At 71.1% G+C, this 55497-nt stretch carries 55 protein-coding genes (2 of these 55 only partly in view); 25 read left to right on the forward strand and 30 right to left on the reverse strand.

From position 1 onward, the window contains the following. Positions 1-1525, forward strand: the 3' portion of a protein-coding gene (locus tag OG381_RS08130; RefSeq protein ID WP_327715437.1) for a sigma-54-dependent Fis family transcriptional regulator. Its footprint begins 173 nt before the window's first position; 1525 of the gene's 1698 nt are visible here — the last part of the coding sequence; its start codon lies beyond the left edge, outside the window; its stop codon occupies positions 1523-1525. Here OG381_RS08130 and OG381_RS08135 read toward each other — a convergent pair. Both OG381_RS08135 and OG381_RS08140 read right to left on the reverse strand, forming a co-directional pair. Beyond that, positions 1437-2201: a class E sortase gene (locus OG381_RS08135; protein ID WP_327715438.1), complete on the reverse strand. Its 765-nt coding sequence runs from the start codon at positions 2199-2201 to the stop codon at positions 1437-1439. The two genes, OG381_RS08130 and OG381_RS08135, sit on opposite strands and share 89 nt — an antisense overlap. A 39-nt stretch (positions 2202-2240) precedes the next feature. Continuing rightward, complete coding sequence (locus tag OG381_RS08140) at positions 2241-4421, reverse strand: RICIN domain-containing protein (RefSeq protein WP_327715439.1); 2181 nt, start codon at positions 4419-4421, stop codon at positions 2241-2243. Between the two features lie 208 nt (positions 4422-4629). Between OG381_RS08140 and OG381_RS08145 the strand changes: the two genes are divergently transcribed. Continuing rightward, positions 4630-5340, forward strand: a complete 711-nt coding sequence (locus tag OG381_RS08145; protein ID WP_327715440.1) for a ThuA domain-containing protein — start codon at positions 4630-4632, stop codon at positions 5338-5340. Then, complete coding sequence (locus OG381_RS08150) at positions 5310-6410, forward strand: Gfo/Idh/MocA family protein (RefSeq protein ID WP_327715441.1); 1101 nt, start codon at positions 5310-5312, stop codon at positions 6408-6410. Before OG381_RS08145 ends, OG381_RS08150 begins: the two co-directional genes overlap by 31 nt. Before the next feature lie 6 nt (positions 6411-6416). Here OG381_RS08150 and OG381_RS08155 read toward each other — a convergent pair whose 3' ends face one another. Continuing rightward, entirely contained in the window at positions 6417-7895 is a 1479-nt protein-coding gene (locus OG381_RS08155) for a glutamate--cysteine ligase (RefSeq protein WP_327715442.1), read from the reverse strand. A 182-nt stretch (positions 7896-8077) separates the two neighbouring features. Between OG381_RS08155 and OG381_RS08160 the strand changes: the two genes are divergently transcribed. After that, positions 8078-8491, forward strand: coding sequence for a VOC family protein (locus OG381_RS08160; RefSeq protein ID WP_327715443.1), 414 nt, complete (start codon positions 8078-8080; stop codon positions 8489-8491). Between the two features lie 20 nt (positions 8492-8511). Here the strand turns inward: OG381_RS08160 and OG381_RS08165 are convergent, their stop codons facing one another. Beyond that, positions 8512-9507: a LacI family DNA-binding transcriptional regulator gene (locus tag OG381_RS08165; protein ID WP_327715444.1), complete on the reverse strand. Its 996-nt coding sequence runs from the start codon at positions 9505-9507 to the stop codon at positions 8512-8514. Between the two features lie 197 nt (positions 9508-9704). On the opposite strand from OG381_RS08165, the gene OG381_RS08170 reads away from it, so the two are divergent. From OG381_RS08170 to OG381_RS08180, 3 genes are read left to right on the forward strand one after another with little or no spacing between them, the layout of a single operon-like run. Further along, entirely contained in the window at positions 9705-10721 is a 1017-nt protein-coding gene (locus tag OG381_RS08170; protein ID WP_327715445.1) for a Gfo/Idh/MocA family oxidoreductase, read from the forward strand. Continuing rightward, complete coding sequence (locus tag OG381_RS08175; RefSeq protein WP_327715446.1) at positions 10718-11620, forward strand: sugar phosphate isomerase/epimerase family protein; 903 nt, start codon at positions 10718-10720, stop codon at positions 11618-11620. The genes OG381_RS08170 and OG381_RS08175 overlap by 4 nt, the downstream gene beginning before the upstream one ends. Then, a complete protein-coding gene (locus OG381_RS08180; protein WP_327715447.1) occupies positions 11596-12579 on the forward strand; it encodes a nitronate monooxygenase in 984 nt (327 codons plus the stop codon). The genes OG381_RS08175 and OG381_RS08180 overlap by 25 nt, the downstream gene beginning before the upstream one ends. A 175-nt stretch (positions 12580-12754) precedes the next feature. Here OG381_RS08180 and OG381_RS08185 read toward each other — a convergent pair whose 3' ends face one another. Next, positions 12755-13375 (reverse strand): DUF6629 family protein, encoded by a 621-nt coding sequence (locus tag OG381_RS08185; protein WP_327715448.1) that lies wholly within the window; start codon positions 13373-13375, stop codon positions 12755-12757. A 135-nt stretch (positions 13376-13510) separates the two neighbouring features. Between OG381_RS08185 and OG381_RS08190 the strand changes: the two genes are divergently transcribed. Then, complete coding sequence (locus OG381_RS08190) at positions 13511-14680, forward strand: MFS transporter (protein WP_327715449.1); 1170 nt, start codon at positions 13511-13513, stop codon at positions 14678-14680. Positions 14681-14798: 118 nt separating this feature from the next. After that, on the forward strand, positions 14799-15530 hold the full coding sequence (locus OG381_RS08195; protein ID WP_327715450.1) for a maleylpyruvate isomerase family mycothiol-dependent enzyme: 732 nt from the start codon (positions 14799-14801) through the stop codon (positions 15528-15530). A gap of 15 nt (positions 15531-15545) precedes the next feature. Here the strand turns inward: OG381_RS08195 and OG381_RS08200 are convergent, their stop codons facing one another. Further along, the gene (locus OG381_RS08200) at positions 15546-15944 is read right to left on the reverse strand and encodes a MarR family winged helix-turn-helix transcriptional regulator (protein WP_327715451.1); all 399 of its coding nucleotides are present in this window, start codon (positions 15942-15944) and stop codon (positions 15546-15548) included. An 85-nt stretch (positions 15945-16029) separates the two neighbouring features. On the opposite strand from OG381_RS08200, the gene OG381_RS08205 reads away from it, so the two are divergent. Continuing rightward, the gene (locus OG381_RS08205) at positions 16030-17511 is read left to right on the forward strand and encodes an MFS transporter (protein ID WP_327715452.1); all 1482 of its coding nucleotides are present in this window, start codon (positions 16030-16032) and stop codon (positions 17509-17511) included. Positions 17512-17586: 75 nt separating this feature from the next. After that, the gene (locus tag OG381_RS08210) at positions 17587-17880 is read left to right on the forward strand and encodes a DUF6332 family protein (protein WP_327715453.1); all 294 of its coding nucleotides are present in this window, start codon (positions 17587-17589) and stop codon (positions 17878-17880) included. Here the strand turns inward: OG381_RS08210 and OG381_RS08215 are convergent. From OG381_RS08215 to OG381_RS08225, 3 genes are read right to left on the reverse strand one after another with little or no spacing between them, the layout of a single operon-like run. Then, positions 17841-18506 carry a response regulator transcription factor gene (locus OG381_RS08215; RefSeq protein WP_327715454.1) on the reverse strand — a complete coding sequence of 222 codons (666 nt, stop codon included), beginning with the start codon at positions 18504-18506 and terminating at the stop codon, positions 17841-17843. The two genes, OG381_RS08210 and OG381_RS08215, sit on opposite strands and share 40 nt — an antisense overlap. After that, positions 18503-19720, reverse strand: coding sequence for a sensor histidine kinase (locus OG381_RS08220; protein ID WP_327715455.1), 1218 nt, complete (start codon positions 19718-19720; stop codon positions 18503-18505). The genes OG381_RS08215 and OG381_RS08220 overlap by 4 nt, the downstream gene beginning before the upstream one ends. A gap of 53 nt (positions 19721-19773) precedes the next feature. Then, positions 19774-21915, reverse strand: coding sequence for an MMPL family transporter (locus OG381_RS08225; protein ID WP_327715456.1), 2142 nt, complete (start codon positions 21913-21915; stop codon positions 19774-19776). Positions 21916-22091: 176 nt separating this feature from the next. Here OG381_RS08225 and OG381_RS08230 point away from each other — a divergent pair, with 176 nt between their 5' ends. Next, a complete protein-coding gene (locus tag OG381_RS08230; RefSeq protein ID WP_327715457.1) occupies positions 22092-22883 on the forward strand; it encodes an AfsR/SARP family transcriptional regulator in 792 nt (263 codons plus the stop codon). Here OG381_RS08230 and OG381_RS08235 read toward each other — a convergent pair. Next, positions 22832-23569 carry a TetR/AcrR family transcriptional regulator gene (locus OG381_RS08235; protein ID WP_327715458.1) on the reverse strand — a complete coding sequence of 246 codons (738 nt, stop codon included), beginning with the start codon at positions 23567-23569 and terminating at the stop codon, positions 22832-22834. The two genes, OG381_RS08230 and OG381_RS08235, sit on opposite strands and share 52 nt — an antisense overlap. Positions 23570-23716: 147 nt before the next feature. Here OG381_RS08235 and OG381_RS08240 point away from each other — a divergent pair, with 147 nt between their 5' ends. After that, positions 23717-24166: a nitroreductase/quinone reductase family protein gene (locus tag OG381_RS08240; RefSeq protein WP_327715459.1), complete on the forward strand. Its 450-nt coding sequence runs from the start codon at positions 23717-23719 to the stop codon at positions 24164-24166. On the opposite strand, the gene OG381_RS08245 is transcribed toward OG381_RS08240, so the two are convergent. Beyond that, positions 24156-25394 carry a geranylgeranyl reductase family protein gene (locus tag OG381_RS08245; RefSeq protein ID WP_327715460.1) on the reverse strand — a complete coding sequence of 413 codons (1239 nt, stop codon included), beginning with the start codon at positions 25392-25394 and terminating at the stop codon, positions 24156-24158. The two genes, OG381_RS08240 and OG381_RS08245, sit on opposite strands and share 11 nt — an antisense overlap. Positions 25395-25526: 132 nt before the next feature. Here OG381_RS08245 and OG381_RS08250 point away from each other — a divergent pair, with 132 nt between their 5' ends. Further along, positions 25527-26882: a dipeptidase gene (locus OG381_RS08250; protein ID WP_327715461.1), complete on the forward strand. Its 1356-nt coding sequence runs from the start codon at positions 25527-25529 to the stop codon at positions 26880-26882. A gap of 99 nt (positions 26883-26981) precedes the next feature. Next, positions 26982-28052: a protein kinase family protein gene (locus tag OG381_RS08255; RefSeq protein ID WP_327715462.1), complete on the forward strand. Its 1071-nt coding sequence runs from the start codon at positions 26982-26984 to the stop codon at positions 28050-28052. Here OG381_RS08255 and OG381_RS08260 read toward each other — a convergent pair. The 5 genes from OG381_RS08260 to OG381_RS08280 form a co-directional block, all read right to left on the reverse strand. After that, a complete protein-coding gene (locus OG381_RS08260; protein ID WP_327715463.1) occupies positions 28022-29062 on the reverse strand; it encodes an NUDIX hydrolase in 1041 nt (346 codons plus the stop codon). The two genes, OG381_RS08255 and OG381_RS08260, sit on opposite strands and share 31 nt — an antisense overlap. Before the next feature lie 137 nt (positions 29063-29199). After that, positions 29200-29385, reverse strand: coding sequence for a hypothetical protein (locus OG381_RS08265; RefSeq protein ID WP_327715464.1), 186 nt, complete (start codon positions 29383-29385; stop codon positions 29200-29202). Between the two features lie 132 nt (positions 29386-29517). Further along, positions 29518-30114 carry a HEAT repeat domain-containing protein gene (locus OG381_RS08270; protein ID WP_327715465.1) on the reverse strand — a complete coding sequence of 199 codons (597 nt, stop codon included), beginning with the start codon at positions 30112-30114 and terminating at the stop codon, positions 29518-29520. A gap of 9 nt (positions 30115-30123) precedes the next feature. Continuing rightward, positions 30124-31428: a hypothetical protein gene (locus tag OG381_RS08275; protein WP_327715466.1), complete on the reverse strand. Its 1305-nt coding sequence runs from the start codon at positions 31426-31428 to the stop codon at positions 30124-30126. Positions 31429-31749: 321 nt separating this feature from the next. Beyond that, positions 31750-32697, reverse strand: a complete 948-nt coding sequence (locus OG381_RS08280; protein WP_327715467.1) for an ROK family protein — start codon at positions 32695-32697, stop codon at positions 31750-31752. A gap of 194 nt (positions 32698-32891) precedes the next feature. Here OG381_RS08280 and OG381_RS08285 point away from each other — a divergent pair, with 194 nt between their 5' ends. Both OG381_RS08285 and OG381_RS08290 read left to right on the forward strand, forming a co-directional pair. Next, complete coding sequence (locus OG381_RS08285) at positions 32892-33941, forward strand: LacI family DNA-binding transcriptional regulator (protein WP_327715468.1); 1050 nt, start codon at positions 32892-32894, stop codon at positions 33939-33941. Between the two features lie 955 nt (positions 33942-34896). Then, positions 34897-35634: a hypothetical protein gene (locus OG381_RS08290; RefSeq protein ID WP_327715469.1), complete on the forward strand. Its 738-nt coding sequence runs from the start codon at positions 34897-34899 to the stop codon at positions 35632-35634. Here OG381_RS08290 and OG381_RS08295 read toward each other — a convergent pair. The 3 genes from OG381_RS08295 to OG381_RS08305 form a co-directional block, all read right to left on the reverse strand. Then, on the reverse strand, positions 35580-37367 hold the full coding sequence (locus OG381_RS08295; RefSeq protein ID WP_327715470.1) for a serine/threonine-protein kinase: 1788 nt from the start codon (positions 37365-37367) through the stop codon (positions 35580-35582). The genes OG381_RS08290 and OG381_RS08295 overlap by 55 nt on opposite strands. Positions 37368-37445: 78 nt before the next feature. Next, positions 37446-37697, reverse strand: coding sequence for a DUF7660 family protein (locus OG381_RS08300; protein ID WP_327715471.1), 252 nt, complete (start codon positions 37695-37697; stop codon positions 37446-37448). Positions 37698-37715: 18 nt separating this feature from the next. Continuing rightward, positions 37716-39011 (reverse strand): DUF6986 family protein, encoded by a 1296-nt coding sequence (locus tag OG381_RS08305; protein ID WP_327715472.1) that lies wholly within the window; start codon positions 39009-39011, stop codon positions 37716-37718. Between the two features lie 203 nt (positions 39012-39214). Here OG381_RS08305 and OG381_RS08310 point away from each other — a divergent pair, with 203 nt between their 5' ends. Further along, positions 39215-40078: an endonuclease/exonuclease/phosphatase family protein gene (locus OG381_RS08310; protein WP_443061883.1), complete on the forward strand. Its 864-nt coding sequence runs from the start codon at positions 39215-39217 to the stop codon at positions 40076-40078. Positions 40079-40140: 62 nt separating this feature from the next. Here OG381_RS08310 and OG381_RS08315 read toward each other — a convergent pair whose 3' ends face one another. From OG381_RS08315 to OG381_RS08330, 4 genes are all read right to left on the reverse strand, one after another. Then, a complete protein-coding gene (locus OG381_RS08315; RefSeq protein ID WP_327715474.1) occupies positions 40141-41103 on the reverse strand; it encodes an electron transfer flavoprotein subunit alpha/FixB family protein in 963 nt (320 codons plus the stop codon). Between the two features lie 55 nt (positions 41104-41158). Next, the gene (locus tag OG381_RS08320; RefSeq protein WP_327715475.1) at positions 41159-41947 is read right to left on the reverse strand and encodes an electron transfer flavoprotein subunit beta/FixA family protein; all 789 of its coding nucleotides are present in this window, start codon (positions 41945-41947) and stop codon (positions 41159-41161) included. A 214-nt stretch (positions 41948-42161) separates the two neighbouring features. Next, positions 42162-42671 carry a flavin reductase family protein gene (locus OG381_RS08325; RefSeq protein WP_327715476.1) on the reverse strand — a complete coding sequence of 170 codons (510 nt, stop codon included), beginning with the start codon at positions 42669-42671 and terminating at the stop codon, positions 42162-42164. A 208-nt stretch (positions 42672-42879) separates the two neighbouring features. After that, complete coding sequence (locus OG381_RS08330) at positions 42880-43293, reverse strand: TlpA family protein disulfide reductase (RefSeq protein ID WP_327715477.1); 414 nt, start codon at positions 43291-43293, stop codon at positions 42880-42882. Between the two features lie 76 nt (positions 43294-43369). On the opposite strand from OG381_RS08330, the gene OG381_RS08335 reads away from it, so the two are divergent. The 3 genes from OG381_RS08335 to OG381_RS08345 all read left to right on the forward strand — a co-directional run bounded on the left by OG381_RS08335 (position 43370) and on the right by OG381_RS08345 (position 45845). Further along, entirely contained in the window at positions 43370-43783 is a 414-nt protein-coding gene (locus tag OG381_RS08335; protein ID WP_327715478.1) for a DUF4395 domain-containing protein, read from the forward strand. Between the two features lie 191 nt (positions 43784-43974). Further along, positions 43975-44703 (forward strand): lysophospholipid acyltransferase family protein, encoded by a 729-nt coding sequence (locus tag OG381_RS08340; RefSeq protein WP_327715479.1) that lies wholly within the window; start codon positions 43975-43977, stop codon positions 44701-44703. Positions 44704-44822: 119 nt separating this feature from the next. Then, positions 44823-45845, forward strand: a complete 1023-nt coding sequence (locus OG381_RS08345; protein WP_327715480.1) for a hypothetical protein — start codon at positions 44823-44825, stop codon at positions 45843-45845. A gap of 6 nt (positions 45846-45851) precedes the next feature. Here the strand turns inward: OG381_RS08345 and OG381_RS08350 are convergent, their stop codons facing one another. The 6 genes from OG381_RS08350 to OG381_RS08375 form a co-directional block, all read right to left on the reverse strand. Continuing rightward, positions 45852-47027: a hypothetical protein gene (locus OG381_RS08350; protein ID WP_327715481.1), complete on the reverse strand. Its 1176-nt coding sequence runs from the start codon at positions 47025-47027 to the stop codon at positions 45852-45854. Between the two features lie 44 nt (positions 47028-47071). Continuing rightward, positions 47072-47776 (reverse strand): B3/B4 domain-containing protein, encoded by a 705-nt coding sequence (locus OG381_RS08355; RefSeq protein ID WP_327715482.1) that lies wholly within the window; start codon positions 47774-47776, stop codon positions 47072-47074. Between the two features lie 8 nt (positions 47777-47784). Then, positions 47785-48378, reverse strand: a complete 594-nt coding sequence (locus OG381_RS08360) for a transglutaminase-like domain-containing protein (RefSeq protein ID WP_327715483.1) — start codon at positions 48376-48378, stop codon at positions 47785-47787. An 83-nt stretch (positions 48379-48461) separates the two neighbouring features. Next, a complete protein-coding gene (locus tag OG381_RS08365; protein ID WP_327715484.1) occupies positions 48462-49532 on the reverse strand; it encodes a threonine aldolase family protein in 1071 nt (356 codons plus the stop codon). After that, positions 49529-50278 (reverse strand): SDR family NAD(P)-dependent oxidoreductase, encoded by a 750-nt coding sequence (locus OG381_RS08370; protein WP_327715485.1) that lies wholly within the window; start codon positions 50276-50278, stop codon positions 49529-49531. The genes OG381_RS08365 and OG381_RS08370 overlap by 4 nt, the downstream gene beginning before the upstream one ends. 50 nt (positions 50279-50328) lie before the next feature. Further along, positions 50329-51726, reverse strand: coding sequence for a DUF6421 family protein (locus tag OG381_RS08375; protein ID WP_327715486.1), 1398 nt, complete (start codon positions 51724-51726; stop codon positions 50329-50331). A 381-nt stretch (positions 51727-52107) separates the two neighbouring features. On the opposite strand from OG381_RS08375, the gene OG381_RS08380 reads away from it, so the two are divergent. Then, positions 52108-52791 carry a glycerophosphodiester phosphodiesterase gene (locus OG381_RS08380; protein ID WP_327715487.1) on the forward strand — a complete coding sequence of 228 codons (684 nt, stop codon included), beginning with the start codon at positions 52108-52110 and terminating at the stop codon, positions 52789-52791. A 15-nt stretch (positions 52792-52806) separates the two neighbouring features. Here OG381_RS08380 and OG381_RS08385 read toward each other — a convergent pair whose 3' ends face one another. Next, positions 52807-53337 carry a GNAT family N-acetyltransferase gene (locus OG381_RS08385; protein ID WP_327715488.1) on the reverse strand — a complete coding sequence of 177 codons (531 nt, stop codon included), beginning with the start codon at positions 53335-53337 and terminating at the stop codon, positions 52807-52809. Between the two features lie 71 nt (positions 53338-53408). Between OG381_RS08385 and OG381_RS08390 the strand changes: the two genes are divergently transcribed. The 3 genes from OG381_RS08390 to OG381_RS08400 form a co-directional block, all read left to right on the forward strand. Further along, on the forward strand, positions 53409-53801 hold the full coding sequence (locus tag OG381_RS08390; protein ID WP_327715489.1) for a VOC family protein: 393 nt from the start codon (positions 53409-53411) through the stop codon (positions 53799-53801). Between the two features lie 135 nt (positions 53802-53936). Beyond that, a complete protein-coding gene (locus tag OG381_RS08395; protein ID WP_327715490.1) occupies positions 53937-54701 on the forward strand; it encodes a VOC family protein in 765 nt (254 codons plus the stop codon). 89 nt (positions 54702-54790) lie between these two features. Then, positions 54791-55497: the 5' portion of an aldo/keto reductase gene (locus tag OG381_RS08400; protein WP_327715491.1), read on the forward strand. Its footprint extends 346 nt past the window's final position; the window shows 707 of its 1053 coding nt (coding positions 1-707); it begins with the start codon at positions 54791-54793; its stop codon lies beyond the right edge, outside the window.

Here is a 55497-nt window from a genome sequence, read left to right on the forward strand (position 1 = left end):
CACCGTTTCACCGGCCGAGTCGCCTTTGCTGACGGCTGCCCGGCCCGTGCTGGAGCGCATCGCCCCCACGCTCGACAGCGGGCAGACCACGCTCGTCCTCACCGACGACCGGCTGCGGGTCCTCTGGGCCACCGGCCTCACCCCCGACCACCCTCACCACGATCTCTCCGAGCAGGCGGTCGGCCACAACAGCGCGGCCCTCGCCCTGCACACCCGCCGCCGGGCCGAGGTGCATGGGCCCGAACACTTCCTCGATCTGTGGCAGGACGTCTCCGGGGTCAGCGTGCCGGTGCGGGAGCCGGAGACCGGCCGGCTGCTGGGCACGGTGACCGTGTCCTGCGGGCTGTGCGCCGAGTGCGGCCCGCATCCGGGCGCGCCGGTCGCCGAGGCCGCGGTGATCGCCGTGGAGGCGGAACTCCTGTCGCGGTCCCGGGCGGCGGAGCGGGTGCTGCTGGACGCGTATCTGCGGGCCGCCGGACAGCAGGGGCGTGCGGTGGTCGCCCTCGACGGCCGCAACCGGTTCGTCAGCGAGGCGGCGGGACAGCTGCTGACGCCGGAGGGACTGGACGCGCTGGAGCGCAGAGTGGTCGCACTGGTACGGGAGGGGACACAGACGCGGATACGTCTGTCCGACGGTCCTGGACATGCCGCCACCGTCACCCTCGTCCCCCACCAGGGCTCGGTCGCCGGAGCGGTCGCCGTGCTGGAGCCGGTCGGGCACACGATCATGTCGGCGACCTCCCGGACCGCCGTCGGCCTGGCCGGACGTTCGCTGCCCTGGCGGCATGCCGTCGGTCGTGCGGTGGAGTTGGCCGCGTCGCCGGAACCGCTGCTGATCACCGGCGAGCGCGGCACCGGAAAGACCTCGCTCGCCCGGGAGCTGGTCACCGACCCGGTGACCGTGGACGCGGCCGAAGGTGAACTCGGCGCCGAGTTCGGCGAGTTGGTGAAGGGCCGCCCGCTCCTCATCCGCCACGTGGAGCGTCTCGCCCCTCCCGACACCGCGACCCTCAACTCGCTCCTCGATACGCATCCCGGCATGCCTCTGCTCGTGACCTACACCCCCGAAGCGGCGCCGGGCCCGTGCCTCCAACGGCTGCTGGACACGCTGGCGGCCCGCTCGGTCACCCTCCCCGCGCTACGTGAACGTCCGGACGACATCAGGGAGTTGCTGACGTCCTTGACCCCCGGGCCGACACCGGGGCAGCCCCCGCTCACCTGGACCCTGGACGCGCTACGCGCACTGGAACGGCACCCGTGGCCCGGGAACATCACCGAACTCGCCCACCTGGTACGGGCCTTGACCGAGGGCCGCCGCTCGACGGGGCCGGTCCGGCGTACCGAACTCCCCGACCCCGTACGCGAAGGACCCGCACCCCGCCCCCTCACGCCGATGGAACGCGCCGAGCGCGCCGCCATCCTGGAGGCCCTCCACCTCAACGGCGGCAACAAGGCCCGGACGGCGGCGGCCCTGGGGATCGGCAGGGCGACCCTGTACCGGAAGCTGCGGGGTTATCGGGGCTGACGCGCGCCGACAGTACGCCGATCTTGTCGACGCGGTGTTCCGGGTTCCCGTGGTCGTCGCGCCAGTAGTTGCCGGCCGCGTTGTCCTCCAGGGTCAGGCAGGTGGAGATCGTGATCATGGCTTGGGTCGGGCGTCTGCCGGGGAACCCCGGGACCGCCGCCCGCTGTTCGGCGAGGGAGCGTGCGGAGCGGAAGGAGGTGGTCCTGGTGCCGGTGATCTCGTACTCGTAGACCGTTCCGCCCGAGCTCACCAGGACCGAGTCGCCTTCGTCGAGGTCGGGGAGCCTGCGCAGGGGGCCGCCGCTGGAGAGGCGGTGGGCCGTGACGAGGTAGTTGCCGATCTCGCCGGGGCCGACGCCGCCTTGTTCGCCGTAGGGGCCGGCGGCGAGGCCGCGGTTCTGGATCCTCGTACCCGCCGTGTCGTCCGTCGTGCCCTCGTACGGAATGACCCGCAGGTTCTCGACACCGATCGCCGCGATGGTGAGTGATGCGGGTCGGGGCGTCGGAGGGGTCGCGGGTGCCGAGGCCGGGGTGGACGGCGCCGGGCCGGTCGCAGGTGGTGCCGCTCCCCGGTCCGCCGCGGGCTCACCGCCCGCTCCCCCGCCGCCGGAGCAGCCGAGGAGCAGGGCGATGACGGTACCGGGGAGGAGGGCGCTACGAGCTCGGGACGCAGGCATCTCGCAGGGTGAACGAACGGCCCGGAACCGGCGTTCCCCTCACGGGTAGCTCACCAGGTTCGCCACGTTGGTCGAGGAGTTGGAGGGGCCTCCCCGGTCGTTGATGACGTGCCGGATGGTGCCGGTGCCGCCGAGGGAGACGGTCACCATGTTCTGGAAGCGCACGTTGGGGTTGTTGGGCACCTCGAAGGCGTGCTCCGCGGTGACGCTCGGGTTGACGTTGAAGTAGCAGTAGCTGCCGAGTCCGTAGGCCTGGTGGCTGGTGACCGAGTTCGCGACCTTGTAGGCGGCGTAGCCCTGGGTGGAGCCGTTCATCCAGGCGGCCTGGTTGGGCGGGTCGTAGGGCATCTCGTTCTGGTAGAAGTACGTGCGGCCGCCGTTGCCGTTCCAGACGGTCTGGTGCTTCTGGTAGTGCTCGACGAACAGGCCGTACATCGTCACGTCGTCGCCGTTGACCACCAGCCCGGTGTCCGCCGTGTTGGTGTTCCAGCCGATGCCGCTGCCGTGGTCGCCGCGCCAGATCCACATGTGGTCGCCGATGACGTCGTCGCTGTTGACGACGAGGCTGGTGGTCGCCTTGCCCACGGCCGCGCCGCCGACGCGGAAGTACACGTCGTGCAGTGAGGTGGGGTTCGCCGAGTGGTCGGCGGCGGCGCCGGACGGGCCGACTTCGACGAGGGTCTGCGACGTGGTGGTACCGGCGTCGAAGAGGACGCCCGCGAGCTTCACTCCGTCGACGTCGGCGACCGTCATGGCCGTGATGCCGTTGTCGGGGATGAACGTGGCGAGGCCGAGCCCGAGGACGACGGTGTCGGGGCGGGTCACCCGCAGGGTCTGGTTCAGGTGGTAGACGCCGGGGGTGACCAGGAGGTTCTTGCCCTCGGCCAGCGCGGCGTTGATCTGTGCGGCACTCGCGCCCGGCTTCACGACGTAGAACTGGTCGATGCCGAGCGAGGTGCCCGCGGCGTTGCCGTTCGCCCAGGTGGTGGCCGAGGAGTTGGTGCGTACGGAGGGGACGAACACCTTGTAGGCGCCCGCCGCGTCGACGTACAGGAAGGGCTTCTCCCTGACCGTGGGGGTCTGGTTCACCGTGGTGTAGGGCGGGTTGGGGAAGCTGTTGCCGGGGACTCCCTGGCTGCCGACGAAGACCATGTTCCAGTTGGCGCCGGTCCAGCTGCCGAGCTGGGAGTTACGGGTCAGCCACTGCTGCTGGGTGCCGGAGCGGACCTGGCCGTCGATCTTGCTGTCGGCCATGAAGCCACCGCTGGACCAGCCGCCGTCGCTCAGCTCCAGGTTGCCGCGGACATGCATACGCCGGTAGCCGGAGGCCTGCGAGACCGCCCAACGGTCCGTGCCGCCGGTGGGGTTGACCGAGAGGTTCTCGGCGCCGCGCCAGAAGTTCTGGGTGGCGTTCTGCGGTGGGAACCAGTCGGCCTCCACATGCACGGCGCCGTTGATCGTGACCGAGTCGGGCGACTGACCCAGACCCAGGACCTGGGTGTAGAAGCCGACGTTGACGTCGTTGCTGTAGGTGCCGGGCTTGAACATGACCGCGTAGCGCTGGGAGCCGAACTGGTTCGTCTCCTGCTGCTGGAAGATCTGGTTCAGCCGGTTCTGGATGGTGGCCGACGGCATCGACGGGTCGAAGACGACGACGTTCGGGCCGAGGTCGACGTCCCCGGGCGCGGTGCTCACGGGTGCGACCTGGAAGCGCTGTGCGGCCGTGCCATTGCAGGTGTACTGCACCAGTTGGACGCTGTCGGCCGTCGAAGCGGCGGGGACGTCCAGGCACTTGCCGCTGTTGCGGTTGACGAAGTGGTACACGCCGCCGCCCTCGTCGACGGGCTGCCACTGCTGGTTGTTGCCGCCGCCGTACGTCCACAGGTGCACGGCCGCGTTGTCGGCCGTGGACACGTCGCTGACGTCCACGACCTGCGCGGCGTCGTTGCGGTTGTTGATCCGTACGTAGCCGTCGCTGGTCGGCGTGAAACTCCACTGCTGGGCGGTGCTGTTGTTGCAGGTGTACTGCTGCACGGCGGTGCCGTTCACGGTCGCGGCCGACCGGGCGTCCAGGCACTTGCCGCTGCCGCCGTTCACCACCGTGGACCAGCCGGTCGGCGGGGCGGCGGCCGCCTCGGTGGGCTGCAGGACGGTGAGCGTCGAGGCGATGACGGCCGTGGCCGTCAGGGCGACGGATGGTCGGGGAAGTCGTCGAAGCATGGCTACATCCGCTTCTGGTGGGGGCGGCGACTTAGTTCACTGCGTGATTTAAGAAGTGAGGTATGGACATGTCAAGGGTTTGGTACAGACCAGCACCTCTCCCGGCGCCCACCCGCCGAAAGTTTCGCGAAACCCGGCAACTCTTTCGTGGGGGCGGGCGCTTGGCGCATAGTGAAGGCGCTGTTCACCGGCTGGGCAAAGGATCGAGATGACGCAGAAGAAGGCCCTGGTGGTCCGAGGCGGATGGGAGGGGCACCGGCCGGTCGAGGCCACGGAGCTGTTCGTGCCCTTCCTGCGAAGCAACGGGTACGCCGTTCGAGTCGAGGAGTCGACCGACGTCTACGCAGACACCGACGAGTTGGCCGACACCGACCTCGTCGTGCAGTGCGTCACGATGTCGGAGATCACCGCCGAGCAACTGGCGGGCCTGAGCGCGGCGGTCGTGGCCGGCACCGGCTTCACCGGCTGGCACGGCGGCATCGCCGACTCCTTCCGCGCCTCCTCCGACTATCTGCACCTGGTGGGCGGCCAGTTCGCGACCCACCCCGGCAAGGAGCCGTGCGAGCGCCGGGGGGACGAGTCGGACAACTTCCTGCCGCACACCGTCACCCTCACCGAACTCGGCCGCGAACACCCCGTCACCGCGGGCATCGAGGACTTCGAGCTGACCACCGAGCAGTACTGGGTGCTCCACGACGACCTCATCGACGTACTGGCCACCACCACCCATCCGGCCCGGCCCTGGCAGCCCTGGCACCGTCCGGTCACCGCACCGGCGGTCTGGACCCGGCAGTGGGGCGCCGGGCGGATCGTCGTGACGACGCCGGGGCACAGCCTCGACGTGCTGGAGAACCCCAACGTCCGTACCGTCATCGAGAGGGGAATGCTGTGGGCGACGCGCACCGCATCGGCGTCGTAGGTCTCGGCGTCATCTCCCGCGCCTACCTGGACACGCTCGTCGGTCTTCCCGCCGTCCGTGTCACCGCGGTCGCCGACCTGGACGCCGCCCGCTCGGCCGCGGTCGCCGCCGAGTTCCCCGGCGTCCGGGCGCTGACCGTCAGTGAGTTGCTGAGCAGCCCGGACGTGGACACGGTCCTGAACCTCACCGTCCCCGCGGCCCACGCCGAGATCGCCCTCGGCGCAATCGCGAACGGCAAGCATGTCTACGGGGAGAAGCCGCTGGCCGCCGAACTCCCCGACGCCCACGCCGTGTTGGAGGCAGCCGCGAAAGCGGGCGTCGGAGTGGCGTGCGCACCCGACACCGTCCTGGGCACCGGAATCCAGACGGCCCGGGCGGCCGTCGCGGCGGGGAGCATCGGACGCCCCCTGTTCGCCTCGGCCGTGATGATCACCCCGGGGCACGAACGCTGGCATCCCCACCCGGACTTCTACTACACCACCGGAGGCGGCCCCCTCCTGGACATGGGCCCGTACTATCTCGCCTCCCTGGTCCATCTCCTGGGCCCGGTGCGGGCCGTGACCGGGGCGTCCAGCCGGCTGCGCACCGAGCGCGTCATCTCCTCCGGCCCCCGCGCGGGCGAGCGGATACCGGTCGAGGTCGACAGCCATGTCTCCGGAGTGCTCGAACACACCGACGGGACGCTGACGACGATCACGACCAGCTTCGACGGCGTGACCACGACCGCCGCGCCGATCGAGGTCCACGGCGAGACCGGGACCCTCACGGTGCCGGACCCGAACCACTTCGACGGCGAGGTCCGTCTCTTCGAACTCGGCGGCACCCAGTGGCGCACCCTCCCGCGGTCGGCGGGCTACGTCGACGGCTCCCGGGGCATCGGACTGCTGGACTTCATCGCCGCCGACGAACACCGGGCGCCCCGCGCCGGCGGTGAACTCGCCCTGCACGTACTGGAGACGATGACCGCACTGCTCCGCTCGTCGGCCGAGGGCCGGCGCATCGAGCTGACGACGTCGACGCGGCCGCCCGCCCCCGTCCCACTGACGCCCGCCCGGGAATGGCGGGGCTGACCGCTCTCAGTCCACGGGCCAGGTGTGCGCCGCCGCGTTGAGATGCATGTAGTCCATGTAGGACGAGGTCATCCGCCGCAGCGCCTCCTGGCGGTCGTGGATGCCCTCCTTCTCCATCTGGTGGACCGTCTCCACCTGCCACACGGCGCCGTTGCGGGCGCTGACGCAGCGCTGCTCGATGATGCCGAGCAGCGGTTCGCGCCACTCCGCGTCCATACCGGCCAGCTCCAGGCCCCGGTGGGCCAGGGGCAGCAGCCTGCGCAACACCAGTTCCGTGACCGGGACTTCGCCGACACCGGGCCAGTACAGGCGGGCGTCGATGCCGTCGCGGGCCCCCGCGTGGAGGTTCTCCTCGGCGACCGAGAAGGACATCCGCGTCCACACCGGCCGGTCCTCGTCGACCAGCGCGCGGGTCAGGCCGTAGTAGAAGGCTCCGTTGGCGATGATGTCGGCCACGGTGGGTCCGGCGGGCAGCACCCGGTTCTCGATGCGCAGATGCGGTCCGCTGTCGGTGACGGCGTAGATGGGGCGGTTCCAGCGGTAGATCGTGCCGTTGTGCAGCGTCAGTTCCCCCAGCTCCGGCACTCCGCCGCCGTTCAGCGCCGCCTGCGGGTCCTCCTCGTCGCACACCGGCAGGAGCGCCGGGAAGTAGCGCACGTTCTCCTCGAAGAGGTCGAAGACGCTGGTGATCCAGCGCTCACCGAACCACACCCGGGGCCGCACGCCCTGCGCCTTGATCTCCTGCGGGCGGGTGTCGGTGGCCTGCTCGAACAGCGGGATACGGGTCTCGCGCCACAGCTCCCGGCCGAAGAGGTACGGCGAGTTCGCCGCCAGGGCGATCTGTACGCCCGCGACGGCCTGGGCCGCGTTCCAGTAGTCCGCGAACTCCTTCGGCGCGACCTGCAGATGGAACTGGGTGCTGGTGCAGGCGGCCTCGGGCGTGATGGCGTCGGCGTACATCGCCAGGCGTTCCACTCCGTCCACCGTGATCCGCAGGTCCTCGCCCCGTGCCGCGAAGATCTGCTCGTTGAGCAGCCGGTAGCGCGGATCACCGGACAGGGCGTGCTCGCCGACGTCCGCCTCGCCCAGGGTGGGCAGGATGCCGATCATGATCAGATGCGCGCCCACGGCCGAGGCACGTTCCTCGGCGTGGTTGAGCGCGTCGCGGATCGCCTGCTCCCAGGCGCCGGGGCCGCCGGCCGTCAGCTCACGGGGCGGGATGTTGATCTCCAGGTTGAAGCGCCCCAGCTCGCTCGACCAGGCCGGGTCGGCGATGGCCTGGAGCACCTCGGTGTTCCGCATCGCCGGCAGCCCGTCGTCGTCCACCAGGTTGAGCTCGATCTCCAGCCCGACCTGCGGACGCTCGCTCTCGAACCCCGACTCGCGCAGCATCTGCGCCAGCACATCGAGGCAGGTGTGCATCTTGTCCCGGTAGCGACGGCGGTCCTCCCGCGTGAACACCAGGGCCGGCACATCTCGTCCCATCGTGCCCTCCGAGTCCCCTCGGCGCATGTGTCTCGTCCCAGCGTCGCACTTCGGACGCGCCCGGGACAGTCCAGGAGCGAGAGCACACCACAGGGGCCCGGCCCGCCCGCCCGGAATGCCGTTGTCAGTGCCCAGGGCTAGCCTCCGGACTACTGACTCCTCACCCCGTTCCGGAGGGTTTCATGGGCTCGCGACTCAATCCCTACATCAGCTTCGACGGAGACGCCCGTCAGGCGCTGGAGTTCTACAAGGAGGTCTTCGGCGGCACGCTCGCGCTCAACACCTACGGCGCTTTCGGTCAGCCGGACTCCCCCGAGGCAGACAAGATCATGCACGGCATGCTGGAGACCCCGAGCGGCTTCACCCTCATGGGCGCCGACTCCCCGCCCGGCATGGAACACACCCCCGGCAGCAACTTCTCGGTGAGCCTCAGCGGGGACGACGACGCGGAGCTGCGCGGCTACTGGGAGAAGCTCTCGGCCGGCGGTTCGGTGGCCGTGCCGCTCGACAAGCAGATGTGGGGCGATGTGTTCGGCATGTGCACGGACCGCTTCGGCATCCCGTGGATGGTCAACATCACCGTGCCGCAGGGCTGAGCGAGACCGGTCCGCCCGCCCTACGCCCGTGGGGCGGGCCCGCTGGTCCCCCTGATCACCAGCTTGGGATCCAGCACCGCCTCCCGCGGCTCCAGCTCCGGGCGCTCCAGGCGCTCCACGGCGAACCGCACCGCGTGCTCCGCCATCAGCACGGCGTCCTGGCGTACGGTCGTCAGCCCGATCGGCATGAGATGGGAGAGGTGGCTGTCGTCATAGCCGACGACGGACATGTCCCGCGGAACCTCCACGCCGGCCCGTGTCAGCGCCATCAACAGGCCCATGGCACACCGGTCGTTGCCCGCGAGGACCGCCGTCGGCAGCGGCAGGCCCTGGTCGCGCTCCGCCACCAGCAGCCGTCCGGCCTCGATGCCGGCCTGCTCGGTGTGCTCACCCGGGACGACCCGCGCCTGCGCCTCCAGCCCGTGGCGGCGCATCGCCGCCCGATAGGAACGGCGCCGGTCGGCCGACCCGGGACCACGGCCGCCGTCGATGTGCACGATCCGCCGGTGCCCCTGCTCCACCAGGTGATCCATGGCCTGCCGTACGCCCTTGCCCTCCGCGCTGTGCACGAAGTCCACACGGGCCCGCGGCACCCTGCGGCTCACCGAGACGGTGGCCACCCGCTGTCCGAGCTCGTCGAGATAGGCGGGCTCGGCGTCGGGGCCCAGCAGGATCAGCGCCTCGCAGCGGTGGCCGAGCAGCGCCTCGACGGCCTTCTCCTCGCTGCGGCCCTGGGCGGTGGCGGAGAGCAGCACGTCGTAGCCGAGCCGTTCCGCCTCCGGGTAGATCCCCTCGATGAGATCCGTCTGGAAGGTCTGGCGCACGGTGAACATCACGCCGATGGTGCGACTGCGCCCCCGGGCCAGCAACCGGGCCGCACTGTCCGGCCGGTAGCCGATCTCGTCGGCCACCCGTAGCACCCGCTGCCGGGTCTCCTCGCTCGCCCCCGGCTGGTTGCGGAACACGATCGAGACCAGCGCCCGGGAGACGCCCGCCTTCTCGGCGACGTCCGCCATCGTGGGCCGCTGCCTGCCCGATGCATCCACCTGTGAACCCACCCTCCGACGGCGCCCACCCTAGTGGGCTCCCGGGAAATCGCCCGGCCGCCAGCTATTGACATGACATTTGGACAGGAGTCATCGTACTCGCACTAGAGCGCGCTAGTAGAGCGCGAAAGGGACGCTCATGCTTCAAGGCGAGTTAGGAAACGATCATGACTGTACGTGTGGGTGTCGTCGGCGCCGGCTGGATCGGCAAGGAGCACATCCGGCGTCTCACCGAGACCGTCACGGGCGCCCGCGTCACCGCGGTGACCGACATCGACGCCGCCCGCGCCGCGGAGGCGGCGGCACCGGTCGGCGCCCAGGTGCTGTCCGACAGCGCGGCCCTGATCGCTTCCGCCGAGGTCGACGCCGTCCTCGTGACCTCGTGGGGGCCCACCCACGCCGAGCACGTGCTCCACGCGATAGCCGCGGGCAAGCCGGTGTTCTGCGAGAAGCCCCTCGCCACCAGTGCCGAGGACTGCCTGCGGATCATCGAGGCGGAACAGGCACACGGCCGCCGGCTGGTCCAGGTCGGCTTCATGCGCCGCTACGACGTCGGCTACCGGCAGATGAAGCAGGTCATCGACTCGGGCCGCATCGGTGAGCCGCTGATCGTGCACTGCGCCCACCGCAATCCGAGCGTGCCGGAGGCGTACACCTCCTCGATGGCCGCCCTGGACACGGCGGTGCACGAGGTGGACGTACTGCGCTGGCTGCTCGACGACGAGATCGTCTCCACCCAGGTGATCACACCGCGCGCCACTAGCAAGCGGTTCGCGCATCTCAAGGACCCGCAGATCATGCTCTTCGAGACCGCCAAGGGCGTACGCATCGATCTGGAGGTCTTCGTCAACTGCCGGTACGGATACGACATCCAGTGCGAGACCGTGGGCGAGGAAGGGCTGGTCCGGCTGCCGGACCCGGCGGCGGTCGGTCTGCGCAGTGCGGGCCGGCACAGCACGGAGGTACTCACGGACTGGGTCGGCCGGTTCGCGGAAGCCTTCGACACCGAGTTCCGCGAGTGGATCGCGGGCATCGCCGCCGGTCTGGAGCCCGCCGGCCCCTCGGCGTGGGACGGCTACGCGGCCACCGTCATCACCAGCGCGACCGTCGAGGCCCTGGAGTCGGGCCATGTCGTCGCCACCGACCTCAAGCCCCGCCCCGCCTTCTACGGAGGTGCCGCGTGAAGATCGCCCTCGACCCGTACATGTTCCGCGCCCTGCCGATCGACGACATGGTGCGCACAGTCGCCGAACTCGGCTATGACTACATCGAGTTGTCGCCCCGCGACGACTTCATGCCGTTCTTCCTGCACCCGCGGGCCGACGACGAGCGGATCGCCGGGCTCAGGAACTCCCTGCGGACGCACGGCGTTCAGCTGTCCTCGGTCCTGCCGCTGTACAAGTGGTCGTCACCGGACGAGAGCGAGCGCCGGACGGCCGTCCGCTACTGGAAGCGGATGATCGAGATCACCGCCGACCTCGAATGCCCCCTGATGAACTCGGAGTTCAGCGGCCGACCCGAGCGCGCCGCCGAAAGCGAGGCGGCGTTCTGGCGCTCGATGGAGGAGCTGCTGCCGGTGTTCGAGCGGGAAGGCATCGCTCTGAACCTGGAGGCCCACCCGGACGACTTCTGCGAGGAGAACACCCCCGCGGTCGACCTGGTCCGCGCCCTCAACAAGCCCTGGGTGAACTACCTGTACTGCGCGCCGCACTCCTTCCATCTGTCCGGGGCCGATCCGACCGCCGACATCGCGGCGATGATGCGCCACGCCGGCGACAAGCTCCAGCACGTGCACATCGCCGACTCCTTCAACCACAAGGGTTCCAGCGGACTCCGCTACATCCTCAACCCGCCCGGCACCACCGCCCGTATCCACCAGCACCTCGACATCGGTCAGGGCGAGGTCGACTGGGACGCCTTCTTCGGCACCCTGCGCGACCTGGACTTCGACGGCGTCGCGACCGCCTGCGTCTTCGCCTGGGAGGAACGCGCCCACGAGTCCTCGACGTTCATGCTCGACCGCATCACGAAGGAGCTCGCCTCCCAGGGAGGCGGCGCGTGGATGAGACGATGCCGCGCATGACGTTGTCGACGGCTTTCACGACGTTGTTCGGTGTGCGGCATCCCATCGCCCTTGCCCCCATGGGCGGTTCGGCGGGCGGTGCGCTCACCGCGGCCGTCTCGCGCGGTGGCGGGCTGGGGTTGCTGGGGGCGGGAGGCGGGCATCCGGATCTGCTGGCCCGGGAGTTGCCGGTCCTGGCGGATGTCGAGGAACCGTGGGGCGTCGGGTTCCAGACCTGGGCGACCGAACTGCGCGCGGTCGATGAGGTGCTGGAACATCACCCCGCCGCGGTGATGTTCTCCTTCGGCGATCCGGGCCCGTTCGTCGACCGGGTCCATGAGGCCGGCGTGGCGGTGCTCCTCCAGGTCACCGATCTGGAGGAGGCCAGGCAGGCGGTGGACCTGGGCGCCGATGTCATCGTGGCGCAGGGCACCGAGAGCGGTGGCCACGGCGCCCTGCACGGGCGGTCCACGCTGCCGTTCGTACCGGTCGTGGTGGATCTGGTGGCACCGGTGCCGGTGCTGGCGGCCGGTGGCATCGCCGACGGCCGGGGGGTGGCCGCCGCTCTGGCACTGGGGGCCGCCGGGGCGCTGATCGGAACCCGCTTCCAGGCCACGGCCGAGGCGCTCGTCGATCCCCCGGTCGCCGAGGCCCTGGTCCGGGGACGGGGGCAGGACACCGAACGCAACCGCATCCTCGACATCGCCCGAAGCTCCCGTTGGCCCTCGAAGTACACGGCTCGCACCCTCGGACACCCCTATCTCGACCGGTGGCGGGGCCGCGAGGCCGAACTCGCCGCGGATCCCGCGGCTGCCCGCCGGGCCTACGACGCCGACGTGGAACGCGGCGCCGTACCCCCGTCACCTGTCTGGGCGGGCGAGGCGGTCGACCTCGTCACCGATCTGCCTCCCGCGACCGCCCTCGTATCCACCCTGGCCGCCGAGGCGGAAGCGGCTCTGGCGAGGGCGGCGGGCCGCTGACCGGTCCTGCTCGGTACGTACATGTCTCCCTTGAGGCAGCGCAGTGGTGTCACACGGCTGCGGAGCTGTGACGGCTCACCGGTGTTCATGAACCCACCCTGCGCCACGGCCGCCAGGACCGACCAGCCCTCTCCCGCTGGCAGGATCACCGATCCCAGGAGCAACACCACCACGCTCAGGGGGAATACGCCGACCGCCCGCGGACCCACCCGAAGACCACCAACGAGCACACCGCCGCGAACGCACACCAGGTCGAGGCGAACTCCAGCCGCCACATCGCCCAGCACACCAGCACTCCCACCGCGGCCAGGACCCCGAATCCGACCAGCCAACGGTCGCCGGAGAGCAGCAGGGCGCCGACCGTGGCGAGCAGGTAACCCGCGATGAGCACTTCGGCGTGGGACAGGCCGACGACGTAGCCGACGGTATGACCGCGGATCTCCGCACGCACCGGCCGCGTGATGATGGCGTACGCCATCACACCTGCGGTCACGACACCGCACACCACAGGAATCGCCAGCCGGCCCCACGCCTGCCGCGGCGCCGCGCACAGCACGGCCAGCGGCACCCACGCCGCCAGGAGGGGAAGAGCGATCACCGCCCATACGACGGTCGCGGGGCCGGTCCCGCCCTCGACCTGCCAGACGCGGGCCTCGACCAGCTGATGCGCGCCGAGCAGCAACGGCACCGCCGCCATCGGGAGATCACCCCCTCTGCGCACCCGCGCCACACAGGCCGCACCGACACCGACGATCCCGGCACCGGCAACGAGATCGGCCGTGGCACTCCAGCACATGGCACCACCATGGCAACGATCCGACCCCGTCGCACACCGGACGCCCAAGCCGAACCCCCTGCCCTTGCCCCGATGCGCCGCCCCACCTAGCCTGACTTTGTGCCGCTAATAAACAAAACCCGAACGCACAACGACGTGCCGGGTGACAAGGGGAACGCCCTCAGCCGCCTCCGCATCGTCCTGACCGCCTTCTTCGCCCTCGACGGCTTCATCTTCGCGGGCTGGGTGGTCCGCATCCCCGCCATCAAGGAGCAGACCCACGCCACCGCCGGCGCCCTCGGCCTCGCGCTCCTCGGCGTCTCCGCCGGAGCCGTCATCACGATGACACTCACCGGCCGCCTGTGCCGCCGCTACGGCAACCACCAGGTCACCGTCGCGTGCGCCGTACTCCTCTCCCTCAGCGTGGCCCTGCCCCCACTCACCCACTCCCCCCTGGCCCTCGGCGCCGTACTGCTGATCTTCGGCAGTGCGTACGGAGGGATCAACGTCGCCTTCAACAGCGCCGCCGTCGACCTGGTCACCACCCTGAAGCGCCCCATCATGCCCAGCTTCCACGCGGCCTTCAGCCTCGGCGGCATGGTCGGCGCCGGCCTCGGCGGGGTGGTCGCCGCACACCTGTCCCCCACCCGTCATCTGCTCGGCCTCACCGTCATCGGTCTCCTCGTGACGGCCGTGGCCGGACGCGCGCTGCTGCGGATCGAACCGCCCGCGCCGCCCGAGCGGACAGAACCGCGAGCGGGCACCGCCCCGCGCCGGCTGGACCGGCGGACCCGGGGGCTGGTGATCGTCTTCGGGACGATCGCCCTCTGCACGGCGTACGGCGAGGGAGCCATGGCCGAGTGGAGTGCGCTGCATCTCCGGGAGGACCTCCACACCTCCCCCGGTGTCGCCGCCGTCGGCTTCTCCTGCTTCGCCCTCACCATGACCATCGGCCGGCTCACCGGCACGACACTGCTGGAGCGCCTCGGCCGCACCCGTACCGTGATCGCCGGCGGATCCACCGCGGCGGCCGGCATGCTGCTCGGCGCGCTCGCCCCCGAACTGTGGGCGGCGCTCCTCGGTTTCGGCATCGCGGGACTCGGCCTCGCCAACCTCTTCCCCGTCGCCATCGAACGCGCCGGAACGCTCGCCGGCCCCAGCGGCGTCGCCACCGCCTCCACTCTCGGCTACGGCGGCATGCTCCTGGGCCCGCCCGCGATCGGCTTCATGGCGGACTGGTTCTCCCTCCCCATCGCCCTCACCAGCGTGGCCGCCCTCGCCGCCACGGCAGCCGTCATCGGGTTCCTCACACGACGTCACAGTTGAGGAGGCCCGTGACGGACGCCGACCGGTTCTCGCCTCAACTCCCCTGAGACTCGGACAACCTGCTCAGTGATCGTCCGGGCACCTCTTCGACCGCGCTCCATGCGGCACACTCACCCTCATGGAAACTGCCGAGTTCGTCCGCATCCTCGACCAGGAGGGCCGATCGCTCGCCGCGGCCGCCGAACAGGCCGGTACCGACGCCAAGGTGCCGACCTGCCCGGAGTGGCAGGTGCGGGATCTGGTGCGGCACACAGGGGCGGTGCACCGCTGGGCGGGGGCGCACGTTGCCGAGGCGCACACCTCCCCCCGCCCCTTCGGAGGCTCGCCGGACCTCGACGGTGCCGAGCTCCTGGCGTGGTTCCGTGAGGGGCACCGGCGCCTCGTGGACACCCTTACCTCCGCTGATCCGGACACGCAGTGCTGGCAGTTCCTGCCGGCGCCCTCGCCGCTCGCGTTCTGGGCGCGCAGGCAGGCGCACGAGACCGCGGTGCACCGCTTCGACGCGGAGTCCGCGCGGGGCGGCACGCCGAGCGGCATCGCGCCCGAGTTCGCCGCCGACGGCATCGACGAACTGCTGACCGGATTCCACGCCCGCACCAGGAGCAGGGTGCGCAGCGAGCGTCCCCGGGTGCTGCGGGTGCGGGCGACGGACACCGAGGATGCCGTGTGGACCGTACGGCTGTCCCAGGAGCCGCCCGCGGCCGTGCGGAGCGCGGAGGGGGACGCGGAGTGTGAAATCACCGGTTCCGCAGCCCAGTTGTACCTGTCGCTGTGGAATCGCGTGCCGTTCCCCGGCGTGAGCGGTGACGGCTCGCTCGCCGAGCTGTGGCGCACGACGTCCGGGATCTGAGCCCCGGCCGCCCGATCAGTCCGAGTCCAGCATCTTCGTCAGCACCGCACGCTGCACCGGGAGCACCTCTCCGTGCAGCGTGCGCCCCTTCGACGTGAGCACCACCCGGACGCCCCGCCGGTCCTCCGAGCACATGCCGCGCTCGACGAGTCCGTCCTTCTCCAGCCGGGCGATCAGCCGCGACAGCGCGCTCTGGCTCAGATGGACCCGCTCGGAGATCTCCTGGACGCGATAGGAGCAGTCGCGGCCTGTGGCGCGCCGCGCGTCGGCGAGGACGTCGAGCACCTCGAAGTCGCTGGCGCACAGGCCGTGTCGGTGGAGCGCACGGTCCAGTTCGCACTGGGTGCGCGCATGCAGCGCCAGGATGTCCCGCCACTGGTCCACGAGCGTCTGCTCGGCCTTCTTCGCCGCCATGGGCGCACCGTAGCAGAGAGGGGCAATTATTGCACCGTAATTAAATGCTCTTGCATTCAATGTATGCGCATGTAGTGTCTCCGGCATGACCTCTCCGCTCAACACTCCGGCGTCCGAGGGACGTTGGACTCCCCGACTGTGGGGCACGCTGCTGGTGCTCTGCGCCGCGATGTTCCTGGACGCACTCGATGTGTCGATGGTGGGCGTCGCCCTGCCGTCCATCGGCGCCGACCTCGGTCTGTCGACCTCGACCCTGCAATGGATCGTCAGCGGATACATCCTCGGGTACGGCGGCCTGCTGCTGCTCGGCGGTCGCGCCGCCGACCTGCTGGGCCGGCGCCAGGTGTTCCTCGTCGCCCTCGGCGTCTTCGCGGTCGCCTCACTGCTCGGCGGGCTCGTCGACTCCGGGCCGCTGCTGATCGCCAGCCGGTTCATCAAGGGCCTGAGTGCCGCGTTCACCGCGCCCGCCGGCCTGTCCATCATCACCACGACCTTCGCCGAAGGCCCCCTCCGCAACCGCGCGTTGTCGATCTACACCACCTGCGGCGCCACCGGCTACTCGATGGGCCTGGTCTTCTCCGGCCTGCTCACGGAGGCCAGTTGGCGCTACACGATGCTGCTGCCCGCCCCCGTCGCGCTGATCGCCCTGATCGCGGGCCTGAAGCTGCTGCCGCGCAGCGAACGTGAACAGAGCACCGGCGGCTACGACATCCCGGGAGCCGTCCTCGGCACCACCTCGATGCTGCTGCTGGTGTACACCGTCGTCCAGGCGGCGGAGGCCGGCTGGGGTTCCGCCCGCACGATCCTGTCCTTCCTGGTCGTCTCCGTGCTGCTGACCGCCTTCGTGGCCGTCGAGCGGCGCAGCCCCAGCCCGCTGATCCGGCTCGGCGTCCTGCGCTCCGGCCCGCAGGTCCGCGCCCAGCTCGGCGCGTTGACGTTCCTCGGCAGCTACATCGGCTTCCAGTTCCTGGTCACGCTCTACATGCAGCAGGTGCTCGGCTGGTCGGCGCTGCACACCGCGCTGGCCTTCCTGCCGGCGGGCACACTGGTGGCGCTGTCCGCGACCAAGGTGGGCACGGTCATCGACCGGTTCGGCACCCCGCGGCTCATCGTGGCCGGCTTCGCGCTGATGGTCGTCGGCTATCTGCTGTTCCTGCGCATCGACCTCGACCCGGTCTACGCGTCGGTGATCCTGCCGACCATGCTGCTCGTCGGCGCCGCCTTCGCGCTGACCTTCCCCTCGCTCAACGTCCAGGCCACCAACGGCGTCGACGAACACGAGCAGGGCATGGTCTCGGGTCTGCTCAACACCTCGGTCCAGGTGGGCGGCGCGCTCTTCCTGGCCGTCGTCACAGCGGTGCTGACGGCGAACGCCCCCGCGGAGAACGCCTCCCCCCAGGCCGTCCTCGACAGCTACCTCCCCGGCCTGACGGTGGTCACCGGCGTCGCGGTCGCGGGCCTGCTGATCTCGCTGACCGGACTGCGGGTCCGGCCCCGCCGGAAGACCGTCGTGGTCGTCAGGTCCACATCCCAGGAGGAGGCGGAGCGCGTGTCCGTGCGCGACTGAGAGGGGGACGCCTCCCCTGTCGTGCGCCCGGCGGAGTGTTTGCTCCGTCGGGCGCACGACGGTGATACTCGTCGTATGACCGCATACGGGAGACGACGGGATCAGGCGGCGCGGGACGCGATCACCGTCGAGATCGGATACGCGCTGTTCACGGCGGCGTTCGCGGCGGCTGTCGTCTTCGGGGCGCTCGCGGGTCCGGCGCTGCTCTTCGAGCTGCCTCGGACGGTGGAGAAGCTCCTCATGCACGTGGCCCTCGCGCTGGCGCCGGTGCTGTTCGTGGCCCGGGTCCTCAGTGTGCTGCTGCGCTTCGGGCGCGAGGACGACGCCGCTCAGCCCAGCCAGCCCGGCCGCACCAGTCCCGACTCGTAGGCCAGCACCACGAGTTGGGCCCGGTCACGGGCTCCCAGCTTCACCATCGTGCGGCTGACGTGGGTCTTCGCGGTGAGCGGGCTGACCACCAGGCGCCGGGCGATCTCCTCGTTGGACAGGCCGATACCGACCAGAGCCATCACCTCCCGCTCCCGCTCGGTGAGCCGGGCCAGCGCGTCGGCCGTCGCGGGCTCCTTGGAACGGGCCGCGAACTCGGCGATGAGCCGCCGCGTCACCCCCGGCGAGAGCAGCGCGTCTCCCTCCACCACCGCCCTGACCGCGCGCAGGAGTTCCTCCGGCTCGGTGTCCTTGACCAGGAACCCGGAGGCGCCCGAGCGGATCGCCTCGAAGACGTACTCGTCGAGTTCGAAGGTGGTGAGCATGACCACCCTGACGTCCGGCAGCCGCTCGTCGTCGGTGATCCGGCGGGTCGCGGCGAGACCGTCGAGCACCGGCATCCGGATGTCCATCAGGACGACGTCCGGGCGCAGTTCGCGCACCAGACGCACCGCCTCCTCGCCGTCGGCTGCCTCGCCCGCCACCTCGATGTCCGGCTGCGCGTCGAGCAGTGCCCGGAATCCGGCCCGGACAAGCGACTGGTCGTCGGCGAGCAGTACGCGGATCACCGGTTCTCCTTCACTGTGAGGGGCAGTACGGCGAGCACCCGGAAGCCTCCGTCGGGACGTGGCCCGGCCTCGATCGTGCCACCCAGGGCCGCGGCCCGCTCCCGCATTCCGGCCAGCCCGTTGCCGCTGCCGCCCGCGTCGGCGCCGGTCGCGGGCCCGTCGTCGTCGATACGGAGCCGTAGCGTCGTCCCGTCGTCGTGAGCGAGGTGCACGCGCGCGTGCCGCGATCCCGAATGCCGTACGACATTGGTGAGCGCCTCCTGGACGATACGGAACGCGGCGAGATCCGTGCCCGGCGCGAGTTCGGGGGCCTCCCCCTCGATCCGCACGGTCAGTCCCGCGCTCGCCGCCTGCTCCACCAGCTCCGGCAGCCGGTCGAGCCCGGGGGCCGGCGCGCGGGGCGCGTCCCCGGGGGTGCGCAGGGTGTCGAGGACCTGGCGGACCTCGCCGAGCGCCTCCTTGCTGGCGGCCTTGATGGTGGTGAGCGCCGTGCGTGCCTGTTCGGGGTCGCTGTCGAGGAGGGCGAGGCCGACGCCGGCCTGCACATTGATCACCGAGATGCTGTGCGCGAGGACGTCGTGCAGTTCGCGGGCCATCCGCAGCCGCTCCTCGTCGGCGCGCCGGCGTGCCGCCTGCGCCCGCTCGACCCGCTCCCGCACCCACTGCTCGCGACGGGTCCTGGCCACCTCCGCCAGCGCCACGATGGCGACGCCCCAGGCGGCGACCACCCCCTCCGAGCCCCAGGAGGCCGCGTCGTCCCCGGACGGCGGCAGCCACTGGTAGAGCCAGTGGGCCACCAGGACATGCCCGGTCCAGAGCAGGCCGAGTGCCGTCCAGGCGGCCTTGCGGTGACCCGCGACGATGGCGCTGAAGCAGCCCAGCGCGAAGGTCACGAAGACCGGTCCGTAGGGGTATCCGGCGCCCAGGTAGAGCATCGTGGCGGCCGCCGTGCCGAACACCACGACCACCGGGTACCGCCGGCGCCACAGCAGCAGTCCGGCCGCCACGACGAGCAGCACGCGCGCGAAGACGTCGAGCGGGGCGCGCTCCAACTGCTGCCCGGCGGCGAAGCGCGATCCGCCGAGCACGAAGACCGTGATCAGCGCGGTGGACAGCCAGGGCAGCCGGGAAGCGAACTCCGCCTCGTCCCGGCGGCGCCACCACGGCGGCCCGTGCCGCCACCACAGACCTCCGGATACCCGCTGCTCGTCCATGTCCGCCACGCTAGACGCCGCCCTCCGCCCGGGACGTCAGCCGGGCGAGGTCATCACCCGTACTCCCCGCGAAGTACGTCGCCCTCCCTGACCCGCAGCCGCCGCAGCCGCTTCGGCGCCCACCAGTTCGCCCGCCCCGCGAGCCGCATCGTCACCGGCAGCAGGACGACCCGGATGAGGGTGGCGTCGACAAGGATCGTCAGGGCCGTCCCGACGCCGAGTTCCTTGAGGAAGACGACGCCGCCGGTGCCGTACGACAGGAAGGACAGGGCGAGGATCCCGGCCGCGGCGGTGATCAGCGGCGCGCTGCGCCGGATGCCCTCACCGACCGCGCGCTCGGTGTCGCCGGTCCGCTCGTGCTCCTCCTTGACGCGGGCCAGCAGGAACACCTCGTAGTCCATGGAGAGCCCGTACGCCACGCAGAACATCAGCACCGGGATGCTCGGCTCGATCGAGCCGGTCGGGGTGAAGCCGAGCAGCCCGGACAGGTGTCCGTCCTGGAAGACCCAGACCAGGCAGCCGAACATCACCGACAGGCTGAGCAGGTTGAGCACGGTCGCCTTCAGCGGCAGCAGCACGCTGCCGGTCATCAGGAAGAGGATCACGTACGTCGCCACCAGGACCAGACCCACGGCGAACGGCAGCCGGTCGAGGAGGGTGGCGCGGAAGTCGGTGGTCTCGCCGGGGTAGCCGCCGACGAGGGCGGGGGCCGGGGCGGCGGTGTCCCGGATGCGTTCGACGAGGGCGGGGACGTTCCCGTACATCGCCTCCTGTGTGGGTACGACGGCCAGGCGCGCGCGTCCGTCGGGTGCCGTCAGCCGGTCCTGGCCGGGGGCTCCGGTGCGCCGGCCGTCCCGGTAGGCGCCGTCGGGGGCGTCGACCTGGTGCACGCCAGGGACACGGGAGAGCCGGGCGGCGTACGCGCGCGTGTCGGCGGGCTCGGTCAGGACGACCTGGACGGTGTCGGTCGGTTCGGCGGCGAACTCGCGGTGGACGATCTCGGACGTGGTGCGCGAGGACGTGCCCGCGGGGAGGGTGCGCTCGTCGGGGAGGCCGAAACGCAGGCCGAGCAGGGGCGCGGCGGCGACGAGCAGGACCGTGAGGACTCCGGCACCGGCGAGGAGCGGCCGGCGCATGGCCGCCAGCGCGGTGCGGTGCCAGAAACCGGAGGCCGGTGCGGCGGGCCGCTCCACGCGGTGACCCCACAGGGCGAGCGCGGCCGGCAGGACCAGCACGGCCCCGGCGACCGCGCAGAGCACGACGAGGACACCGGCGTAGGCGAACGAGCTCAGGAAGAAGAACGGGAACACCAGCAGCGCGCACAGCGACACGGCCACCGTGATCCCGCTGAAGACGACCGTGCGGCCGGCGGCGACGGTCGCCGCGAGAACGGCCGCCTCCCGCTCGCGGCCGGCGCCGCGCTCCTCGCGGTAGCGGTGGATGACGAACAGGCCGTAGTCGACGCCCAGTCCGAGGCCGAGCACGAGGGCCAGGTTCGCGGCGAACGTCGACACCTCGGTGAACTGCGCCAGCAGACGCAGACCCGCGAGCGCGCCGAGGACGGACAGCAGACCGACGCCCACGGTCAGCAGGGCGGCCACGGTGCGCCGGTAGACCAGGATCAGCAGCAGCACCACGACCGGCAGGGCGAAGGCCTCCGCCCGCAGGAAGTCGGCGCGGGCCTCCTCGCCGACCTGCCGGGAGATCTCCTCCTGTCCACCGACGCGGACGTCGAGCTCGGCGGTGGTGCGGGTCAACCGCGGCGAGAGGGTGGCGAGTTCCTCGCGGATCTCGGTGGCGTTGCCCGCCAGGTGAACGAGGACCAGGGCGCGCCGCCCGTCCGCGCCGCGCAGGGCGGAGCTGTCGGCGTCCCAGTAGGAGGTGACGTCCATGGCCGACGGCAACTCCGCCACCTCCGCGACGAGTTCACGCGCGGCCCGCTCGGTGCGCGCACTGTCCACGTCACCGTCGCGCGCCGTGACCAGGAGGGCGAGATCGGGGTTCCCGGTGCGGAAGTCCTCACGCAACAGGTCCCCGGCACGCACCGACTCGGTGCCGGGCGCGCTCCAGCGCGACAGATCGAGGTCCTGCTGGGCGCCGGCACCGTAGGCGCCGAGACCGAGCAGGACGAGAAGTGCGCCGGTCAGCACGGCGCGACTGCGCCGCACCGCCAGACGGCCGAGCCGGGTCAGCATGGGGCAGCCCTTCCAGGGGAGTTCGGGATCGCGTGACGCGCCCACAGTCCGCCCGCTCGCTGGAAGGCCCGCTGGAAGATCCACTGGAAGACGCGTGACGGCGTCACCGCGGACCTTCGTCGCGAGTGGGGGCTCGTCATCCCGGCATGCGGCTCGGGCGGCGTTAGGCTCGACGCATGGGTGAGGGGACTGCCGGGGCCGTGCGCTGCGAACTGCTGGGTCCGCTGAGGGCGTTGCGCGACGGCGTCGAGATCCCGCTGGGCCCGCCGAAGCAGCGCGCGGTTCTCGCCGTGCTGTTGCTCCAGGAGGGGCGGACGCTGTCGTACGACGGGCTGGTCGAGGCGGTGTGGGGCGGGGCGCCGCCGGTGCATGTGCGCAACCTCGTGCAGAAGTACGTCTCCGGGCTGCGCCGCGCGCTCGGGGACGGTGTGCTGCTGGAGTGGACCGGCACGGGGTACCGGCTGACCGGCGTCGTCATCGGCGACCTCGCCGACCGGCGGCTCCTGGTGGACGAGGCGCTCACCGCGCGGGACACCGGTGAGGTGCGGCGGGCGGTCGAACTGGCGCGTCGGGCCGAGGAGTTGTGGCGCGGTGACTTCGCGGAGGGTCTGCGGGCACCCTGGCTGGCGGCGGAGCGGCTGCGCTGGGCCGAGAAGCGGCTCACCGTCCTGGAGGCACGGCTGGAGGGCGAGATCGCGCTCGGCCGTTCCTTCGAGTACGTCCACGAGCTGGTCCGCCTCGTGGCGACGCACCCTCTGCGCGAGCGGCTGGTCGAGCTGCTGATGCTCGCCCTGTGCCGCCTCGGCCGCCCCTCCGACGCGCTCAGCGCCTACGAGGGAGCCCGGCAGCGGCTCGCGGAGGCGATGGGCGCGGACCCGGGACCGGCGCTGCGGTCCCTGCACGCGCGGGTACTGCGTCAGGACCCGGAACTGCTGCCGTCGCCCTCGCCGGTCGTGCCGGTCGGCTGAGCCGCCAGCCCCACCCCGTCGGCGAGTTGGGTCACGGCCTGCCGGAAGAACGTGTCACGGTCCTCGACGACCCGGTTGAACTGCCCGAACAGCTCGAACCCCACCAGCCCGAACAGCTGAGCCCAGGCCGCGACGAGCGCCGCCACCGACCCGGGCGGCAGGTCCGGGGCGAGGTCGGCGGCCATCCGCTCGGCTTCGGGGCGCAGTCCGGCGGAGAGCCGGGGCTCGGTCAGGGCGGCGCCCCGGTGGGCGTCGCGGACGATGCCGATGAAGACGAGGCCGACGCGGGAGGCGGCCGGGACGGTGGTCTCGGGCGCGGTGTAGCCGGGCACCGGCGAGCCGTAGATCAGCGCGTACTCGTGCGGATTCCGCAGTCCCCAGCCGCGCACCGCCTCGCACACCGCGGTCCAGCGCTCGGCCGGCCCCGCGGCCGCGGCCTTGTCGTGCGCCGCCTCCGCGCTCTCGCCGATGGAGTTGTACGCGTCGATGATGAGGTCGGTGAGCAGGTCGTCACGGCTCGGGAAGTACCGGTAGAGCGCGGACGACACCATGCCGAGCTCGCGCGCGACGGCCCGCAGCGACAGCTTCGCGGCACCGTCGGCGGCGAGCTGTCTGCGCGCCGCGTCCTTGATGGCCGCGGTGACTTCGATCCTGGCCCGGGCTCGGGCGCCGTGTGCGGTGCTCATGCAATCCAGTGTTCCACGAAAACAGAGCAGTGCACACAAACAAGAGCGCCGAACAAAAAAGAGAGCACTGCTCTTGCTTTGGAGCACTGTTCTGGCGCAGACTGAAGGCACAGCGAGAGCACCGCTCTCCATCCGATGGGGGTCACCATGTCGCAGCCGTACTACCTCAAGGGCAGCCCGCTCAACGTCCGCTTCAACAGCGTCTTCGGCTGGCTGGCCCGGCACGGCCTCAGCCTGGCGGGAATGGCGGAGATGTCGGTGCGCGGCCGAAAGAGCGGCAAGATGCAGCGCATCCCGGTCAACCCGCACACCTACGAGGGCGAGCAGTACCTGGTCTCGGCCCGCGGCCACTCCCAGTGGGTGCGCAACATGCGGGTGGCCGGCGGCGGAGAGCTGCGGGTCGGCCGCAAGGTCCGCGAGTTCACCGCGGTGGAGCTGCCCGACACGGAGAAGCTCCCGATCCTGCGGACCTACCTGGAGAAGTGGGGCTGGGAGGTCAACCAGTACTTCCAGGGGGTCACCGCGAACTCCTCCGACGAGGAGATCGTCGCGGCGGCCCAGGACCACCCCGTCTTCCGGATCACCGTCAGGAAGTGACCTCGTCGCCGTCCGGTACCTGCCGACGGTCCAGCGTGGCCAGAAGACGCTGGGCCATGGGACGGCCGCGGACCAGCTCACCCAGCGTCGTGGACCCGCGGGTGATCTCCATGAACGCCCTCCAGGCCGGACGGAACCCGGTCAGCGCCGCGTGAAAGACACCGGGGCGGCGCTCGAACGCCATCAGCAGCCGCTTGCCGACGCTCATCTCCACGCCCAGCCCCGCCTTGATGGCGAACGCGTAGTTGAGGGCCTGGCGCCGGGTGTCCACGGCGTCATGCGCCTCGGCGATCCGCACCGCCCACTCCCCCGCGAGCCGCCCCGAACGCAGCGCGAACGAGATGCCCTCGCGTGTCCACGGCTCCAGGAGTCCCGCCGCGTCCCCGCACACCAGCACCCGGCCACGGGACAGCGGCGAGTCGTCGGCCCGGCAGCGCGTCAAGTGACCGGAGGAGATGCTCGGTTCGAACCCGGCGAGGCCGAGCCGCCCGATGAACTCCTCCAAGTACCGCTTGGTCGCGGCCCCTTCACCGCGCGCCGAGATCACCCCGACCGTGAGGGTGTCGCCCTTGGGAAAGACCCAGCCGTAACTGCCGGGCATCGGCCCCCAGTCGATGAGCACCCGCCCCTGCCAGTCCTCGGCCACGGTCTCCGGCACCGGGATCTCCGCCTCCAGGCCCAGATCCACCTGGTCGAGCTTGACCCCGACATGAGCTCCTATCCGGCTGGCGCTGCCGTCCGCGCCCACGACCGCCCGCGCGAGCACCGTCTCGCCGCCCTGCAGGACCACGGCGACGGTACGCCGGTCCGGCACCGCCGACCCGTGCTGCTCGACCCGCTGGACGGCGACGCCCGTGCGCAGCTCGGCGCCGGCCTTCTGGGCGTGCTCGACGAGCTGGTGGTCGAACTCGGGCCGGTTGATCAGCCCGAACAGCATCTGCTTGGAGCGACGCGTCCGGGTGAAGCGGCCGTTGTGCGAGAAGGTCACCGCGTGCACCCGGTCCCGCAGCGGCAGCTCGAAGCCGGGCGGCAGGGAGTCGCGCGAGGGACCGATGATGCCGCCGCCGCACGTCTTGTAGCGGGGCAGCTCCGCCTTCTCCAGCAACAACACACGCCGGCCGGCCACCGCCGCCGCGTACGCGGCCGAGGCACCTGCCGGCCCCGCACCCACCACGACGACGTCCCACACCTGCTGCGCGTCGTCCGCCGAAGAGTTCTCGCTGGTCACGATGGTCTACTGCTCCGATCAAGCCCGTTGCCGCACCTGCCTCCCGCATCCTACGACCGTCATCGTCGCAGGCCACTGTGGGAGGATCTCCATACCCACATGTACAACGTCGCACCTACAAGGAGCGTGCCCATGTCGTCGAATCCGGTCGCCGAGACCGTCGCCTCGCTGATGCCCAGGGCGCGGGCGGAGCTCACCGAACTGGTGGCATTCAAGTCGGTGGCGGACTTCGACCAGTTTCCCAGGAGCGAGAGCGAGGGTGCCGCCCGCTGGGTCGCCGACGCGCTCGGCGCCGAGGGCTTCCAGGACGTGGCCCTGCTCGACACCCCCGACGGCACCCAGTCGGTCTACGGCTACCTGCCCGGCCCCGCGGGCGCGAAGACGGTCCTGCTCTACGCGCACTACGACGTGCAGCCGCCGCTGGACGAGGCCGCCTGGACCACTCCGCCGTTCGAGCTGACCGAGCGCGACGGCCGCTGGTACGGACGCGGTGCCGCCGACTGCAAGGGCGGCGTGATCATGCACCTGCTCGCCCTGCGCGCGCTGAAGGCGAACGGCGGGGTGCCGGTGCACGTCAAGGTGATCGCCGAGGGCTCCGAGGAGATGGGCACGGGCGGCCTGGAGCGGTACGCCGAGGAGCACCCGGACCTCCTGGAGGCCGACACCATCGTCATCGGCGACGCGGGCAACTTCCGGGTCGGTCTGCCGACGGTCACCTCCACGCTGCGCGGCATGACCCTGGTCCGTGTGCAGGTCGACACGCTCCAGGGCAACCTGCACTCGGGCCAGTTCGGCGGCGCGGCGCCCGACGCGCTGGCCGCGCTGATCCGCGTACTGGACTCGCTGCGCGCCGAGGACGGTTCGACGACGGTCGACGGCCTGGCCCCCGAGACCGGGTGGGACGGCCTGCAGTACGACGAGCGGCAGTTCCGCGAGGACGCCAAGGTCCTGGACGGCGTCGAGCTGATCGGCTCCGGCACCGTCGCCGACCGCATCTGGGCGCGCCCCGCCGTCACGGTCCTCGGCATCGACTGCCCGCCGGTCGTCGGCGCCACCCCGTCCGTGCAGGCGAGCGCCCGCGCCCTGGTCAGCCTGCGGGTGCCGCCGGGCGTCGACGCCGCCGAGGCGACCAAGCTGCTCCAGGCCCACCTGGAGGCGCACACCCCGTGGGGCGCCCGGATCCGCACCGAGCAGACGGGCCAGGGCCAGGCCTTCAGCGCCGACACGACCAGCCCGGCGTACGCGGCGATGGCCGAGGCCATGTCGGTCGCCTACCCGGGCCAGGAGATGCAGTACGCGGGCCAGGGCGGCTCCATCCCCCTGTGCAACACCCTCGCCGCCCTCTACCCGCACGCCGAGATCCTCCTCATCGGCCTCAGCGAGCCGGAGGCCCAGATCCACGCGGTGAACGAGAGCGTCTCCCCGCAGGAGCTGGAGCGCCTCTCGGTCGCCGAGGCACTGTTCCTGCGCAACTACGCGGCAGGCTGACCGGCTCCGCCGTCGCTGGAAAGGCCCCCGTCCGCGGACGGGGGCCTTTCCAGTGGAGATCGGCGGACACGTCCGGGACATCCGGCTGAGGATGACTCCATGTCCCGCACCGAGCGCGTCATCGCCCACACCGACATCGCCACGTCCCTCGCACTCCTCAGCGACACCGAGCTCGAGGAGCTGGTGGAATCCGGGTCGCCGCTCGGCGCCGGGATCGGCGGACGTACGGCACGGGTCGAGGTGGACGGCAGACAGGTCTTCGTGAAGCGGGTGCCGCTGACCGACCTCGAACTGCGGCCGGAGAACGTCCGGTCCACGGCGAACCTCTTCGCCGTGCCGCCCTACCTCCACTACGGCATCGGGAATCCCGGCAGCCCGGGCCTGGGCGCGTGGCGGGAACTCGCCGTCCACACGATGACGACCAACTGGGTGCTGGCCGACCGCTTCTCAGGCTTCCCGCTGATGCACCACTGGCGGGTTCTGCCCGACACCTCGCAGCCCCTCCCCACCGAACTGGCGGACGTGGAGCGGGCCGTGGCCTACTGGGGCGGCGGCCCCGGGGTGCGTGAGCGCATCGAGGGCAGGCGCACGGCGTCCGCGAGCCTGGCACTGTTCCTGGAGTACGTCCCGCACACCCTCCACGACTGGTTCGACGCCCAGTTGCGCACGGGCGACGCCGACGCCGCGTGCGTCTGGGTGGAACGGCAGCTCGGTGAGCTCACCGGATTCCTCGGCAGCAGCGAACTCCTGCACTTCGACGCCCACTTCCAGAACATCCTCACCGACGGCCGGCGGTTCTGTCTCACCGACTACGGGCTCTCCCTCTCCACCCGTTTCCGCCTCACCCGGCAGGAGCGCGCCTTCTTCGCACGGCATCGGCACTACGACCGCGACTACGCCACCAGACACCTGGTGATCTGGCTCGTCACCGCCCTCTACGGACATCGCGGGCGGGAGCGGGACGCCTTCATCCGCGCGTGGGCCGACGGGGTGCGGCCCGAGGGCGGGATCCCGCGGGCCGCGGCCGACATCATCACCCGTTTCGCCCGACCGACGACGGTGATGGACGACTTCGTCCGCCGGCTGTCCGAGGAGAGCAGGCTGACCGCCTATCCGGACGAGGCGCTGAACGCCGCCGCTCAGGCCGTCGGAATGCCTGCCTCCAGATAGAGCGCCGCCCCGCGTTCCCGGGCCCGCAGCGCCCACCGCAACCGCTCGTAGCGGACGGGCGGCAGCAGATCGGCGGCCTCCTGCTCGGTGACGAAGCGCCAGTCCCGCAGTTCGGGCCCGGGCAGCAGCACCCGGCCCGCCTGAGCGGAGTCGAGGCGGCCGCCGTCGAAGAGGAGGCGCAGTCCTCCGTAGCCGGGCGGCCGGGGCTGTTCCCAGTCGACGACGAGGAGCCGCGGCACCTCCTCCAGCCGTATCCCGGTCTCCTCGGCGACCTCACGGATACCGGCCCGCGCGGGGGCCTCACCGGGTTCGACGACGCCGCCGGGGAACTCCCAGCCGGCCTTGTAGGTGGGGTCGACGAGCAGCACCCGGTCCTGCTCGTCGAAGAGGAGGACTCCGGCGGCGAGTGTCTCGGCGGTCGGTTCGGGGGTCTGCACGATGTCGCAGACGGGTACGGACCCGGATCCGACCGCCTCCGCGATACGGACGGCCGTCTCGTACGGGGTGAGGGCGCCGTTGTCGACGGGGTGGGCGTCGGCGGTCAGCCAGGAGGCGAGGGCGGTGCGGTACGGCTCGATGTGGTCGTACGACCACTGCCGTGTCCGTATGGCGCCGTCGGGCAGGTCCGGCGGGATCTCCCGCCCGGCTATTCGCTCCCGCAGGATCGTTTCGGCCGGAGCGAGAAGCAGGTGCCGGACCGCGATCCGGCGGGCGGCGAGGCCACCGAAGATCTCATCGCGGTACTCCTGGCGCAGCAGGGTCATGGGGACCACGAGGGTCCCGCCGAGCTCGGCCAGCATGGCGGCGGCCGTGTCGATCACGAGACGTCGCCAGATCGGCAGGTCCTGGAAGTCGCCGACCTCGGCGAGGTGCTTGGGCGGGAGCAGGTGCGTCAGCGCTCCGCCGATGACCTCGGGGTCGAAGAGCGTGCTGTTCGGGATCAGTTCGATCAGTTCTCGTGCGGTGGTGGTCTTCCCCGCACCGAACGCACCGTTGATCCAGACGATCACGGTTCCCCCTCTTCTGTTGGCCCCCTGAGGCTTGCCCGCTTCACCCTGCCACGGAAACCAGCCCCAGTTGAGGGGGCGCATACGACGGCGCCGGCACCCCCTGACGTGAGGGGCACCGGCGCCTTGTTCGGTCGGCCTCAGCCGTTCTGTCCGAGAGCGGTGTCGTCGACGGAGAGGCTGTCGCTGGCGATCGTGTCGCCGAGCGTGCTGACGGTCTTGTCCAGGTCGGGCAGGTCCTCCCCGAGCGCGTGCGACGGGGTGACCGCGGCGACGACGAAACCGGTGGCCATGGTGGCGATGGCGAGCATGGTGCGCTTCTTCATGCCCTGATCAACGGCGCGGGCGACCCGGAGTCACGGGAACACCGACGAAAGCGGCCGGCGGACGTAGGACAGACAGGGCCCGGGCCCGGCGCGCGGTGACGCCTGGCCCGGACACCCGTGCTCTGCCGGATCTCACTCCTCGCCGGGCATCTTTCCCGGCTTCGGCTGAATGCCGGAGTCCCCCATGCCCCGGTCGGCGCCCGGTCCCTCGCCGGGCATCAGGCCGGTCGTGGGGCCCTCACCGGGCATCAGCCCGCTGTCGGCCCGCTCTCCGGGCATCGTGCCCAGCGGCTGCTCACCGTTCGGCACGGGCTCGGCCGGCGCCGCCTGCGGGGCGAGGGAGGCCTGCTGAATACGGTCGGCCAGCTCCGGCGGCGGGTCCGCCGGGACGGCTGCCAGAGCCACCTTGCGCACGCCGGGGTCGTCGTCCGCGACCAGGTCGGAGAGGACCGCGGCGGCGGACTCCGGCGGCAGACTCGCCGCGGCACTGGCCGCCGCCACGCGCAGCGTCGGGTCCTCGCTGCGGGCGGCCGTGGTCACCACGTCCTGCCCGGTGTCGCCCGCCAGCTGCCCGGCCGCGTAGGCCGCCTTGGCCGCGAGCAGCGGGTCGTCGCCCGCGACCAGCCTGCGCAGATGGGGCAGGCTGTCGGTGCCCAGCCGGGCGGCGGCCGTGTAGTCCGGCTCCTCGGGATCGAGGACTTTGCGCACATCACGCATCGATACGCTCACCGAAGCCTCCTAGATGTCCTGGGTCCGAGGACTGTCGAGCATGGTCTTCACCTCGTCCGAGACCAGGTCGGGCGGCGGGTTCGTGATGTTGGCCGTCCCGTTGCCCGTCATCAGGCGATTGTTGTCGTTCACGTGCCGCAGGCCCAGGACGTGCCCGATCTCATGGCCCAGTGTCCACTGTGTCGCGCCCTGGGCCACGACGGCACCCGGGCGGTCGGCGGGGTGGGCCGCGCAGCCGTTGAACGGCGGAACCGTCGACCGTACGAAATAGGCGACGACGTCGTTGGGGCCCGCGTTGTCGCGATGGGCGAAGAGCTGGTTCTGCTCGGCCGTCGTCTGTCCGCTCACGCACTGCCCGACGTCGATGTCGTTGAGGGCCGGCAGGTTCAGGCTCTCGGTCGACGCCAGTTCTACGGCGACACCCGCGGTCGCGTACACCTCCCTCATGCGCGCCACGGCATCGGCGACGGACACGTTCGGAGTGGTGAGGACCTTGGCGTGCAGCCGCACGGTCGGGACCTGGGTCCACCACTTGTGCCACATCGCGCTGTCGGTGCCGGCGACGAACGTGTCGATCCGGTTCGGCCCCCACGAGACGGCCGCGGGCGCGCTGGTCAGCACACCGCCGAGGCTCTCCCAGCCGGACCAGCCGTTCTGGAACCACTTGTGCCACATCGCCGAGTCGGTGCCCGCCACGAAGACGTCGAGCCGCCCGGACGCCCAACTCGCCACCGCCGGGGCGGAGGTGAGGACGCCGCCCAGGTTCTCCCAGTTCGACCAGCCGTTCTGGAACCACTTGTGCCACAGGGCCGCGTCGGTGCCGGCGCCGAAGACGTCGATACGGCCATTGCCCCAGGAGACCGCCGCGGGCGCACTGGTGAGGACACCGCCCAGACTCTCCCAGCCGGACCAGCCGTTCTGGAACCACTTGTGCCACAGCGCGGAGTCCGTCCCCCGGACGAAGACGTCGAGCCGCCCGGACGCCCAACTCGCCACCGTGGGCCCGGAGGTGAGGACACCGCCCAGACTCTCCCAGCCCGACCAGCCGTTCTGGAACCACTTGTGCCACAGCGCGGAGTCCGTCCCCCGCGCGAAGACATCGATACGGCCGTTCCCCCAGGAGGCCGCCGCGGGCTCCGAGGTGAGGATGCCCCCGAGGCTCTCCCAGTTCGACCAGCCGTTCTGATACCACTTGTGCCACAGCGCGGAGTCCGTCCCGCGCACGAACGTGTCCAGCCGCCCCGAGGTCCAGGACGACACACCGGGGCCGCTCGTCAGCGTGCCCCCGAGACTCTCCCAGCCCAGCCACGTCATGGCATTCCCCCTTCAGCCGCGGAACGCTTTCGCGGAAGGCCCATGACGCTACTCGCCCGGCTTACGGCGGCTAAGCAGGAAATCGGGCCATAAACAGGGTGATCAGCCATGTTCTGTGGGAAACCGGGATATGCCAGGGATACCCACAGGAGGGCGCGGGGTGTGCCACCGGCTCCCTGCCGCAGGCACACAACGGCCCAACCGGAACTGGATGTTGGCCGAAACCGGGCAACCGGCGGCCTGTTGAACGCGCTCGGCGGCTGGACCCGACGGCCGTCCGTCAGGTCCAGCCGCCGAGTGAACGTTCCTGCCGAGGACCGGTCAGACCGGAGCCACGTCCGCGCGCTTCGCGAGCGCGGCCGCCGCCGCACCCACCAGACCCGCGTCGGTGCCCATCTGGGCCGGCGTGACCACCAGACGCTGCACGAAGGACAAGGTGGCGTACTCGGTCAGGGCCTTGCGCAGCGGCGTGAAGAGAACGTCGCCCGCCTTGCCGACACCGCCGCCGATCACCGCGATGTCGATCTCGACGAGAGTCGCGGTGGCGGCGATACCGGCGGCGAGGGCCTGCGCGGCCCGCTCGAAGGACGCCACGGCGACCGGGTCGCCGGCCCGGGCGGCGGAGGCCACCGCCGCCGCGGAGGTGTCGCCGTCGGGGCCTGGACGCCAGCCGTTCTCGACGGCCCGGCGGGCGATGTTCGGGCCGCTGGCGATGCGCTCCACACAGCCGCGCGAACCGCACGCGCACGGGTCACCGTCGATGTCCACGCTGATGTGGCCGATGTGACCGGCGTTGCCCGTCGGACCCGGGTGCAGACGCCCGCCCAGGACCAGACCGCCGCCGACGCCCGTCGAGACGACCATGCACAGCGCGTTGTCGTGGCCGCGCGCCGCGCCCTGCCAGTGCTCGGCCGCGGTGATCGCCACACCGTCGCCGATCAGCTCGACGGGCAGTCCGCCGGTCGCCTCCCGGACCCGCCGGACCAGCGGATAGTCGCGCCAGCCCGGCACGTTCACCGGACTCACGGTGCCCGCGGAGGCGTCCACGGGTCCCGCGCTGCCGATGCCGAGGGCGGAGACGCTTCCCCACAGCGGCGACGCGGTGAGCTCACCGAGCACCTCCTCGACGGCCCCCATCACGGTCTCGCCGTCCTCCTTGGCGGGCGTGGCGCGCTGGGCTCGCACCAGGATCCGGCCCTGGTCGTCGACCAGCGCTCCGGCGATCTTGGTGCCGCCGATGTCGAGCGCGGCCACGAGGTCGGTGTGCATCAGTGTGTGATCTCCCGGTCAACCATGAGCAGGTGTGGGCCGATCCCGGGGTGGGGGCACGGAACCGGAGATTGCGGTGGACAGTGTCCCCTGCATCTGACAACGTTGTCCAGGCTCTATGCTCGACGCCACATCCTCATACAAAATCATGGACGCCGCACCTTTCTCGGACGACAGGAACAGGACGCCGCATCGTGCCCGACTCCACCCGCCGCGCAGACCGTCTCTCCACCTCGCGTTACGGCAACCGTCCGACGATGAAGGACGTGGCCGCGCGCGCCGGGGTCGGGCTCAAGACGGTCTCCCGTGTGGTCAACGGTGAACCGGGCGTCACACCGGAGACCGAGCGCCGGGTCCAGGAGGCCATCGACGCGCTCGGCTTCCGCCGCAACGACAGCGCGCGGGTGCTGCGCAAGGGCAGCACCGCCAGCATCGGACTGGTCCTGGAGGACCTCGCGGACCCCTTCTACGGTCCGCTGAGCCGTTCCGTCGAGGAAGTGGCCCGCGCCCACGGCGCCCTGCTGATCAACGGCTCCAGCGCGGAGGACCCGGACCGGGAGCAGGAGTTGGTCCTGGCGCTCTGCGCGCGGCGCGTGGACGGGCTGGTGGTCATCCCGGCCGGGGACGACCACCGGTATCTGGAGCCCGAGCTGAAGGCGGGCGTCGCCACGGTGTTCGTGGACCGTCCGGCCGGACAGATCGACGCCGACGTCGTCCTCTCCGACAACTTCGGCGGCGCCCGCGACGGCGTCGCCCACCTCATCGCCCACGGGCACCGCCGGATCGGCTTCATCGGCGACATGCCCCGCATCCACACCGCCGCCGAGCGGCTGCGCGGCTACCGGGCCGCCATGGAGGACGCGGGCATACCGGTCGAGGACGCCTGGATGTCCCTCGGCGTCACGGACCCCGAGCGGGTGCGCCGGGCGGCCGAGCAGATGCTCTCCGGACCGACGCCGGTCACCGCGGTCTTCGCGGGCAACAACCGGGTGACGGTCACCGTGATCCGCGTCCTCGCCGAACATCCGCGCCGCGTCGCCCTGGTCGGCTTCGACGACATCGAGCTCGCCGACCTGCTCCAGCCGGGCGTCACCGTCGTGGCCCAGGACGCGGCGGCCCTCGGCCGCACCGCCGCCGAACGCCTCTTCCGCCAGCTCGACGGCACCCTGCTCGTCCCGGAACGCATCGAACTACCCACCCGCCTGATCACCCGCGGCTCAGGCGAACTGCCGCCGGCGGACTGAGCGGCCGGTGGAGCAACGCGCCCGCGAGGCATCCCCTCAGCCCGAACAGGTCCCGGACGGTCCGCCACACCCGGGTCCGGCAGCCGAAGCATCGGAAGGCGAACCACGGCAGGCCCAGCCGGCCTTGGACGGACACGCGAGCTGTCCGTCACAGCCGGGGCTGGCGTCCGAGGCGTCGGAAGGCGAACCACGGCAGGCCTCCCCCGCCTCGGGCGCAAACGCACGCGGCCTGCCACAGACGGGTTCACCGCCCAAGGCGACACCAGCCAATCCACGACAGCCCCAGCCGACCCTGGACGAGCACGCGGGCGGCCCGTCACAACCGGGCCCGGCAGCCGAGGCACCGGAAGGCGGACCACGGCGGCCCTCTCCCGCCTCGCGTGGAAACACGCGCGACCTGCCGCAGACGGGTTCACCACCCAAGGCGACACCAGCCAATCCACGACAGCCCCAGCCGACCCTGGACGAGCACGCGGGCGGCCCGTCACAACCGGGCCCGGCAGCCGAGGCACCGGAAGGCGGACCACGGCGGCCCTCTCCCGCCTCGCGTGGAAACACACGCGACCTGCCGCAGACAGGTTCACCACCCAAGGCGACACCAGCCAATCCACGACAGCCCCAGCCGACCCCGAACGAACACGCGGACGGCCCGTCACAACCGGGCCCGGCAGCCGAGGCACCGGAAGGCGAACCACAGCAGCCCTCTCCCGCCTCGGGCGCAAACACGCGCCGCCTGCCGCAGGCGGGTGCACCGCCCAATGTGTCGCCAAGCGATCCACGGCGGCCTCAGCCGGTCCTGGACGGACACGAGAGCGGTCCATCACGACCGGGTTCCCTCTCGCGGCCGTCTTCGGTCGCGGCCGGTCGCTGGCGCGGCGTACGGGATTCCGGACCCGCCCCGGACAGTCGCACCCTGGAGGCTCTGGGGCTGGCCGAGGCGCCGCGTGATCATCCGTTGCTCTATCCGGGGGCCTGGCCGGCCGACTCGGGGCTGTTGGACGGGGGCCGTCTCCTGCCCCTGGACCGGCTGCTGTACGAGGACCGCGTCCCCGTGCTCGCGGTCGGCTCCAACGCCAGTCCGGCCCAACTGCGCCACAAGATGGCCGAGTACGGGATCACCTCCCCCATCCCGATGGTGCGGACCCGTGTCACGGGCATCGACGTCGGCGTCTCCGCGCATGTGAGCCTGCTGGGCTATGTGTCCGCCTCGCCGGTCGACGCACCCGCTGCCGTACGGGAGTTGTTCGTGACCTGGCTCGACGCGGAGCAGTTGGCGGTGGTCGACGCGAGCGAGGGGGTACCGCTGCCGAACGGCAACTACCAGCGCGTGTGGCTGCCCTCCCCCGAGGTCCGGACCGAGCTGGTGGACGGCACGCGGCTCCCGGGCGTGTACGTGTACGTCAATCGCCACGGCGTCCTCCACGACGGCACCGGCGTCCCCCGCGCCCACCCGGGCCAGCGGGCGCTGCTCACCGAACTCCTCGTCGGCTCCGCCCGGTTGAGGGAGCTGTTCGGGGTCACGCCCGAGGAGTTCTGCGCCCGGGCACGGGCCGACCGGGAACTGTGCCGGCAGGGCACGCGGCTGTTCAAGGAGGAGAAGCTGGTCACCTCGTCCGGCCTGGAGCGCCACGTGCGGGCTCAGCAGACGGGGAGTCCCGGCACCGGTTCGTCGTTGTCGCCGCCCTTGATGTAGACGTCGCTGACGTAGACGTTCGTGTTGCCGCTGTCGTCGTCGGTCCTGGCCCACCAGACGTTGGTCCACTCACCGTCTGTCTCGCGGCGGCCCAAATTCTGCTGGCAGTAGAAGTAGTTGGTGCCCGCTTTGAGGATGCCGACCTCGGTGCCGGAGGCGGTGTAGGAGGCGGCGGTCTTCCAGACCGTGCAGTTGTACTTGCCGCCGCCGATGGAGGAGCAGGCCGGGGCGGGGGGCGTCGCGTCACCGCCGCCCGTCGCGCCGCCGTCGCCGCCCGAGGTCCCGCCGTCGCCGCCGCCCGAGGTCTTCGTCGGGGAGGGCGTGGCGGCCCGGCCCGTGGGGGTGCTCTCGGTCGTGCGGTCCGGTGTCCCGGTCGCCTTCGGGGTCCTCTCGGCCTCCTGCCCGGTGGGCTTGGGGTCGTCCGTGCGGACGGCACCGCCACGGCCGCTCGCCGAGGAGGTGACTCCGACGCCGGTGGCGGTCGCCGTGGGTCGCGCGCCGGTCGCCTTGTCGCCGCCGTTGTTCAGCAGGGCGACGGTGACGCCGGCCGATGCCAGAACGACGGTGACGGCCGCGGCGGAGAGAAGCACGCGGCCCCTGCGGCGGGAGGACCGAGCGGTGTCCACGGGTCCGGTGACGGCCGGGTCCGGCGGTCCCGCATGGCCGGGAGCACCGTAGCCCTGCGGGGCGGGGACGCCCTGGCCGGGAGGGCCGAAGCCCTCCGAGCCCGGTCCACCCGTCGCGAAGCCCTGTCCCGCCGGAGCGAGGGGCATCACCGGCCCGAATCCCGGCGGCACCGACGGCACTCCGCGCTCCGTCTGCGCCGACGTCGCCCCCGCCGTGCCCCGCAGGGTCGTCGTCGGTGCATCCGTGCCGCCCGCGTCCGCGACCGCCCGCAGCAGCTCCCGCGCCTCCTCCGCCTCCGGGCGGCCCTCGGGCCGCTTGTCCATCAGCCGCCGGAGCACGGGTCCGAGCGCTCCCGCGCGGGCGGGTTCCGGGAGCGGCTCGGTGACGATCGCGGTGAGGGTGGAGAAGGTGGATGTACGACGGAAGGGCGAGGAGCCCTCCACCGTGGCGTACAGCGTGGCGCCCAGGGCCCAGATGTCGGAGGCCGGGCCGGGGTCGGCGCCCTGGGCACGTTCGGGCGCCAGGTAGTCGAGGGAGCCGACGAGTTCGCCGCTGTGGGTGAGGTGGGTGGCGGAGCCGTCGCCCGGGTCCTCCATCGTCGCGATGCCGAAGTCGGTGAGGACGACGCGCCCCGACCGGTCGAGCAGGATGTTGCCGGGCTTCACGTCCCGGTGCAGGACGCCGACGCGGTGGGCGGCCGCCAGCGCGTCCATGACCTCGGCGCCGATCTTGGCCGCCTCGGCCGGATCGAGGGTGCCGCGCTCGCGCAGGACGTCGTCCAGGGAGGGTCCGTCCACCAGCTCCATGACGATCAGCGGGCGGCCGTCGACCTCGGTCACGTCGTGGACGGCGACGACACCGGGATGCCGCACCCGGGCGGCGGCGCGGGCCTCGCGCTGCATCCGCAGCCGCAGGCCGGCGAGCTCGGGGCCCTCGGAGTCGTTGTAGGTGCGCAGTTCCTTGACGGCGACCTCACGGCCGAGGACCTCGTCGACGGCCCGCCAGACCACGCCCATGCCGCCCCGGCCGAGCTGCGCCACGACGCGATAGCGCCCGGCCAGCACTCGGCCGGTCTCGTCCGTCCGTCCGTTCTCCCCCGATGACACCGCTGCCCCGTTCCTGTGACCCGTCCGTGCGTGTCGCCCAGACTAATCCGTCACTCACGGCTCCTCGGGCGCCGCCCGTCACTCGTAGGCGGTCGCCGCCCGCAACGCCCGGGCCAGGAAGGTCCAGTCGCCCCCGGCGGGGAGGTCCTCGCCGACGTTTTGGTACCAGCCCGGCGCGGAGTCGATCCACGCCGAGAGCGCCTCCAGGAAGGTGTCGAGGGTGCGGTTCTCCCACTCGTCACCGCGCCGGAGGCACTCCTCGTGCAGTGCGCGGACGAACGCGGCCAGTTCCTCGCGGGTGCGTATCTCGTCATCGGGTGCGAGCGCCATGGCCGCAATCTACGGTCCCTACTGGCCGGAGATCGTCAGGTCCCCGCGCCGGGGTGCCGCGAAGCGCTCCAGGTCGGTCCTGGTCAGGCCGGTCAGGCGGGCGACCTCGGCGATGTCGAGGGCGCCGCAGTCCAGGCCGCGCAGCAGATAGCCGCCGAGGGCCTTGGCGGTGGCGGGCTCGTCCATGACGTCGCCGCCGGTGTGGTTGGCGTAGCGGGCGAGACGGGCGGCGGCCTGCTCGAAGCCCTCGCGGTAGAAGGCGAAGACGGCGGCGTACCGGGTCGGGATGTGGCCGGGGTGCATGTCCCAGCCCTGGTAGTAGGCGCGCGACAGGGCGCGGCGGGTGAGGCCGTAGTGCAGGCGCCAGGCGTCGTGGACCTTCGCGGTCGGGCCGACCGGCAGGACGTTCGTGGAGCCGTCGCAGACGCGTACGCCGGTGCCCGCGGCCGCGACCTGCATGATCGCCTTGGCATGGTCGGCGGCCGGGTGGTCGCTGGCCTGGTAGGCGGCGGAGACGCCGAGGCAGGCGCTGTAGTCGAAGGTGCCGTAGTGCAGACCGGTGGCGCGGCCCTCGGCGGCCTGGATCATCCGGGCGACCGTGGCGGTGCCGTCGGTGGCGAGGATGGACTGGCTGGTCTCGATCTGGATCTCGAAGCCGATCCGGCCGGGCTCGAGGCCGCGCGCCTTCTCGAACTCCTCGATGAGGCGCACCATGGCGGTGACCTGCTCGGCGTAGGTCACCTTCGGCAGCGTGAGGACGAGCCCCTCGGGCAGACCGCCGGCTTCCATCAGGCCGGTGAGGAAGATGTCCAGGGTGCGGATGCCGCGGTCGCGTACCGCCGTCTCCATGCACTTCATGCGGATGCCCATGTACGGGGCCGCGGTGCCGTTGCGGTACGCCTCGGCGATCAGGCGGGCGGCACGGGCCGCGTCCTGGTCCTCGTCCTTGCCCTGGTAGCCGTCCTCGAAGTCCACCCGCAGGTCCTCGATGGGCTCGCGCTCCAGCTTGGCGCGCACCCGGGAGTACACCGGCTCGGCGAGCTCCTCGGACAGGCCCAGTACGGCGGCGAAGGACGCCGCGTCCGGGGCGTGTTCGTCGAGGGCGGCGAGGGCTTGGTCGCCCCAGGAGCGCAGGGTGTCGGCGGCGAAGGCGTCGCCTGGGACGTAGACGGTGTGGACGGGCTGACGGGTGCCGGGGTCACCGGGGTAGCGGCGCTCCAGCTCGGCGTCGACCGGCGCGAGGGAGGCGCTGATCTCCTCGCTGACGGCACCCGCGAGGCTCGTCGCCACCTGCTCCTGCTGGCCCTGACCCATGCCATACCCTCCTGTTTTCCGCTCTACGGAATCAACAATCCGTAGAACGAAGTTATCCGTGGAGTTCCTGCCGGTCAACACCCGTCCGCAGCATGAGTCACCCCCGTCATTCCAGACGCCCTCTTTCGCACTCGGGTCCGGGCATTCATCCTGACCCGTCGGGAGGGGATTACATGTCGCACACCAACAGGATGACGCGCCGCATGGGTCTGAGAACCGTGGTGGCCGCGGCGGTCGCCGTGCCGCTGATGGCCTCGATGCCCGCCTCCGTCGCCAGGTCGGGCAACCGCCGGATGGAGGTCATGTCGTTCAATCTGCGCTTCGCGAGCACCTCCGAGCCCCACAGCTGGGCCGCCCGCCGCCCGGTGATGCGCGAGCTGTTGCGCCGCGAGTCCCCCACGCTCATCGGCACCCAGGAGGGTCTCTACCAGCAACTGCGGGACATTCACACCGACCTCGGCCCGCACTACGACTGGATCGGCACCGGCCGCGAGGGCGGCAGCCACGACGAGTCCACGGCGATCTTCTACGACACCCGCCGACTGTCCCCTGTCGAGCACGACACCTACTGGCTCTCCGACACCCCCAGGACCATCGGCTCGAACACCTGGGGAGCCGCCCTCCCCCGGATCGTCACCTGGGTCCGCTTCCGTGAACGCGCCCGTGGCGGGCGCCAGTTCCACGTCCTCAACACCCACTTCGACCATGTGAGCCAGTACGCGCGTGAGCGTTCCGCGTCGTTCGTCGCCGAGCGGATCGCGGAACTCGCCCGCTCCTCCCCGGTCGTCGTGACCGGCGACTTCAACGCGGCGGCCGGGAACAACCAGGCCTACGACACGCTCCTGGCCGCCGGGCTCGTCGACACCTGGGACGCCGCGGCCGAGCGCGGTGAGCTGTACGCGACCTTCCACGGCTACAAGCCGCTCACTCCGGGCGGCGAGCGGATCGACTGGATCCTCGCGACGTCCGGCGCCACCGTCCACCGCGCCTGGATCAACACCTTCGCGCGAGGCGGGCAGTTCCCGAGCGATCATCTGCCGGTGCAGGCCTCGCTCACCCTGGCATGAGAGGAGGCCCCCGCGGCCCGCTCGGAGAGCGGTCACGGGGGCCTCGTCACGCCTGAGTGCGATCAGCCCTTGCGGGTGTTGATCTCCTCGGTGAGGGCGGGGACGACGTCGAAGAGGTCGCCGACGACGCCGTAGTCGACGAGGTCGAAGATCGGGGCCTCGGCGTCCTTGTTGATCGCCACGATCGTCTTGGAGGTCTGCATACCGGCCCGGTGCTGGATCGCGCCGGAGATACCGGAGGCGATGTACAGCTGCGGGGAGACACTCTTGCCGGTCTGGCCGACCTGGTTGGTGTGCGGGTACCAGCCCGCGTCCACCGCGGCACGCGAGGCGCCCACGGCCGCGCCGAGGGAGTCGGCCAGGGACTCGATCAGCGCGAAGTTCTCCGCGCCGTTGACCCCGCGGCCGCCGGAGACCACGATCGCGGCCTCGGTCAGCTCCGGACGCCCGGTCGACTCGCGCGGGGTGCGCGCGGTGACCTTGGTGCCGGTGGCCAGCGCGCCGAAGGACACCGACAGCGCCTCGACGGTGCCGGCGGCCGGGGCGGCCTCCACGGCGGCGGAGTTCGGCTTGACGGTGATGACCGGGGTGCCCTTGGCGACGCGGGTCTTGGTGGAGAAGGACGCGGCGAACACCGACTGGGTGGCGACCGGGCCCTCGTCACCGGCTTCCAGGTCGACGGCGTCGGTGATGATGCCGGAGCCGATCCGCAGCGCGAGACGGGCGGCGATCTCCTTGCCCTCCGCGGACGACGGCACCAGTACGGCGGCCGGGGAGACGGCCTCGTACGCGGCCTGGAGGGCGTCCACCTTCGGGACGACCAGGTAGTCGGCGTACTCGGCGGCCTCGTGGGTGAGGACCTTGACGGCGCCGTGCTCGGCGAGCGCGGCGGCGGTGTCGGCGGCGCCGGCACCCAGCGCGACGGCGACCGGCTCGCCGATACGGCGGGCGAGCGTCAGCAGCTCCAGGGTGGGCTTGCGGACGGCGCCGTCCACGTGATCGACGTAGACGAGAACTTCAGCCATGGGAATGCTCTCCTGCGAATTGCGAAGTCTTCAGGGGCGGTAAGGGGGGTGAGCCTTAGATGAACTTCTGGCCCGCGAGGTACTCGGCGAGCTGCTTGCCGCCCTCGCCCTCGTCCTTGACGATCGTGCCCGCGGTACGCGCCGGGCGCTGCGCCGCGGAGTCGACCTTGGTCCAGGCGCCCTCGAGACCGACCTCTTCGGCCTCGATGTCGAGGTCGGACAGGTCCCAGGACTGAACCGGCTTCTTCTTGGCGGCCATGATGCCCTTGAAGGACGGGTAACGCGCCTCGCCCGACTGGTCGGTGACCGACACGACCGCCGGCAGCGACGCCTCCAGCTGCTCGGTGGCGGAGTCACCGTCACGGCGGCCCTTCACGATCCCGTCCTCGACGGAGACCTCGGACAGCAGCGTGACCTGCGGGACACCGAGTCGCTCGGCGACCAGCGCCGGGACGACTCCCATGGTGCCGTCGGTGGAGGCCATACCGGAGATCACCAGGTCGTAGCCGGCCTTCTCGATCGCCTTGGCCAGCACCAGCGAGGTGCCGATCGCGTCGGTGCCGTGCAGGTCGTCGTCCTCGATGTGGACGGCCTTGTCGGCGCCCATGGACAGCGCCTTGCGCAGCGCGTCCTTGGCGTCCTCCGGACCGACCGTCAGGACGGTGACCTCGACGTCGTCGTCGGAGTTCTCCGAGATCTGCAGCGCCTGCTCGACCGCGTACTCGTCCAGCTCGGAGAGCAGACCGTCCACGTCGTCACGGTCGACGGTCAGGTCATCGGCGAAGTGCCGGTCGCCGGTGGCGTCGGGCACGTACTTCACGGTGACAACGATCCTCAAGCTCACGCCGGCTCTCCTACTGCTGCGTCGACATTTCTCTGCTGCCTACTTGCAGGCAGCATAGGCGCCCCAAGCGGCCGATCCCGTTCGGGGCGACCCGCGCTCCGAACGAAATATTACTCGTCAGTACACCCAGTTCGTTCCCGCTAAGCAAGCGCTTTGAACTGTGACCTTCGCAACGCAGCGTAATCGGAACTCGACCGCTTCGCAGAAGTGGGCGTCAGTCGCGCAGCCCGCCGAACCGGCCCTGGTGGTAGACGAGCGGACGGCCGGCACCGGCCGGATCGCCGAGAAGCACCTCGGCCAGGACGATGCGATGGTCCCCGGCGGGCACCCGCGCGACGACCCGGCACACCAGCCAGGCCAGCACGTCGTCGAGGACGGGAACGCCTTCGGGACCCTCCCGCCAGGCGGTCGGCGCGCCGAAGCGGTCGGCGCCGCTGCGGGCGAAGGTGGCGGCCAGCTCCTGCTGGTGCTCGCCGAGTATGTGCACGCCGACATGGTCGGCCTCGGATATCGCCGGCCAGCTGGAGGCGCCGACACCGATCCCGAAGGAGAGCAGCGGGGGCTCGACGGAGACCGAGGTGAGGGAGGTGGCGGTGAAGCCGACCGGGCCTGCCTCACCACCGGCGGTGATCACGGCGACCCCCGCCGCGTGCCGCCGGAAGACGGAGCGCAGGAGGTCGGCGGAGGCGAGCTGAGGGGTACGGAGTTCCGGCGAGGCCGTCATCGAGTGATCCTTCGGCAAGGAGGGGCGAGAGGGTCCGTGGGTGCTCAACAACCCGGACAGCGCGCGCTCGCCGTGCGGGCGAGGTCGACGTGGACCCGCCCGAAGAGAAGGAGTTCCGAAGGCATACGGTCAGGCTGACGATAGGTGGTGCGCACAGTCAAGTACGTCCCGGCATATGGGAGATGCCTCACCGTCCGCGTGAGCCGGGTCAAACCGCCTCCCCCAGCGCCGCGATGACGTCCGCCTTGCGCGGCTGCCCGCTGGCCCGCCGCACCACACGGCCGTCGGCGTCCAGCACGAGCACGGTCGGCGTCTTGAGGATGTCGAGTTCGCGTACGAGGTCCAGATGCGCCTCGGCGTCGATCTCGATGTGGGCGACTCCGGGCACCATCTCGACCACCTCGCCCAGGATCCGCTTGGTGGCACGGCAGGGCGCGCAGAAGGCGCTGGAGAACTGCACGAGCGTGGCGCGCTCCCCCAACTCCCCGCCCAGTTCGGCCGCGCCGAGCCGCTTGCCGTCGTCACGCCCGCGCACGCGTACTCTCCCGCTCCGCCGCTTGTGCAGCACTCCGTAGGCGCTCGCGGCGACGAGCACCATCACACACACCACAACTCCGGCCATCACCCAGCTCCAGCGTTCACGAGACTGCAAAGATTCCCGGCGCCGCTGACCGTTCCCCATGCGGAATGCTTGATTCATGGACATCGACGTGAGGGGACCGCGCTTCGGGGCGGCCGTGACGACCCTAGTACTGGCGGTCGTACTGATCACCGGCAACGTGTGGCTCCTGGCCTGGCAGACCCTGGCGTTCGCGCTGGGCGCGGCGGGCGGAGTGGCCCGCTCGCCGTACGGCTGGCTGTTCCGCAAGGCCGTACGGCCCCGGATCGGCCCGCCGACCGAGTTCGAGGCGCCTCAGCCGCCACGGTTCGCTCAGGCCGTCGGGCTCGCGTTCGCCGTCGTGGGGCTCGTCGGTTACGCGCTCGGACCGACGTGGCTGGGACTCGCCGCGACCGGTGCGGCGCTCGCGGCCGCGTTTCTCAACTCCGCGTTCGGGTACTGCCTCGGCTGCGAGATGTACCTACTCGTACGGCGGGCGACGGTACGCGCATAGTAAAGGCGGCGTAAAAGCACGAGGTGGATCAAGCAGGCGACGTGACAAGGATCTCGCCGTTCACGGGCACGAGGACTGGCCCCCGGTCCGTTCTTGGGGCACGATCTGCGAGATGCCGTAAACCTACGGCGCCGTAACTTTCCCGCCGGGAACCGTCTTTCCCAGCAGAGAAGGAAGGGTCCACCCCGTCCATGGCAGAGCTTGTCTATCGACCCGCTATCGGCCTCGCGCGCACGCTGTTCAAGGCGTGGGACCTCAAGATCGATTGCCAGGGTTCGGAGAACATCCCGCGCACGGGCGGCGCCGTGCTGGTGAGCAACCACATCAGCTACCTGGACTTCATCTTCGACGGCCTCGCGGCGCTCCCGCAGAAACGACTCGTGCGCTTCATGGCGAAGGAGTCCGTCTTCCGGCACAAGATCTCCGGACCGCTGATGCGCGGGATGAAGCACATCCCCGTGGACCGCAAGCAGGGTGAGACCGCGTACCAGCACGCGCTGGATTCGCTGCGCTCCGGCGAGATCGTCGGGGTCTTCCCGGAAGCCACGATCTCGCCGTCGTTCACCCTGAAGTCCTTCAAGTCCGGTGCCGCGCGCATGGCCCAGGAGGCGGGCGTCCCGCTGATCCCGATGGCGGTGTGGGGCACGCAGCGGCTGTGGACCAAGGGCCACCCCAAGAACTTCAAGCGCAGCCACATCCCGATCACGATCCGGGTGGGCGAGGCGATCGAGGCGTCCAAGGACAAGTACGCGGGCGCGATCACCCGTCAGCTGCGCGAGCGCGTCCAGGAGATGCTGGAGGCAGCGCAGCGCGCCTATCCGGTGCGGCCGAAGGACGCCGACGACACCTGGTGGATGCCGGCGCACCTCGGTGGGACCGCGCCGACGCCCGAGGAAGTCAAGGCGGCGGAAGCCCGCTGAGAGCGCGGCGGAGCCGTGTACCGGCACAGCCCCGCGCCTCTTCGGCGCGCGGTAGGGCCCGATAGAGTCCGTGCGGTAACCGGAAGTCGGATGTCCGGGGTTCGCTACGGGGGCTGTGCATGCGGCGTTGGGTCAAGGTGTCGGTCACGGCTGCGGTCGTTGTGGGGATCGGCGGCTGGGTCGCCACTCCGTATGTCAACGACTGGTGGCTGCTGCGCACGGCCTGCGACGGGGCGCTGCCCGTGGACGCGGTGCGCGAACTCGGGCGCGACGGCTCACACTTCAAGGACGCGACGAGCGCCTCCCATCCGGAACTCGGCGACTACGGTTGCTCCCTCGACTTCGAGGGCGACGAACTGCGCAGCGACCGCCTGCTGAGGATGGAGGCGTACACCCGACGGGACGACGTGGACCGGGAGTTGATGACGGTCTTCCCGGAGACGGGGTTCGACACCATGGCGCCGATGCCGGACGGAATGCCGGGCTTCATCGACAAGTTCGGCGACCTCCAGCTCCTGGTGCCCTGTCCGGCCCTCGAGAAGGACGACGAGGGCCGGCGACCCAGGCTGCTGGTGCGCACCCGGCTGGGCCGGGACACCCTGTGGGGCACGCCCGCCGCCTACGAGACGGCCGTGGCCCTCACCAACTCCGCGTCCGAGCGGCTGGGTTGCGGCGCCGAGCCGTTGAAGTCGCCCGGCGGCGACGCCGCGCCGGTGGATCCGGAGAAGGACCCGCGGACGGTGCCTCTGGACAGGTCCGCGGACACCGCCTGCGGCTGGGCCCTCAAGTCGGGTCTGCTCAAGACGTCCCAGTGGCAGGTCGCGTCGCTGATGAACGACGCGGGTCCGGTGGGACGCTGCGATCTGTACGCGCGGGACGCCGACTCCGGCGACATGCGGCCCCAGTTGATGTTCGCCGCCTGGTACGGCGACTGGAGCGGCCGTCTGGTCGCCGAGGACGGCCGCCTGCCCGCGGCCCTTACGGCGACGGCCCGCTGCGACGGCGAGGCGGCCAACTTCGCCCTCAGCGCCGCCAAGGACGCTCCCGGGGTCGACGAGGCCGACCAGCGGAAGCTGCTCGCGGCCTTCGCCCGCGAGCAGGTGCGGCAGCGGGGTTGCACCGGTCTGCGGCTCGGCGGCTGAGTCCGCTCAGAACGTCATCCAGAGCGCCCTGACGTACCGGTCGTCGATCAACTGCCGCATGTCCGCCGCGCGTTCCCGCGGCACGTTCCGCGCCTTCGTCCAGGCGTCCAGCATGGTGAACATCTGGTGCCGCCCGTCCATCAGGTCCCCTGCGACCGGACCGGAGACGGGCCGCTCGGCGATGTCCCCCACCGGCGGCCGACTACTCAACTGCCGCGCGGCCGCCCGGTAGGCGCCGCGCGTCTGCTGCCGTACGGCTGTGTCGAAGGCCGCGAGGTCGGGGATGGTGCCCTCCCTGGTGTAGCGCGCCCGGAGGTTCATCAGCGTGCCGACGCGGTCGGCGAGGTGTTCCAGGTCGATGTCGACCCAGGTGTCGGCGGACTGGGGTGTCCCGTCCTTGTCCGGCTCCGGGTGGTAGTCGGGGTCCGTGCCCGCCCGGGTGAGGCGTTCGAGGTAGTACGCGAGGTAGGCGCGCTGGGCGTCGTAGAGGATCGCGAACGCCTCGGGGTCCTCGGCCAGTTCGGCCATCAGGGCTTCCGGGTCGGCGCGTACGGGGGAATACGGCTGGGCGTGCTCGAAGTCGGCGTGTGCCTCACCGGGGGCGAGGAAGCGGCCGTACTGCGTCCAGCCGGTGTCGTCCGGGGCGGCCGACGTGGCGTCGGCGGCGGGGGTGTAGGACTCGTCGTCGGAGCTGAGGTAGCGGTTCGCGTCCACGATGTACTCGGCGAGCAGGCGGGCCAGGCCGGGCGCCATCCCGGCGGGCACCTCCTTGTCGTCGAAGGCGGCCACGACCGCGTAGGCGGCGCGGGCCTGGGCGAGCGTGTGGGGCTTGCCGCCGGCCGGGGCGCGGGTGGCCGCGTCGACGACCTGGCCGAGCACCTTGGCGCCGTCCCCGCACGGGTTCTCGTGCACCAGGAGGTCACGCACGGCGCCGAACAGGGTCAGTTCGTCGCCCGGGTCGAGGGCGCGGGTGGCGGCCGCCGGGTCCTTCGCGAGCGCGCGGGTCGAGGCGGGGATCTCCTGGCACGGGGGCTCGTCACCGGAGTCGGCGAGGACGACCGGCACGGCCGTGGCCGCCGCCAGCACGGCCAGCGCCACGGCCGAGGTGAGCAGCCAGTGCCTTCTCAGCCGGGCGAGAGGTCCTGCCGGCTGCTCCGCGTCCACGCTCGTACTGTCGTCCACTGCTCCCCCATCACGCATGCCGGGAGATTAACGACTGCGACGGATCAGCCGCGCACCGGGTCGGCGTCATGCACCTCGATACGCGCCCCGGGGCTGAACTTCTCCAGCAGCTCGGCGAGTTCGGCGGCCGCCGCCTCCACCTCGGGGACCGGCATCGGGGCGAGGCTCTCGAGCAGGAAGATCCCGGAGACGGTCGCCTCGGTGAGCCGGGTTCGCGGTCCCTGGCGCCAGTTCCAGCGCCGGCAGGTCACGCCCCGCTCGTCGCGCCAGACCACCTCGCCGGCGTCGGGGTGTTCGACGACCTCCTCGCCGCCGGCGACGGTCACGAAGTCCTCGTCGCCGGTCGCCCGCACCAGGCGCATCCCGCCCTCGATGCGGTCGATGTCCTCGCCGCCGACCGGGATCAGATGGGCGACGCTGATGGCGTTGTAGAGGTCGACGAGCAGGTTGATCCGGGGCAGCCCGCCGTCCGCCAGAGCCCGCTTGGCCAGCGCCTCCGCCGAGTTGCGGGTGCGCGACGGCTTCGAGCCGAACGCCGTGTAGGCCTCGCGCCAGGCGGCCATGTGCGGGTCCTCGTGCGGGGGCCGCCCGTCCAGGCGTACGGCGAGACGGCGGGCGGCGTCGTCGAGCAGCGCCGAACTCGCTTCGGTGCTCGGTCCGTTGGCGAGGCCGTGCGCCTCGACGGCGACGTGCGTGAAGCCGGGCGCGAGCGCGCGTACCTCGTCGGACACGGTCAGGGAGAAGGTCATCGGCTGCCTCAGAGTGCGGTGGGGAGCGTCTTCCACAGGGAGGGCCGGTCGGGGGCGGCCCGCAGGACACTCAACACGGTGGGATGCGGTTCAGCGTACAGCACCGGATAGTCCACCTCATTGGACTGTGGGTCCGGAATCCACGCCAGCCGCTCGCCTTCGAGGGAGAACCGGGCGTCCACCCCCGGTTTGTTGCCGCGGGGGTCCTGCCGGTGCCAGGCCCCGTTGAACCGGAGCGCGACCAGGCCGTGCACGACATGTCCGCCCCCGTCGTCGTCCGCCAGCCGCTGATAGCAGAGCGCGGTCGGGATGTCCTCGGCCCGCAGCAGCGCGGTCAGCGCATGAGCCTTGGCGTAGCAGATGCCGGTGCCCTGTTCGAGCACATCGGAGGCCCGCCAGGTGACGCGCGGGTCGCCGGAATCCTGCGAGTGGGGGATGGCGTCGCGCACGAACTCGAAGGCGAGCTGCGCATAGGCATACGAGTCCGCGGCTTCCGCGGCGAGGCGCGCGGCCGTCTCGCGCACCCGTGGATGGTCATGGTCGATGACCTCGTCGGCAGCCAAATACGCGGACAGGTCAGGGGTGTTCTGGATCAGCTCCATGACCGCAGAGCATAGGAATGCGATCACCCGAGAGTCAATGCTTTTTCAGGTGACCGCATATCTATGCATGACGCGAGAGGCCGCTAGTACGCCATCTCCTCCTTCAGGGCCGCGACGAACGCGTCCACGTCCTCCTCGGTCGTGTCGAAGGCGCACATCCAGCGCACCACGCCCGCCGTCTCGTCCCAGAAGTAGAACCGGAACCGCTTCTGCAGGCGCACGCTCACGTCGTGCGGGAGCTTGGCGAACACGCCGTTGGCCTGCACCGGGTAGAGGATCTCCACGCCGTGCACGGCACGGACACCCTCCGCGAGCCGCTGGGCCATCTCGTTGGAGTGGCGGGCGTTGCGCAGCCACAGGTCCTTGGCGAGCAGCGCCTCCAGCTGGACCGACACGAAGCGCATCTTGGAGGCGAGCTGCATGGACAGCTTGCGCAGATGCTTCATGTGGCTGACGGCGTCCTGGTTGATGACCACGACGGCCTCGCCGAACAGCGCGCCGTTCTTGGTCCCGCCGAGCGAGAGGATGTCGACGCCGACCGCGTTGGTGAACGTCCGCATTGGGACGTCCAGGGAGGCGGCCGCGTTGGCTATGCGGGAGCCGTCCAGGTGCACCTTCATACCGTGCGCGTGGGCGTGGTCGCAGATGGCGCGGATCTCGTCCGGTGTGTAGAGGGTGCCCAGCTCCGTGCTCTGGGTGATCGAGACGACCTGCGGCATCGCGCGGTGCTCGTCGTCCCAGCCGTACGCCTGCCGGTCGATCAGCTCGGGCGTGAGCTTGCCGTCCGGCGTGGGCACCGTGAGCAGCTTGAGGCCGCCCATGCGCTCGGGGGCGCCGCCCTCGTCCACGTTGATGTGCGCGCTCTCCGCACAGATCACCGCGCCCCAGCGGTCGGTGACCGCCTGGAGGGCGACGACGTTGGCGCCGGTGCCGTTGAAGACGGGGAACGCCTCGGCAGTGGCGCCGAAGTGGCTGCGGACGATCGTCTGGAGGTTCTCGGTGTAGTCGTCCTCGCCGTAGGCGACCTGGTGCCCGCCGTTGGCCAGGGCCAGGGCGGCGAGCACCTCCGGGTGGGCGCCGGCGTAGTTGTCGCTGGCGAAGCCCCGGCTGTCCGGGTCGTGGTGCCGACGGGCGTCGGTCCTGGGAGGGTTCACGGCTTCTCGGTGAGCCACAGACGGTTTCCGTTCACTTCCCCGGCGGACTTCTCCCAGACGTCGGCGATGGCCCCCGCGAGGTCCTTGACGTCCGTGAAGCCCGCGAACTTCGCGTTGGGTCGCTCGGCGCGCATCGCTTCGTGCACCAACGCCTTCACCACCAGGATGGTGGCGGCCGAGGTGAGCTCCTCACCGGCCCCCGCCTTGCGGAAGAAGTCGGCCATGGCGAGCGTCCAGGCCTCGGCGGCCGCCTTGGCGGCGGCGTAGGCGGCGTTGCCCGCGGAGGGCTTGGTGGCGCCCGCGGCGCTGATCAGGACGTAGCGGCCGCGGTCGCTGCGCTGGAGCGCCTCGGAGAAGGCGAGGGAGGTGTGCTGCACGGTGCGGATGAGCAGCAGCTCCAGGAAGTCCCAGTCGTCCAGGCTCGTCTTGATGAAGGTCTCGCTGCCGCGCCAGCCGCCGACGAGGTGGACCACACCGTCGACACCGCCGAAGTCCTTCTCGATGCGCGTGGCCCAGTCACGGGTGGACTCCAGGTCCAGCAGGTCGACCGGCTCACCGGTGACCGTGGCGCCACCGGCGCTGTAGCGGGCCGCGTCCACGGCCTCCGCGAGGCGCTCGGGGTCGTTGTCGGCGCCGACGACCGTCGCCCCGGCCTCGGCGAGGCGCAGCAGTGTCGCGCGGCCCGCGGGACCGCCCGCGCCGGCCACCGCGATCACCGCACCGCTGAGAGCTCCGTTCCCCGCCATGTTCTTCGCCTCCTGAGCTTGCCGTGCAGTGTTCTCGGTGCCGCTGTCGCTCACGCGGCGATCCGCTCGGCGTTCTCCGCGGTGATGCCCCGGGTCGAGGCGATCACGTTTTTGAGTTTCTTGGAGAGGGCCTCATAGAACATGCTCAGCGGAAACTCGTCCGGAAGCACGTCATCGACGAGCTTCCGCGGCGGCTGGCTCAGGTCGAGGGCGTCGGGACCCTTGGCCCAGCGGGAACCGGGGTGCGGGGCGAGGTACTGCGACACCAGGTCGTAGGCGGCGAACCAGTGGACGAGCTTCGGACGGTCGATGCCCGCCCGGTAGAGGTCCTCGATCTCGGCGCACAGCTGGTTGGTGACCTGCGGGGCGCGCTGCCAGTCGATGTGCAGCTTGTTGTCGGTCCAGCGGACGACGTCGTGCTTGTGCAGGTAGGCGAAGAGCAGCTGGCCGCCGAGGCCGTCGTAGTTGCGGACCCGCTCGCCGGTGACCGGGAAGCGGAACATGCGGTCGAAGAGCACCGCGAACTGCACGTCGCGGGCCTGCGAGACGCCTTCCGCCTCCAGCTTCACAGCCTCCTTGAAGGCGGTGAGGTCACAGCGCAGCTCTTCGAGGCCGTACATCCAGAACGGCTGGCGCTGCTTGATCATGAAGGGATCGAAGGGCAGGTCGCCGTGGCTGTGGGTGCGGTCGTGGACCATGTCCCACAGGACGAATGCCTCCTCGCAGCGCGTCTGGTCGTGGACCATCGCGGCGACGTCCTCGGGCAGCTCCAGGCCCAGGATGCCGACGGCGGCGTCGGTCACCCGGCGGAAGCGGGCGGCCTCGCGGTCGCAGAAGATGCCACCCCAGGAGAATCGTTCCGGCGCCTCGCGCACGGCGATGGTCTCCGGGAAGAGGACGGCCGAGTTGGTGTCGTAGCCGGCCGTGAAGTCCTCGAACTTGATGCCGCAGAACAGCGGGTTGTCGTAGCGCGTGCGCTCCAGCTCGGCCAGCCACTCGGGCCAGACCATGCGCAGCACGACCGCTTCGAGATTGCGGTCGGGATTGCCGTTCTGGGTGTACATCGGGAAGACGACCAGGTGCTGGAGACCGTCCGCGCGCCCCTTGGCGGGCTGGAAGGCCAGCAGCGAGTCGAGGAAGTCGGGCACCTCGAAGCCGCCGTCGGCCCAGCGCTTCAGGTCCTCGACCAGGGCCTCGTGATAGGCGCTGTCGTGCGGGAGCAGCGGGGCCAGCTCCTCGACGGCGTCGACGACCCGCCGTACGACGGCCTCGGCGTCCGCGCGCTCCGGGGCACCCTCGGCGGTGAAGTCGATCGACCCGTCCTTGGCCTGCCAGGGCCGGATCCGCTCCACCGCATCCTTGAGCACGGGCCAGGCCGGGTGCTCCACCACCCTGGTCACGGGAGGAGCCTGCTCCCCCGTCGCCGCCTGCACAAGAATTTCCGTCATGCCCCATCCTCCACGGGAGAACCTCACGTCAGGACACCGTAGGCATAGGGACTTCCTTCCAGCAAGTACAGGCTCGGGAAATTATCCTGCGTGACCGCATGGTCACGAAACTTTTTCCTGCCGGATGCCATGAGCGCCACTCAGGTGGGTATACGTGCCTTTCTCGGCGGACCCGCGTGGTCAATGTCCGCAGGACTCGCCCACCCCAGGGTGACCACCCGGAGCCGTACCGGGCAGGTCCGCCCCTCGCGCCACCCCGATCCCCCGTGTACGCGCGGGTACATCACCGGCCGGGCGCACTAGGCTGCGGATCTGCCCGCGCGATCGTCCGCTCCGGTCCGCGCGGACGCCGAGCCGCCGTCGACGGAAGCGAGTTGTACCTTGAACTTCCTTACCATCGGTCATCGCGGGGTCATGGGTCTCGAACCCGAGAACACCCTCCGTTCCTTCGTGGCCGCCCAGCAGGCCGGCCTCGACGTCATCGAACTCGACCTGCACCTGAGCAAGGACGGTGCCCTGGTCGTCATGCACGACACGGACGTGGACCGCACGACCGACGGTTCCGGTCCGATCGCCGAGAAGACCCTCGCCGAACTACGCGCCCTGGACGCGGGCCGCGGTGAGCGCGTGCCCGTCTTCGACGAGGTCCTGGACGCGGTGCGGTCGCCGCTCCAGGCCGAGATCAAGGACATGCAGGCGGCCCGGGCACTGGCCGAGGTCATGCTCAGGCGGGACCTGGTCGCCCGGGTGGAGGTGTCCTCGTTCCATGACGAGGCGATCGCCGAGATCTCCCGCCTGGTGCCGGGCGTACGGACCGCGCTGATCGCCAGCCGGTACGGCACCGACATCGTCGACCGTGCCGTGGAGGCCGGTGCCGCGACCGTCTGTCTGAACATCCGCCGGATCACGCTGGAGGTCGTGGAGGCCGCCCGCAAGGCGGATCTCAGGATCATCGGCTGGGTGGTGAACACGCAGGACCATCTGCGGCTCGTACGGGCCCTGCAGCTGGACGGCGCGACCACCGACTACCCGGAGATCAAACGCACCGCCCGCTTCACCGCGTAGCCCTCTGCATGAACGTCACACCAGCGGCTTGACCAGCAGCTCGAACTGAAGGTCGTCGCGCTGCGGAACACCGAAGCGCTCGTCGCCGTACGGGAACGGGGTCATCCGGCCCGTACGGCGGTAGCCGCGGCGCTCGTACCAGGCGATCAGGTCGTCACGTACGGAGATCACCGTCATCTGCATCTCCGTGGCGCCCCACTCCTCGCGGACCCGGCGCTCGGCCTCGGCGATGATCACCTTGCCGAGGCCGCCGCCCTGGAGTTTCGGGCTGACCGCGAACATCCCGAAGTAGGCGTGGCTCCCGCGGTGTTCGAGCTGGCAGCAGGCGACGACCTCGCCGTCGCGCTCGACGGCGAGCAGCCGGCTGTCGGGCGCCTTGATGACCTCGAGAACGCCCTCGGGATCGGTCCGCTGTCCCTCGAGGATGTCCGCCTCGGTGGTCCACCCCGTCCGGCTGGAGTCCCCGCGGTAGGCCGACTCGATCAGCGCGACCAGGGTGTCCACGTCGGTGTCGACGGCGTCGCGGAACGTGAGTCCAGCGGTCATGAGGCGTATCTCCGCTCTCGGGCACGGCACGGGGCACCGACGAGCGTAGCGCTCCCACTAGGCTCCGCTGCATGGTGCATGTACTGAGCGGCCGGACCCTCCTCCACCCCACCGACCCCGAGCGTTCCCGGACCTTCTACGGCGAGCAGCTCGGCCTCGGCGTCTACCGCGAGTTCGGCACGGGGCCCGAGCGCGGCACCGTCTACTTCCTCGGCGGAGGCTTCCTGGAGGTCTCAGGGCGCTCCGAGACGCCCCCGTCCCCGGCCGTGCAGCTGTGGATGCAGGTCGCGGACGTGACAGCCGCCCACGAGGAGCTGGTGGCGAAGGGCGTCGAGATCGTACGGCCGCCGGTGAAGGAACCCTGGGGACTGATCGAGATGTGGATCACCGATCCGGACGGCTGCCGGATCGTCCTCGTCGAGGTACCCGAGGACCACCCGATCCGCTTCCGCCCGGGCATCTGACGACCTCCTGCGCGGGCCCGGGTGCCCGAGGCGTTCTCGTAGGCGATGAGGCGGTCGGCGCCGGATGGCAGCGGCGGTCGAGCGGGGCTAGCGTGCGAAAGGGGACGCCCGCGTCGGCAGGAAGGCCGTGACGCCATGAAACTCGACAGGCCGGTGGCCGGCGGGCCCTGCTGGGCCGAGGTGGGAACCCCGGATGTGGAGGCCGGCCGGCGCTTCTACGGCGAGCTCTTCGGCTGGCGGACGGAGACCGACGCCCGCGCGGGGATGGGCGGCTACACGATCGCGTCCGTGGGCCGTCTCCCCGTCGCCGCGCTCGTGCCGCTGGGCGAGGAGCCGCAGCCGGTCATGTGGTTCGTGACGTTCGCCGTGACGGACGTCGACGCCACGGTGGAGAGGATCAAGTCGGCCGGCGGCACTGTGGTGTTCGAGCCCGGGGACGTTCCCGGCATGGGACGCTTCGCCTCCGTCGCCGATCCGCAGGGCGCCGGTTTCCATGTGTGGCAGGCGCGGGGCTTCGAAGGGGCGGGGCTGTTCAACGAGCCGGGTTCGCTGGGCTGGGTGGAGCTGATGAGCAGACAGCCCGAGCGGTCGGTGGACTTCTACACCACGGTGTTCGGCTGGAGTGTCAACGCCTCGGAGCGCTACACGCAGTGGGGCCTCGACGGCGCCGACTTCGGCGGCATGGTGACGATGGACGACAAGTTCCCGCCCGAGGTGCCGCCGCACTGGCTGCCGTACTTCGCGGTGGCGGACGTGGACGCGAGCGCGGCCACGGCGACGGAGGCGGGCGGCACGGTCCTGATGGAGCCCACCACGGTGCCCGACGGTCTGCGCATCGCGGTGCTGCGGGACCCCCAAGGGGCGATGTTCGGCGTGTACTTGGCGGGTGCGGAACACTGATCCGCCACCGCCACGAAACCCGCTTGCGTTGAAGTGCGCTCCAGCCCATAGCGTCGTACGCACGAACCGCCCGGAGGGGGAACTGAATCGTGCGTTACACACTGTTCGGCAGGACCGGTCTGCGCGTGAGCGAGCTGAGCCTCGGCACGATGGTGATGGGTGAGGACCCGGGCGCCGGCTCCGACAAGGAGACCAGCGGCAGGCTCCTCGACGCCTACGCCGACGCGGGAGGCAATTTCATCGACACGGCCGACATCTACTCGGGCGGCGGCTCGGAGCGGATCCTCGGTGAGCTGCTGGAGGGCCGGCGTGAGGAGTTCGTGCTGGCCAGCAAGTACACGTGCGGCACCCGCGCGGGGGATGTCAACGCGGCGGGCAACCACCGCATGAACCTCGTGCGGTCGGTGGAGGCGAGCCTGGAGCGGCTGCGCACCGACCGGCTCGACGTCCTGTGGGTGCACGCGCGGGACAACTTCACCCCCGTCGACGAGGTGATGCGGGCGCTCGACGACCTCGTACGGACCGGGAAGGTGCTGTACGTCGGTGTCTCGGACTGGCCCGCCTGGGAGATCGCGCAGGCCAACACCCTGGCGGAGCTGCGGGGTTGGACCGCGTTCGCGGGTTCGCAGCTGCGCTACAACCTGTTGGAGCGGACGCCTGAGCGTGAACTGCTGCCGCAGGCGCGGGCGTTCGGCCAGGCGGTGCTGGCGTGGGCGCCGCTGGCGGCCGGGAAGCTGACCGGCAAGTACCGGCGGGGCGAGTCGGGCCGGCTCGACTCCTGGGACGGCAAGCCGAG

Origin of the sequence: Streptomyces sp. NBC_00490 (assembly GCF_036013645.1) — a bacterium.
GTDB classification, from domain to species: domain Bacteria; phylum Actinomycetota; class Actinomycetes; order Streptomycetales; family Streptomycetaceae; genus Streptomyces; species Streptomyces canus_F.

What these genes read in the sequence shown, in the direction of transcription:
- OG381_RS08135 (WP_327715438.1), bottom strand. Translation starts at nt 2,201, where the DNA reads ATGCCTGCGTCCCGAGCTCGTAGCGCCCTCCTCCCCGGTACCGTCATC.
- OG381_RS08140 (WP_327715439.1), bottom strand. Translation starts at nt 4,421, where the DNA reads ATGCTTCGACGACTTCCCCGACCATCCGTCGCCCTGACGGCCACGGCC.
- OG381_RS08145 (WP_327715440.1), top strand. Translation starts at nt 4,630, where the DNA reads ATGACGCAGAAGAAGGCCCTGGTGGTCCGAGGCGGATGGGAGGGGCAC.
- OG381_RS08155 (WP_327715442.1), bottom strand. Translation starts at nt 7,895, where the DNA reads ATGGGACGAGATGTGCCGGCCCTGGTGTTCACGCGGGAGGACCGCCGT.
- OG381_RS08160 (WP_327715443.1), top strand. Translation starts at nt 8,078, where the DNA reads ATGGGCTCGCGACTCAATCCCTACATCAGCTTCGACGGAGACGCCCGT.
- OG381_RS08165 (WP_327715444.1), bottom strand. Translation starts at nt 9,507, where the DNA reads ATGGCGGACGTCGCCGAGAAGGCGGGCGTCTCCCGGGCGCTGGTCTCG.
- OG381_RS08170 (WP_327715445.1), top strand. Translation starts at nt 9,705, where the DNA reads ATGACTGTACGTGTGGGTGTCGTCGGCGCCGGCTGGATCGGCAAGGAG.
- OG381_RS08185 (WP_327715448.1), bottom strand. Translation starts at nt 13,375, where the DNA reads ATGTGCTGGAGTGCCACGGCCGATCTCGTTGCCGGTGCCGGGATCGTC.
- OG381_RS08195 (WP_327715450.1), top strand. Translation starts at nt 14,799, where the DNA reads ATGGAAACTGCCGAGTTCGTCCGCATCCTCGACCAGGAGGGCCGATCG.
- OG381_RS08200 (WP_327715451.1), bottom strand. Translation starts at nt 15,944, where the DNA reads ATGGCGGCGAAGAAGGCCGAGCAGACGCTCGTGGACCAGTGGCGGGAC.
- OG381_RS08205 (WP_327715452.1), top strand. Translation starts at nt 16,030, where the DNA reads ATGACCTCTCCGCTCAACACTCCGGCGTCCGAGGGACGTTGGACTCCC.
- OG381_RS08210 (WP_327715453.1), top strand. Translation starts at nt 17,587, where the DNA reads ATGACCGCATACGGGAGACGACGGGATCAGGCGGCGCGGGACGCGATC.
- OG381_RS08220 (WP_327715455.1), bottom strand. Translation starts at nt 19,720, where the DNA reads ATGGACGAGCAGCGGGTATCCGGAGGTCTGTGGTGGCGGCACGGGCCG.
- OG381_RS08225 (WP_327715456.1), bottom strand. Translation starts at nt 21,915, where the DNA reads ATGCTGACCCGGCTCGGCCGTCTGGCGGTGCGGCGCAGTCGCGCCGTG.
- OG381_RS08230 (WP_327715457.1), top strand. Translation starts at nt 22,092, where the DNA reads ATGGGTGAGGGGACTGCCGGGGCCGTGCGCTGCGAACTGCTGGGTCCG.
- OG381_RS08235 (WP_327715458.1), bottom strand. Translation starts at nt 23,569, where the DNA reads ATGAGCACCGCACACGGCGCCCGAGCCCGGGCCAGGATCGAAGTCACC.
- OG381_RS08240 (WP_327715459.1), top strand. Translation starts at nt 23,717, where the DNA reads ATGTCGCAGCCGTACTACCTCAAGGGCAGCCCGCTCAACGTCCGCTTC.
- OG381_RS08250 (WP_327715461.1), top strand. Translation starts at nt 25,527, where the DNA reads ATGTCGTCGAATCCGGTCGCCGAGACCGTCGCCTCGCTGATGCCCAGG.
- OG381_RS08255 (WP_327715462.1), top strand. Translation starts at nt 26,982, where the DNA reads ATGTCCCGCACCGAGCGCGTCATCGCCCACACCGACATCGCCACGTCC.
- OG381_RS08265 (WP_327715464.1), bottom strand. Translation starts at nt 29,385, where the DNA reads ATGAAGAAGCGCACCATGCTCGCCATCGCCACCATGGCCACCGGTTTC.
- OG381_RS08275 (WP_327715466.1), bottom strand. Translation starts at nt 31,428, where the DNA reads ATGACGTGGCTGGGCTGGGAGAGTCTCGGGGGCACGCTGACGAGCGGC.
- OG381_RS08280 (WP_327715467.1), bottom strand. Translation starts at nt 32,697, where the DNA reads ATGCACACCGACCTCGTGGCCGCGCTCGACATCGGCGGCACCAAGATC.
- OG381_RS08300 (WP_327715471.1), bottom strand. Translation starts at nt 37,697, where the DNA reads ATGGCGCTCGCACCCGATGACGAGATACGCACCCGCGAGGAACTGGCC.
- OG381_RS08305 (WP_327715472.1), bottom strand. Translation starts at nt 39,011, where the DNA reads ATGGGTCAGGGCCAGCAGGAGCAGGTGGCGACGAGCCTCGCGGGTGCC.
- OG381_RS08310 (WP_443061883.1), top strand. Translation starts at nt 39,215, where the DNA reads ATGGGTCTGAGAACCGTGGTGGCCGCGGCGGTCGCCGTGCCGCTGATG.
- OG381_RS08315 (WP_327715474.1), bottom strand. Translation starts at nt 41,103, where the DNA reads ATGGCTGAAGTTCTCGTCTACGTCGATCACGTGGACGGCGCCGTCCGC.
- OG381_RS08325 (WP_327715476.1), bottom strand. Translation starts at nt 42,671, where the DNA reads ATGACGGCCTCGCCGGAACTCCGTACCCCTCAGCTCGCCTCCGCCGAC.
- OG381_RS08330 (WP_327715477.1), bottom strand. Translation starts at nt 43,293, where the DNA reads ATGGCCGGAGTTGTGGTGTGTGTGATGGTGCTCGTCGCCGCGAGCGCC.
- OG381_RS08335 (WP_327715478.1), top strand. Translation starts at nt 43,370, where the DNA reads ATGGACATCGACGTGAGGGGACCGCGCTTCGGGGCGGCCGTGACGACC.
- OG381_RS08340 (WP_327715479.1), top strand. Translation starts at nt 43,975, where the DNA reads ATGGCAGAGCTTGTCTATCGACCCGCTATCGGCCTCGCGCGCACGCTG.
- OG381_RS08345 (WP_327715480.1), top strand. Translation starts at nt 44,823, where the DNA reads ATGCGGCGTTGGGTCAAGGTGTCGGTCACGGCTGCGGTCGTTGTGGGG.
- OG381_RS08355 (WP_327715482.1), bottom strand. Translation starts at nt 47,776, where the DNA reads ATGACCTTCTCCCTGACCGTGTCCGACGAGGTACGCGCGCTCGCGCCC.
- OG381_RS08360 (WP_327715483.1), bottom strand. Translation starts at nt 48,378, where the DNA reads ATGGAGCTGATCCAGAACACCCCTGACCTGTCCGCGTATTTGGCTGCC.
- OG381_RS08370 (WP_327715485.1), bottom strand. Translation starts at nt 50,278, where the DNA reads ATGGCGGGGAACGGAGCTCTCAGCGGTGCGGTGATCGCGGTGGCCGGC.
- OG381_RS08375 (WP_327715486.1), bottom strand. Translation starts at nt 51,726, where the DNA reads ATGACGGAAATTCTTGTGCAGGCGGCGACGGGGGAGCAGGCTCCTCCC.
- OG381_RS08385 (WP_327715488.1), bottom strand. Translation starts at nt 53,337, where the DNA reads ATGACCGCTGGACTCACGTTCCGCGACGCCGTCGACACCGACGTGGAC.
- OG381_RS08390 (WP_327715489.1), top strand. Translation starts at nt 53,409, where the DNA reads ATGGTGCATGTACTGAGCGGCCGGACCCTCCTCCACCCCACCGACCCC.
- OG381_RS08395 (WP_327715490.1), top strand. Translation starts at nt 53,937, where the DNA reads ATGAAACTCGACAGGCCGGTGGCCGGCGGGCCCTGCTGGGCCGAGGTG.